Origin of the sequence: Lactiplantibacillus sp. YT640, assembly GCF_049745435.1 — a bacterium.
Lineage (GTDB): Bacteria > Bacillota > Bacilli > Lactobacillales > Lactobacillaceae > Lactiplantibacillus > Lactiplantibacillus plantarum.
Window position 1 is genome coordinate 115343 of the sequence record NZ_JBMNVY010000005.1, and the last position, 57671, is coordinate 173013.

A 57671-nucleotide genomic window follows, 5' to 3' on the forward strand; every position below is an offset into this window, starting at 1 on the left:
CACCACCGACATTCCCGATTGCGATTGCCGAAGTCAAGAACACGAGCACGTTCACGGGAACACCTTCCCATGATTTGGCCGTCAAGATCCCGCCAACTACCGGGAGACTCATCATCAGCGCAACGATCAACGTCAACCAACCAACGTCCAAACCGGTGATCCCACTCGTTAACCAGAGTGCAATCGCAATGATCAGCCAAATAATTGTTCGAACTTCCTTCCCCGTCATACCACCCAACTGGGCTTGTTGTTGCTTTAACGCTTCCACATCGATGTGGACTTCCTGACTAGGCTTGAAGAGGAATAAGAACAGAAACATGGTTAAGATGGCCGCAATGATCATGGGCACGCCCATGTAGATAAAGTAAGAGACAAAGTTGACGCTTTGACCAGAGGCCTGTACTGCCAACGGATTTAGTGACGTGTCACCAGTATAAAAGACCCCGGATAGTGGACAGGACGCAGCAAAGACAGCGAGGCCTAGCTTAGCCAAATCGCGTTTGGGCATCTTCGCCGTTTCCGCGACCACCGTAATGACGGACATAATCATGAACGCCCGAGGCCATGGATGGGGAATCAGGAGTGCGAGGATAAAGGTTAGGGCAAAAATCGAAATCACAATCCCTTTCCAACTCCGCACAAACTTGATAATGAATGCGTACGCGATGCGTTGACCCAAACCAGATTCATTAACCGCTCCCGCAATCAAGTACGCCCCAATTACGAGCCACATAATTGAACCAGTCCACGCCGAAGAGAAGACCTGTGACGGTGTCGCCACGTTCATAATAATGAGCAACATTAAGTAAATCCCACCAACGAACGCGGGTTGCGCGATTTGGGTGGCCCACCAGACGACCGTCATCAAACTAAGTGCCAAGTCCATCTGCCCCTTAGCTGACAAGCCGGCAATCGGTAAGAAGTAAATAATGGCAAATACGGCGATTCCACTGAAAAAGCCAATCGTTTTCTTGTTCACGAGCTACATGCTCCCTTCAATTTTGACAGCAAAAAGCCCCCCGACCAGCACACTTCCGTTGGTCTGGCGGCTCTTTGTAAGATTAAATTTTGGTTCAATGCGATAAAAATACGCTCATCAAGTGCAATGGATGACGTTACTTCAAATACTTCTCCCAGTCAGCCACTTTCATGAATTGGGCCCGTTCAAATTGGTCCTTCATATCGAATGGTACGGTGCCATCAATCACTAGTTTAGAACTCATCCCACGGAAACGAATCGACTTTGGATCATATTGTGGGCGTTCCGATGGGTCCAACGGATGATTCCGCATGCCTGATAAGACCATCAAGTCCTGATCGGCTTGGAAACGGGTATTCATCGTCCAAATCACATCATTCATATCAAAAATATCAACATCTTCATCAACCAGGATAACAGTCTTCAATTCCTTAAAGGCTGAGAACGCAAGCAAGGCAGCTTGCCGTTGAATTCCTTCATCCGCTTCATTATCCTTGTGAATCTGCATGATGGTCATCAACTTACCACCACCAGCCGGCGGATTATAAACATTCGTCACTTTACCAGGAATGGCACGGTTAACCAATTGTAAGATACTAGCTTCAGTTGGAATTCCCGCCATGCTGACATGTTCTTCGGATGGTCCAATCACGCTTTGCATGATGGCATTCTTCCGATGAGTCACCGCCGTCACCTTAATCACTTGTAAAGCTGGGTTGGCGTCACCATCATAACCCGGGAATTCAGGCATCGCCTTGCCCGTATGCGTATTGATATCTTCCTGAATACGTTCGTTAGGCATAATGTACCCCTCAAGCGTATATTCAGAACGCGCAATCGCCTTTTCATCGACGGTCACCCCGTCAACTAATTGAACAGCTTGGTTCCGAATCGCACCAGCAACACCTAATTCGTTATAACCGAATGGCGTGGTCGGTGGTTCGAAAGTTGCACCAATCGTAATGGCTGGATCCAAACCAATATTAATTGTAATTGGCATTGGCTTGTTAGCTTTCTCATACTCTTCCGCAAACGCACCAATGTGCCGACCGCCAGGCATGATATAAATCCCTAACTTATCCTTATCTTCAAGGACCATTCGGTGAATCGTCACATCACTCTTAGACTTGTCCATGCTTGAGCCAAACACCACACCGACCGTAATATATGGTCCAGCATCTTGGGGCGTATTCGTTGGTGCTGCCACTAACTTACGAATATCAAAGCCTTCATCCGTCGCTTTATAAACGACATCGTGAGCTGGCGCATCCGCTTCAGCAACCGTTTCCGGCGCCACTGGATTAGAGACTGCTTCGTTCAAGTATTGTCCTAACGTCTGATAATCGTGATGGAACATCTTACCAACGCGCCGGCGACTCGCCATCAATCCAGTCAAGACCCGCGTATCAGGAAACCCCTTAACGTTGTTAAACATCATTGCTGGACCCTCTTGCGTTGGCCGTTGAACGGTCCCACCAGCACCGATATACCGATAAACACCAGAAAGTTCCGCATTTGGATCAACTTCGACGTCAGTTTCATGATAGTTCTTTGGATCATCCTTGATCTCATCAAGCACGCGACGCAAATCCCATGGTTGTTCTGCCATTTCATTCATCTCCCTTAAAGTTTACAAGACCATCATACGGCCACTCGTAAGCGGGTTCAATTCGGATTGCGCAGATATGTTATTCGTGAATGGAATAATACAACTAAACGCATTAGGTCGATGATTGTTATGTATTAATTATGATTGAAACGTGCTGATTTCCAAAGTCAAAAGCAGCCAGCTTAGGCCCGCTGGAAAAAGTTCGAGTTAGCGTAAAATTGCTTAGTTGGCGCGTCTTACGCCGACTTCCAGGCATTTCTGCCAATTGCTGGAACGCGGTGGACACAGATTTAAGCCGCAACCCACGTCTTAAATACTGGTCTTCCACGCTTTAATGCCATATTGGTGAAACGTGCTCGGGTCAGACTGAGACTTCCGGTTAGCTACGCTATGACGTCAAGCGGAAATTCACCGCTTAACGCCCTAGCTAGGCTAATCCTCAGTCTCACCCCGTCTGAACCTCACACTCTTGGCAGTGCTGAGCATTGGCCGAAATGCCTTCCAGTCGGGACAGTGTTCGAATGGCGGACATGTGCGTACCCAACTTTTGGTGAATTCGTCATTGTTTGTCATAAACAATAACTTTGTCAATCAACTGTCAGGGTGAAAATGATATTGAGATAGCTCACTAATCCTGAATTGGTGTAGTGAGATTTAAGCTCTTGACAGAGGGCTTAATACACCTAACGCTTTGTTTAATCAAAATAGCCAACGACAAATTGTACCGAGTTCGGTGGTCGTTCATTAGCCATTCGAGCGACTTCCCGACCGGAGGGGCTGGGTGGACAATGCTCAGTAGCCAAATTATTCTTAGTCGGAAGTGGGGTACTTCCGGCTTAGAATAAGACTCGTATTTGAGATGACGCGGGTTGGGCGTTAGCTCAAATCGACGTCGGCTACGTTCCAGCAATTGTCACCCAGCCCCGGAGGTCGGAATAGGACGCGCACCGGCTGACGAATAACAATCTAAACTTGGCACGTTTCAATCATAATTCATGACTAACGAACCGGCACAGCATTTAGCCGAGTCGTATTTTTAATGCGTGACATGTCGTTTATTGTGCAAACTGGGGCATTACTAAATAAATACGCCGTGTAAATATTGATAAACAGTTTAATCATGTTTATACTTTAAAATATGTTAATAATTTTTAGACTTTCTTAAGTTATTAACGATGATTAGTCATCAATAGCCTTATTCATCGATTAGCACTTATTATTCATATTCAAGTGACACGTCTTATTCAGAATTTTAACTCGATTGATAGTAGCGGCTATTTACTGTGAAGACTCCAGTAAATAGTCTTTTATTGTCGACTAATCAATCTATTTTTGGAGGAGCATCGGGGAATGTATAAACAGCACCAATTTTTTAAAGCCGCTGACGATCGTCGCGGCCAAGCATCGTTTTGTCCTAATTGTGGGCAAGCAGTGGCCGCAACGGATGAATTTTGTCCTAACTGCGGTTTTAAGTTGCACGCAACCACTGATCAGCCATCGCCATCAGTAAACACCGCGCAGTCAACAGCAAGTTCGACGCGCAAGGTTCGACAACAAGCCCAACGCCATATGCCAACTTGGGGTTGGGGTCTAATTGCCGTTATCGTTGTCATTCTGATTGGTGGCTATCTGTATGGACAGAATTATTATCAGCCGCTCAATCAGCTCGACCGTGACTTAACCGCACTCAAGACTGGAAGAGGTTTAGCGAAGCAAGTAACTAGCACTGACCCATCACTCAAGATTACAAATGATAGCGTCAAGCCGATGGTCACTTACTTTAAAAACAATCGAAAATCATTAGCATCACTGGCTAGTTCGCTTAAAAGTCGTTCTGCGACTAATGATTACGGTATTCAGTTCGTTAAAACCGGTAAAGCCTGGTTGTTTTTCGATAAGTATCAACTACAAGTCACTTCCGTTTATGCCACACTGGCGACGAACCACCGTAACGTTGCACTCAGCGTTAATGGTAAGCACGTCGCAACATCTAATAAAGCAACTTACGAGCATAAAATCGGGCCGTATGTTCCTGGTTCATACACCTTGACTGCCAAGGGAACGGTTAGCGGCCATCAGATTACCAATGAGGGCACCTATTACCTCCGGGCAAACGGCCAAACTTACGACTTAGATTTACGTACAATTTCCTTCACCGTTAATGGTACACCGAATACCACCGTTTATATCAATGGCGAAAATGAAGGAACGATTAACAGCAGTGGCACACTGGCGCTGAATGATATTCCCTGGTCTAATCGCATGATGTTGACTGGTAAATACAAAGCCGGTTCACAAACATTGACCGCCAAACAAACTAACGTTAGTGACGCTGAGGGTCAAGACGTGGACCTCAAATTTGCCGGTGTGATGAGTAAAGATACTGCCTCGGACTACCTGAACGGTATCTTCACCGCTGTCAGCAGTTATACGTCCACCGGTGACCTATCGGATGCTTCGGATTACGATGACCGCACTTTGGACGACTACTTCGTCAACGGTACCGATAACACGGACTACAAAGAACTGGTCCAAATGGCGAAGGGCTACTACGACAATGATGACGTCCTCGATGTCACCTATGAGCCGACTGTCTTATCAACGGTTCCAGCAGCTAAACAACAAAGTCAGATCACTTATGACGTCAAATATGACTTTACCAACTCTGAAGATGAACGCATTCAGGTCTTTCGTTACACCGCGACGGTCGAGAAAACCGGGGGGCACTACAAGATTGTTAAAATCACACCGGCCCAAAAAATTCGGTCGTACACTAAATCCGATGATTCTGATAATTAATGAAGGAGAATTTAACTTATGAAAAAATGTCCCAACTGCGGCACTGAGATTGCTGCCAATGCAAAGTTCTGTACCCACTGTGGTTACGATCTAACCAAAGCGACACCGGCCTCGGCAACGGCCAACGCCACTTCAGCCACAGCTACCCAAACAACGACTGCAACGACGCAAGCAGCTGTCCATACCAGCACAGCTTCAGCCAATCAACAACAATCGGCCAGCGCTGAAAAACAAACAGCATCACGTTCAGCAGCTGCTGATACGACACGAACGGCTACTAACCAACAAGTCCAACAGCTGCAATCATCTGCTAAGAATTATTTTAGTTGGCTCTTGGCTAGCTGGAAAAATCCTAGCTGTGAAGTCCGAACTGAAAGTTATTTTAGTTACATTTCCTTTGTCATTGAAGCACTATTTATGACGTTGGCCGCTGTAACCATTAGCAATAAGTTTCTGACCACTGCCAATGACAGTCAAAGCTATTTCCACATTAGTAAATTAGCTTTTTCCACCGACTTAAAGATTTTCTTATGTCTCCTAATCGGCATGTGCTTCTACCTGGCTGTCGGCTATGTCACTTGCTTACTTGGCAGTCGTGGGACCAAAGTCGGCTTTACGACCTATATGAAACGCTTCGGTCAGTTAACCAATTACGCGATTATTGTGAACCTATTATTATGGTTTGCTTCGTCCCTAGTTAACTTCAGTGTTGATAACTTCTTTACCATTGCGGCTAGCTTCAGATGGTCGATTATCCTGTTGAGTGTTAGTGTCCTTGTCTGGCAATTAGGTTTGATCTTCGTCATTAACAAGTCGGTGACCCAACCATTAATTAGCCGCGTCTACCTAGACCTTATTGCGGTTCTAGTCGTTAGCCTGCTGTTCTACTTTATGGATAAAATTATTCTGCAGGATTTACAGACTGCACTTCTCAGTCACGCAACTGACTTTGCCAATCAAATTGGTAACTTGTTCGGTAGTCAATACTAGTTGTTCGAAGGTATCACAAATAAAGCCTCGTAAATTAACGCTTATGATAATGCGTTAATTTACGAGGCTTTTTATATTCATTAGATTGAGCAAATTAATTTGTAACCGATAACAGGGTGCTACTCGAATAGTGTCCGCTTGAGCTGACGGCTAACACCGTAACCCACCAGAATAATCGTTATTAACCATCCGGCCGTCACTAGTGCTTTCCCGATTGCGATGATTCGGCGCATCGTCCCACCTCCAAAATGAGTCGCTGGTTCAGCCATTACGCACTCAACCGATGACTGACCGATAGTAACTCACTAACCAATAAGTTTTCAGTTGGCGTCAAGCGCAACTGTTTAGTAAAAATATTATAAGTCACGTCATTCGTTAACCGCTTAATTAGCGCATGATCAAGCTGGGGCGCCTGTTTCAATTGTTGGTGTGCCTTCAATAGTGCTGCCCGAATTTCTTGATTCGCCGCAGTTGGTGCTAATTCTTGATATAAATCTTGAATGATTCCCTGTACTTCACTTTTCACGTTGCACACCTTACTTTCAGAAAACTAACTACTCTTAGTATAGGCGTCTTCCGGTAAAAGATTAAGGTTATTTTCATTGAACATTAAACTAATTTGTCAGCACCGCCTTTAAACTCACCAACGTTAACTAACCTAACATTATATTAACTGGCGTAAGTCATCATTTAAACGCGGCCAGTGCTAATTGGATCGCGGTAGCGCGCACATCGCCGCTAAAGCGATGGTCACCGTCCTGAACCCAATGCAACTGACTGTGCTGATAGACCTCATGATACTTTTCAGAAGCCTGTGGCGAGACCACCGTGTCGGCCGTACCGTGAATCAATGTCACCGAACCGGAATACTGCTGAGCTACCTCATAAATCGGCAACTGTTGCGCGGTCCGCAAATAAAAGCCACCAACTTTAAGGCCATCACGAATATTCAAATAGGCCGGAATATGTTGTGGATCATAGGTCGCACCTTGCAGAACACCTTGTTGCGCATCGGACTTTAACGTTGCGGCCGGCGCCATCAAGATCAGTTTGTCGACCACGTCTGGATAATATCCTGCTAACATGCTGGCTACCACCCCGCCTTGCGAATGCCCTGCCAAGACAATGTGGTCATAATGTAAGGTCAACGCTTCATCTAAAACTGCTTTAGCGTCCGCAATCTCATTAATCACTGTCATATCTTGAAACCGACCTTCACTACGGCCATGACCATTGAAGTCAAAACGCAGAACTGCCAAGCCGTGAGCAACTAATGCCTGCGCCAATTGCGGCACAAATTGGGTCGTATCATATCCCATATCGGCCGTAAACCCATGCATTAAGATGACTAGCGTTGAGCTCGGTGCCGCCGGAGTCTCCAACCTTGCCTGTAACGCCAACCCATCCCGTTTAATCTTAAATTCCATCGATGTCATCTCACTTATTCATTATTCACACCTTTAATATAGTGGATTTACGTCCCATTTCATAGTCCTGAGCACTCACCCTATCCTGAACAAACAGCTAACACTATACAAAAAACCTGTTTCCATGGCCTTCACATCAGTCATAGAAACAGGCTCTTAATATCGGCTGGACATCAAACGATTTCCAACTGTAGCTGCTGCGATTCGACCCACTTTGCCGCAACTAGAATGCGGTACAGCACGATTGAAATAACTGCTGGCATCAGCACCCCAGTCAAGAGATAGACCATAAAACTGTTAAAGTTCGTCGATGCTAACGAAATCGGTGCAATTAACGAATTCAATCCTAAGCCGGCCAGCTTGTAACTGGTTGAAAAATGAAAGGCAATCGTCGCTACCGGGGCGGCAATAACCGCAGCAACCATTGGTGGAATCGCTAACCGTGGATTCACCAGCAAGTTTGGAAATTGGACTTTAGGCGTGATAATCCCCTGCGCGATATTGGCCCCCAAGTTGTTTTGGCGAAAAGACATAATCGTAAAGCCCACGAACTGGGCGGTTGTTCCAATTAAGGCCGCGCCCGATGAGACGGGATCTAACATGACCGCCACCGCCAATGCGGCCGAAGACGCAGGTGTCATTAAAAATAACGCCCAGGCAAGTGAAACGGCCATCGAACCGATCAATGGGTTGACCTTCATCGAAGTCGCGATGAACTTGCTCAGCCAGACCAATGCGGGCGTCGTTACGGCTGCTAACCCGAGACCAACCACCGCACCGACAAAAGTGGCCGCTAACGGGACCAACATCATATCAAGCGGCGTCTTACCAGTTAAATAATTACCGATCAGAACCGCGACTAACCCAGCCGCAACGGCCGAAATCGGTTGACCGGTGGTAAAGATCGAGCTCTGAGCTGCTTGGGCCAACGTATGCCCCGTCGCTGTGACGCCGTTAGTTGCGGACTGCGAGAAAAAGACGGCGTTCGCCCCGATCGTCGACGAAATCATGGCGCTAAACGTAACTAACGTGTTGCTGTTGAGCATCGTGGCAATCGCGACTCCAAATGCCGGTCCCAATAACACTTGCGCAATCGCACCGACTTGGTATAATGCCGCCCAGTGAACAAAATTCGCGAGTGACTGCAATAACAATCCAATCCCTAAACAAACTAAAATAGCATTAGAAACACCTGCCGAAACTTTATAAACGTAATCCATGGTACTCATCTTATGTGTCGCGGTAGCCGCGGTCGTAGTTGCTTCCATATGTAGGCCTCCATTTAAATTAATAAGAATATGATTAGATAAAAATGAGAATAGCTACATTTAACCACGTGTTTTGAAAATTGTCAACGTATTTTCATCACATTATCGTTGCCAACTAAACGAAAAGACCAGCCAGGCACGATGCACTCGCTGGTCGCTTTCACTCATCGTATTCAAATCATTGGCACAAGCCATCAATCCAGGAAAATAAATCGCCTAAATCATAGTCACCACTGTGGGGAATATCCCACGGTAGCGCAAAATCAATGCCATAACCATGATTTTCTAACATTATTGCTAGAATAATCGGGATTGCAAAACTCGTATCTCGGTCGGCCGCACCGTGGCGAATCCGCCAGTGCTTAGCAACTTGTGACGAAGTTGTCGTTAAGTAACTGAGCGGATTAATCGCCTGAATCAGCTCAGCGTCCGCTAGTTGTGCAGTCACCGTACTTCGCGTCTGTGCCAAGGCCGTAAAGTGCTTGGCTTTCGCCGTTGCATCGCCAAACAAATTATTCTCTGGACTCGTCAAATCTAATTGGTCAAACGCCGGGACGGCTTTCATGCGAGTTAACGACTTCAAATAAGCTGATAAATCCAAGTCCGTCACCTGATTTCCAGTAACGACAAAGCCTGCGTACTTATGAATATCCGTCCCTTGATCGAATGCCGTCTGAGCAGATGATATCAATAATTGGCGAACAACATCACGAAATGAACCCATTCCCGCCTCATTAAGCGTCAAGTGCGTCCCGTCACTGGCCGTGAGTTTCAACTGGTTCAAGTAAGTACTGAACTGGGCTTTTAACGCCAACGAAAGGGCCTGTTCTTCAACTGTGAGCTGACCACTAACCGGTTCAAATTTTGGTCGCCCATTCTTGGTCGTCCCCGCAACAGGCTGATAACGGTGCCAGTCATTAATACCATTAAACTGCCACTCGTAGGCCATGTCTGCGTGTTCCAGATTATGAATCGGGCAGTAAGCTGACACCGCAAAGATATCGTCAGTCGCCGGTGCTGCCCCGAGCGCAGTTAAGGCTGGTTCAAAATAAGCCGAATTGCCACTCGCACCCGCTAAAGCCGAAGTGGCACCCCCAGCACTCGTTCCATTCGTGATGATCCGGTTCGCGTCACCTGGCAGCCGGCCCTGATTATACTTAACGTAACGGATTGCCGCCTTCATATCTACGATAAAAGCCGGCGCTTGCCCGACCCGTTGCCCAGACTTATCAACCGTCGTACGACCGCGAATTCCAGCGGCCACCACAACGTAACCGCGTTTAAGTGCCTGTTGAATCGTCCCTGCATTCGTCGGCCAAGTGACACGTTGCGGATCATCCGCCGGTCCTGGCAAATAACCGCCGACCGTATTCGGCATCAGAATTGGCGCCGTTGCCCGCTGATAACCATTGACTGAACTGCCATGCAAGTATGCGGCTGGTACAAAGACGTTTAGGACCTGAATCGCTGCGACTGGATGCTGAACGTACTGAATATTACGGGCAGCATAATATTGAATAGCCTGCCCGGCAACTTGGACCTGTTCCGGCACCAGCCAGTCAGCATCAAAAATCAATCGGTTACTCATCTTGTGACCTCCATTTCTATCTATTCGTTACTTTACCCCCATTATCCAGTTAAAATCAAATCGAATTGCGCAACCAGTTATGCCAATTGCGACTAATAACGATTAACGTAGTCAGCAGCCGCTTGTGAACCCGTCATAAACTAATGTTGCCGTGCGTTAACCAGTGAGCCCTTCTAACGACCATGGTCGCCATTGCTAACTAATCTAACTATTTCAAGTTAGCTATTAAATGACCGCTAACTAAAAACGGCTTTCTGAATTAACAGAAGGCCGTTTTAAAAAATAACATTATATGTGCATCATTTTAGGGCTATCAGTTAGCCTTAAAACCAATGACGGATAAGTGCACCGCCACCTAGCGTTAATACACCTAACAAAATGCCGACTGAACGAAGCGCTTGACTGTCCATCTTAGCTTCGTTAGTTTGTGGCAATTTAGCAACTTGGTTAGGCGTTGATGGGGTCAACGCGTCACTTTCAGATACCGTTGTCTTAGCACTAGACTTTTTAGTATCCGCTGCTGGCGTTTGATCAGCACCATCTTGGCCCGTCGTTGTGTTAGCGGGCGTACTCGTAAAGACACTCGAAGTTGAATCTTTCAATGGTTTTGACGAATTAGTACTGTTGGAAGTCGTACTCCCATCGTAGTTACTATCGAACCCACCATCAACATCGATGGTCCCAGTATCTTCATCGATATCTGGATAAACCGCCGTATTATCTTCGGGATCTTCAATGTCACCAGTCTGATGGCCATTGTCTGGTTCCGTAGTCGTATTGTCAGAACTCTCAGAACTAGTATTTACATCACTCGAGCTTTCAGAACCGGAGTGGTCATAACTAGAGTCCACAGCGCTTGAACTTTCCGAACTAGAGTGGTCGGAACTGGAGTCCACAACGCTCGAACTTTCCGAACTAGAATGGTCGGAACTGGAGTCCACAGCGCTTGAACTTTCTGAGCTAGAATGGTCGGAACTGGAGTCCACAGCGCTTGAACTTTCAGAACTAGAATCGTCGGAACTGGAGTCCACAGCGCTCGAACTTTCCGAACTAGAATGGTCGGAACTGGAGTCCACAGCGCTTGAACTTTCAGAACTAGAATCGTCGGAACTGGAGTCCACAGCGCTTGAACTTTCAGAATTAGAATCGTCGGAACTGGAATCGACGTCACTCGAATTATTTGAGCTAGAGCTGTTCGAACTCGAGCTGGAACTTAAGTCGCCAGTACCGCTCCCACCGTTAACGACTTTTTCGTAGACCTTACCGTTAGCTTCTTCGCTGTTCTTGCCACCGGACGTGCCGCCGCCCCATTCCATTACAGCTTTATTTTTAAAATGATAATTTTGATCAATTAATTCTGTATCCGTAATTTTAGTATAGTAATCGATGACAACTAGGTTGCTGACTGTATCGTTGAATTTCAAGTCAAAACCATTATCGCTGTAGTTAACTTGATAAGCATCGTCACTAAGCTTATCACGCCGCTTGTAAGTATTGGCACTCGACCATTCACCATTGTAGACTTCAATACCTTTGATCATTTGCTGATGATCACCAATGGTATCGGCAATCGATAAGTTTTTCATGGTAATTTCACGCCGATCAACAAGTAAGGTCCACTTAATCGTGCCATTTTCTTTATCAATGGTGCCTTTTTTAGACATATTAGCTTCATTAGCAACCATATTGATCACTGATGTATCTTGACCGTCTTGGGTATCAAACACAACGTCTTGTTCCCCTAAGTCATCATAACGGTACTTCATTCCCAGGTTAACATCAATCTTTACATTAGTTTTACCTTCAATCGCCGAATTCATGGTCAGTACGACCTGACCATCCCCGCCGACGACACCCGTACCAGTCACAGCATCAGTCACATCAAAAGTAGCCCCAACGGTCCGTGGTTCCAAATTAGCTGGCATATCAATAGTGACTGTGTCCCCAGCTTTGAAAGCCGTATCCCCAAAACTCATTTGATACTGAATTTGAATGGTATCAGCGTGCTTAAAATCAGGACCATTGATGACCGATGCGGCAGTTGTGTAATCCTTCGCATGATAATTAGTTGCGGCTTGGGCCCCTAGTGGCTGACTAAATAGTAGTAAAATTGCAAAACTTACTAACCCAAGTAGCCAGAATAGTCCCCGCTTACTTAACTTCATAAAAAAATCCCCCTCGTAACATAATATCCTTCATCGAAAAGTATACGCTAGCAAGATGGATTTTCAATAGAATTTGTGAATAAAACGATTAATATGTTCATATATTGTTTGGTCCCCATCTATACCAATCAATGCTCACTTAGAGACAAACTGATTGGCGCGTGTCGCTGCAAATTGCAAAATAGTTACCCCGACAATCATTATCGCCCCAATCAGTCCGACCCAGTTAAAGTGAACGTGCAAAAATAAGACGCTTAAAATGGTTGCTGCTAGGGGTTCAATAGCTCCCAGAACACTAGCAGTCGTTGGTAGGATGTATTCCAAGCTCTGTAAAAAGAACAAGTAGGCCAGCATCGTGCCAAAAATCACGACGAAGCCGACTTGTCCCCACGCCACCCAGGTTAGCTGCGGCGAATGGTGCCAAGCACCTGTTCCGACTAGCACCAAGCCACCACCAATCAGCATTGACCAACCAACAATGGGTGTGGCGCCATACACTTTTAATAATTTTGTTGGCATTAATGTGTAGATGGTTGCACCAACCGCGGCCAACAATCCCCAGATAATTGCAATTACTGGCAAAGCCAGCGAGTCAGTGTGCCCCTCCGTGACGATTAGAACCGTCCCAGCGATTGCGGAGACCACAGAAATGACATCCACTTTCCCTGGAAGCTGCCAAGTCGTGGCGGTGATAAAGATAATAATCATCACCGGTGACAAGAATTGCAAAATTGCGGCCATCGCCGCATTACCAGTACTGATTGCCATAAAATAAGTCAATTGAACGCCAGCCATCCCGAACAGGCTGAACACAATCAGACGCACCGTTGCCCACCAGTCATGAAACACGACCATGACCGGTAACCGGCGACTAAATCCATATAAAATTAACAGACCTCCAGATACTAGCATCCGCACCGCCACTAACCACAACGGCGAAATCGTTGTGGTGTCAAATAGATGTTGTGCCACCGTTCCCGAGCTTCCCCACAAAAAAGGCCCGGCACTGGCTAATAACAGTCCCACCGTTTTCTTTTGCATTTAACCACCTCCAAAAGCACTAGCCTTAGTCTAACAAGCACCAGTTGACTTTCCAATGATCTTTTCAAATTCAACTTAGACAGTCCGACTGACAAACCTGCCATCACACCACTTTAAGCACCTTATGATAAATTTCATAATTGACACTGTAATGGTGGTAAGCTAATCTTATAGCGGGGTATGGAGGTGCCAAATGAAACATCAAAAATTAATTTATTGGTTGGTCGGAATCTTTGCTGTCGTCTTCATTGGTGGCGCATTAATCATTCCAACACCAACCATTAAGCAACAGGTTGTCAGTATTGGCAACGCCATTACGGGGAATACTAAAACTAAGGGCGCTACACACGCCGTTTCGGATAGTGCCCTTGGTGAAAAATATCAATTATCCACTAGTGAAATTCACGTCCTGCGCAAACTTAAAGTGACGGGGATCGGTGATTCAATCATGGTCCGCACCACGAGTGACTTAAAACAAATCTTTGACCATTTTAACGTTAACGCCAAGGTTGGTCGCCAAGTGTCGGAAGCACCAGCCGTCATTAGCCAATTAAAAGCTGATAATGCAATTCAGAAAAACGTGCTGATCAACTTGGGGACGAACGGTCCAACGAGTGCCGCCGAAATCGATGGGATCATTGATCAGATTGGCAGCAACCACCAGATTTACTGGGTCAACACCCGCGTTCCAGGCAAAGATTGGCAAGACCCTAACAATCAATTGATTGCCGCGGCCGCTAAAAAATATAACAATGTGCATCTCATTGATTGGCTATACGTTGCGCAAGACAACGACAACTGGTTTGTCAAAGATAATTTACATCCCAACAGTCTTGGTGAACGTGAATATACCGCAACAGTCGGTCAGACAATGGCTAAAACAGCAACACCATAGCCACTTTATTTTTAGACGAGGGTTCTGATTACTTGCATTACCCGTACAGCAGATTAGCCCAACTAATTATGCTAACAATAACGTAAAAAAGCCGGAACACCAGTAATTAACAGATGTTCCGGTTTTAATATTGGTCACGCCAAAAATTCAACAGTTATCCTAACATCACTTACTCAGTCAGTAAGCGATGGGCGTTATCGTAAAAGATCGCTTGTTTCTGCTCATTTGTTAATAGATCAGTCGTTGTTAAAGCGTGACCTAATTGCCGCGAGCCATCTAACGGCGTATATGGAATATCACTCCCGTAAAGTAGGTGCTCAGGCTGAGCCAAGCTCATTAAAGTTGGCAACTGCCGTGGTAGCACGGCTCCAGCTACGTCAAAATAAACATGGTGCATCACATCATAAACATCCACTTGATAAACCTTCTGAGCATATTGTGCGATTCGATCATCAACAATTCCCAAAAAAGCACCAGCATGCGGTATAATCACCTTGATATTAGGATATTTTTCAAAGAAATGATATTTCAACATATTAATAAACGTCATCGTGGTATCCATGAAGAATCCCAACAATGGCACTGGTAAATCAATATCAACGTTTTTAGGCAAGATTGCTGGTTCATTTGGATGCAAAGCCACAATCGCTTGGCGAGCATCTAGTTCTTGGTAGACCCGTTCCAAGACTGGTGATCCAAAGTAAAGTCCACGTGAGTTGGTTGGCACTGTGACGCCTAAAGCACCATCCTGGTCCAAAGCCTGTTGCACCGTTTTGACAGCATCCAGTTCATAAGGGATTGGTAGACTCGCCAAGTATCCTAATTGATCTGGATATTGCTGGGCCAAGCTTTTACCATCGTCGTTAGCCGCTTCAACTAAGCGTATGGTTTCCGCCTTATCACCGAAGTTCACGTGTGGGGATGATAGCGATAAAATCGAGTAACTAATATCATTATCACGCATAAAGTTAAGCGTAAGCTGTGGTGTCCACTCAGGTGTCGGCCAGCCATCAGGATCACCTGGAACATGACGCTTTAGTGCCTCAACGTAACTCGTTGGTAAATAGTGGGTATGAAAATCAATTTTTGACATTAGCTGCACCTCGTTTTTTAGAATAACCATAGTCTAAGACCAAACGAGTGCGTTGGAAATGTACAATTGATGTCAAATTGACCATTTACAGGAGGTGACATGATGACAACTAACTATCCGCTTGCCGTACAGAAAATGTTCGCAACTGTCCCAACACTACTGACAGCGACACCCATCTTTAAATTGACTGTCACCATGGTCGTCAAAGCAGCCCACGTTAGTCGTGGGAGTTTTTACAGTCACTTTCAAGATATTTACGACTTCATTCACGCTTTCGAACATGCTTTAATCGAACAAGCAACCGTTTCAAAGCAAGTCCTTAACCAAGGGATTCAAGCTGCCTTGGTTCATCCTGACCCGCGGAATGCTTATCCAACCTATCTGGAATTAACAACGAATATCAACACCCAATTAGCTAGTTTTCAGGCCTTGCTTGGCCCCCATGGTGATCCACAGTTTCTTGATCAGTTTCAGGCCGGTCTCATTGATAATTTACTCGCCACTACTGAGCAGGCGCCCTTAAATCATCAATATTTCCAGTCGATTCCGGCTGACTACGCCATGCCAATCTACTTTAGTGGCGTGCTGGCAATTATTCAGCACTGGCTGACCAAGGCCCATCCGGAGCCATCTGAAGTGGTTGCCAACATTATCGTTCAGAGCCGCTACACCGCAGCTTACCATCTCTTTTCCGATCGTCCGCTTGGGGCCGATAATAACTAGAAACCAAACTAAAAACTGGTCATAATCCCATAATTGTGGATTACGACCAGCTTTTAGTCACGACAGTCAATACTTATTATATTCAGTGCATGGCCACGATCATTTGATCGCCCCACACTTCCAACTGATGCAGTTGCTTTTGAAAACTAATGCCCGCAGTCGTCAACTGAAATTGATAGTTCCCTGCAGTCGCAACTAATCCTAATTCGGTTAATTTAGCTAAAACATTCAGTAGTTTAAGCGTGCTAAGGCCCCTAACTCGCTGGCGCAAATTCATAATCTCAGTTGGCGCCGCCTTCAGGTTGATCAGTACTAACGCGGCCCACCGGTCATTGAGCACGCCTAACCCGACTTTCGTGCCAATATTTTAGATCACGCATTACCATCAGTCCATACTTCCTTACTTAGAATTTATAATCATTATGACTATTCTAAGTAAGTTTGCGTTGGAATGCGAATAACTTGCTTGCCATCGACTTTTCAGACTTTTATTTTTGAATGTCCAGATACGTCTGACAAAAGTCAACGACCGCTCCCCGTAAATTAGCTTCATCGGTGAAATGACAAGCCACAACATCTGGTTTTATAGAAGCAATTTTGACCGTTGCCCGCAATTTTTCAATTTCAGCATTGATTGCTGGGAGTAGGTGCGGATTATTTGAGACCGCCCCGCCCATCACGATCAATTCCGGGTCAAAGCTGTATTGTAAGTTGTAGATGGCCCGCGCTAAGGCCCGAACCATAACTTGAACTTCGGCTTGAGCATCAGTATCACCCTTGGCAGCCAGTTCAAACACGGCTTGCCCGTCTAGCTCAGGTTGAGCTGGATGGCTCGCGTTGTACCGCTTTGCAACAGCTACCGCGGTGCCTAACTCACTTAAGATCTGATGGTCATTCATGAGCGTGAATCCAAACTCACCACCGAATAAGTGCGCGCCGTGCCAAATTTGATGATTCACAATGACCGACCCACCAACACCGGTTCCCACAATTAAGAAGCACAGGCTAGCAACCTGCTTCCCAGCCCCATCCGCCAATTCAGCCAACGCCGCACAATTGGCGTCATTTTCCATACTGACCGGTAATTCAAAACGGCGTTGTAATTCCGGCTGAATCCGAAAATTATGAATATACGGCAGTGCGCTGGCACCCTCAATAATTCCAGTTGCCTTGTTGACAGCCCCGGGCGAACTAATGCCTACACCAGCAATTTGATAATCGCGTTTCATCTGCGCGACCTGCGTGGTTAGCAAAGTGTAAAATTCAGCTAGCGTTGTGGGCGTCGTAACTTTGGTCTTAGCAACTAATTGCTGATCTTGCCACACAGCAAACTTAATGGTCGTTCCACCAATATCAATAACTCCTAATGACTGCATCGTTTTATCATTCCTTTATCAATTAAACTAGTTATCATAACAATGATAGCGATTAATCAACAAAATGTATATTCTTTTGTCAAACTTCAAATACAGTAGTTTTCAATTATCTTTCATGCCCTTTAACTAGTTGTATCAACTACAAACAACGGTCTAAGTCGATGTCAGTTCCGTTCCAACAATTGAAAATCACAGACCAGACCGCAAACTAAACCTAAAATACTTTCTGATTATTTTCATGGAAATAACAACTTATCACTATTATATTGTAGTGTTATGACCAACTAGATATTTTCGAACCCTATTCAATAAAGAAGCTAAGCGAATCTTAAAATCAAGTTAAGCAGTCCTTTTTACTATGACAAATTGTCCAATTTTAAGGGTTCACTTACTGAAAAAAATTCACTTGGAGTTTTCCATTCCAAGTCCTTGCATAGCCAGTTATTTAAATCTGTGACGGATGCGGTAATTTCTTGGTCATTAGATTTAATTATCATAGTTTTGGGAATAGGCAACAGTAATTCCAAATCTTGCATCATTGAATTATTGATAAAAACACCTTTTCCATCCAATTATAGAAGATTGCATGACTAAATTTCCAAAGATGACGTTTTGAATTTATGAACATTCCAAGAAATTTAGGTGATGTTTTATAGCTAGACTTGTTTATCCGGTGAAACAGTCCATAATAAAGCTTTATCAAAATAAATCTACGGAGGCGTGTCTACGGCTGATCAACTAGTATTAGATACTCAACAATGGTTAAACTCCACGTACGGTGACGTCGCTGGATTTGGTAGTGTTCCAGAAAATGGTCTTACTGGCTGGGACACAATTTACGGTCTTACTCGTGGTTTACAGTATGAACTGGGAATCACTGATTTAGTTGATAACTTTGGGCCAACAACTGCAAAGCTCTTTGATGAAATTGCTGATGATATTGTACCTGGTTATTCTGGTAATATCGCATATATTATACAGGGTGGTTTCTGGTGTAAAGGCATTGATTCCGCCGCTTTTGATGGCGAGTTCACTAGCGATACTGTATCGGCAGTTACAACCATGAAGGAATACGCTGGATTAAGTGATACATCCGGTACCCTGGATTCTCAGTTCATGGCTGCCCTACTCAATATGAGCGCCTTCACCCTGGTTGCGGATGGCTATGAAAAGATCCGTACGATGCAACAACAATTAAATCATGACTATCTCGCCTATACTGGCATTCTACCCTGTGATGGCGTTTATCAACGCGATACAAACACCGCTTTGATTTATGCTTTACAAGCCGAAGAAGGACTTGATACCGACACTGCCTCTGGAACTTATGGGCCAATGACGCAAGAACTGACTCCAACTGTTTCAACTGGTGATAATAATAATCTTGTTCGTATACTACAATGGGGCCTTTATGTAAATAATCAAGCGTATACGGGGGCTTTTGATGGCAGTTATTCTTTAGATGTATCAAGCTCAGTAGCAACTTTTGAAAACGATATGGCCCTACCAGAAACAACTGGTGCATCAGCAGGATTGGACGTTTTCATGAGTCTTCTAACCTCTGCCGGTAACCCTGACCGCGATGCTGTTGCTTGCGAGACATCTCACCAAATTGATGCTAGTGAAGCCGCCGCACTTAGCTCTGCTGGTTACAAATACATCGGTCGCTACTTAACTGGGACAGCCGGTACTGGAAGCAGTGAGGTTGATAAAAACCTAACCACCAGTGAAATCAGTATATTAACTAATGCTGGTTTGAAAATTTTCCCTATTTATCAAGACGGTGCATCCGATGATGAAGACTACTTCACTCAAACTAAGGGCAGTAGTGATGGGCGTAAAGCTGGCTTAGCAGCGATGCAATTAGGTTTCCCGGATGATACAATTATCTACTTTGCCGTGGACGTCGATATTCAGGATGGTGACATAGCTGGTACGGTCGAACCATACTTCACTGGCGTGGCAAGTGGGATCAGTAGTTTCGGGTTTCAAGTTGGTATTTACGCCACAAGAAACGTCGCCAATACGATTATTGTGGATGGATTAGCCGAAAAAGCTTTTGTATCCGATATGTCTACTGGCTTTTCGGGTAATCTCGGGTTTCCAATGCCCAGTGAATGGGCCTTTGACCAATTTAATGAGGTTGCTTTTGATGATTTTTACATTGATAAGGTAGCTTCTAACAGTAGCCGCTCGACGGCAGTGGATGACTTCTCAGCTGGTAGTAGCGTTGGTGGAAGCGATGATTTAGACGCAATTAATGAAATTATTCAGAAACTAGGCAATACAAATACTTACTTTAATTTTGTGAAATCCGTCTCAGTTGAAGCGTTTAGTGACACGTACACAATTTCAACACCCGCTGCTGATTTTTCTTTAAAAGTTGATTTAGAAGGAAGCATTAGTGACGACGATGGTACCGTGTCAGCGACATATAAGGTAAATGATGGTAGTACCAGTTTTTCTGTTAGTGATGCAGTCCAAGAGTTACTTACACAGAATGAAACTGCATTAGGTTCATCTGATATGACAAATGCTATGAACGAAATTGCGGGTGTCATAAAAAATGGTGATATTTCAAGTAATACATCTATTAAAACTTCTCTCATGACGATTACCCTGAAAATTAAATCAACGTTTGAGCACACTGCCAGCAATGGGAAAACATATTCTATTGAATATGAAATTACACTTGACATTCACTTCCATGAATTCATAGCGCCCCTACCAGTTAATGTTACTCAAACTCAGGCAACTGATTATAATAATAATCTAAAGACTATTTTGAGTATTCCCGCAAATGCTCTAGACTATATTAATAACTTGCATCCAGATTTACAATTCACACCCACGCCAGCTTCAACAGAATCGTCCTTAGCAGTTATGATGATGTTCATTATCACTTTGTTAGCGGCTGTTGCTTGATAATAACGGTTTTGAGTACCAAAAATTATAATTAAGACCATGTAAGGGGGATGCAAATGCAATCTAACTCGGTTGCAAACACTCTTAGTACTGTGATTTTCATAGCGTTAATAAATCTCTTTATAATAGGGCTAGTTATTCTTTGTTTGCCAAGCATTAAGATGCGAGCCAGTTTCTTCAACCTCCGAGCACGTATCAACGCCAGAAAAAAATATTTATTAGAGCCACTAAAAAATAATCCAACAGCAAAGAAGTACCTAATCGGCTATTTTATTAGTAGCTTCATAGCGGCTCTCAGTACTGGAGGACAAATTTTCATAATGGCAAATGGATATCCAGTGGAGGCCACAATAATTAATTGCGCCGCTTATGGATTCACTTGGTGGTTCAGTCGTACTTCAAAACTTACGAGGAATTATTGGGAGCAAAATAAAAGTGGGTATTCAGAGTTTCGACTATCATCAGCTAACGTTTTCTGGCTTAAACAGATTCTTCTTAAAACTATTTTAGTGGATGGCATGATTATTAGCATTTCATTAATGACATACATGGTTTGTTTCGGCCATAACCGATAATAGTTGCTGCGCAACACTATTATAATCTTCACTAGAAATCAATATGCTCTATTCAGTCTAACGACAGAAAATTGACTTGGCTATAATAATAAATTGAAGGGTCGCCAGTGATGGCACCTTTCGCCTTACATATCTAAAAGCTAGCTTTCTGAATCACAATTAAAAGGTCACCAGAAATGGTGGCCTTTTAATGTGCGCTTTTGATTGGCAAACTGTGTTTGCATGATTCAGTTGTTGCATATGATTTTCAAATCAGCAATCCGAACTCAGCAACTATCTTAGTTATAACACCTACATTTGGAAAGATTGAGCTTTGATAATTTCCATGCTTCCAAATTCAGCGTCTTCATTCAAATACCAGCCATCGCGAAATAACTGGCTCAATCACTCATTTAAGCTAATCTATCTCCCAAAATATCTGATATCTATTAAATCAACAAGTCAGTTGGATACTATACATCAATATCTCGGTAACCAACTATTTTTAGTTAATCTTTAAATTGAATTTTAACGTAATCCCGATAGAGTGGGACGTTCGCCATCAGCTCTTGATGCGTACCTGAACCACTCACATGCCCATCTTCAATGAAGTAAATCTGATCCGCATCCACGATTGTGCTCAGCCGATGGGCGATCACTAGGGTCGTCCGGCCCTTCATTAATTCGCCGAGGGCTTGTTGTACCATCGCCTCCGATTCGGAATCCAGACTAGCAGTGGCTTCATCGAGCATTAGAATCTTGGGGTCTCGTAGAAAAGCCCGTGCAATGGCTAACCGTTGCCGTTGACCACCACTGACTTTAACCCCACGTTCGCCAACTTGCGTCTCAAGGCCATCTGCCATGGCGCGTACAAAGTCAGCCGCGGAAGCTAATTCTAAGACGTGCCACAACTCATTGTCGGAGTATAACCGATCAGCACCGTACGTTAAGTTTTGACGAATCGTGCCAGCCATGATTGCCGAGTCTTGACTGACATACCCGATTTGTGACCGCCAACTATTGAGACTTAGTTCATTAACATCTTGCTCGCCAATACTAATTTCACCAGCGGTTGGTTGATAATAACGTTCCAGAAGGCCAAAGATAGTCGACTTACCACCACCAGACGGTCCCGCAAACGCCACCACCGTATTTGGTTTAGCTTCAAAACTGACATCGTGTAAAATTTGTTGATCATCATCATAGGCAAAGTCAACATGGGGCATCGCCAAAGTCTCATTGGCGACTGCGTGTTCAACACCAACCGTCAATTGTTCTTCTGGTTCATTCAACAACTCCCGAATCCGGGCCGTCGAGCCACTGGCCTTTGCTAACGTGGTGAAGAACTGACCAAGCATCCCAGCTGGGCCAATGATTTGGAACAGATACATTAAAAATGAGACCAAAGTCCCCATCGTCATCGTTCCACTGGCAACCCGCGCAGACGCATACAATAGTACCCCAACGAATAACGCCATCATCGTTGCCGTCATCACTGGACTTGAGATGGAATCATAAATGGCTTCGCGTAGTCCAATTCGATACAACGTCTTAATCTGATGTGCACCAGTCGTTGTTTCCACTGGTTCAGCATTGGACGATTTCACTAAGCGAATCTCACTCAGCGTTTCTTCTGCCGTCCCGCTAAAATTAGCTAAAGCATCTTGGCGTTCATGACCAATCTTGCCCGTCTGCCGCATGATTGGAAACATGACTAATAAAACGGCTGGAATCGCCAAGACCATAATCAAGGTCATTCGCCAGTCCATCAAGACCATGATTGCGATGGCCCCAACTAGTTGCATCAGCGACGTCACAACTTGCGGAAATGCGTTAGCGAGCAAGTCTTTGATCTGCGTCGAATCATTCACCAACCGCGACGTCATTTCACCCGTCTTAACGTTGTCAAAGTAGCGAACCGGGAGCCGGACTAATTTATGCCATAAAGTCCCCCGTAAATTAGCGACAACATTTTCACCAAAAATCCCCAATAAGGAACCTGATAACGCGCTAATGACTGCACTGATCAAGAATAAGCCAATCACACCAATTAGTAAGGTCTGATTAACGCCGTGACTAAACCCATTAATCAACGTTTGGGCAAACTTGGGCACCATCAACTGCGCACCAGTCGCCAATAAGCCTAATGCCAAGCCCAACCAGAGTTGCCAATAACGAGGGCTAGCGTGCCGAATCAACTGTAAGAATTGTTTTAAATCAAATTTATCACCCGCCGGACGCGAGTATGCTGCTTGTGGTCGTTCCATCTGCTCTTATGCCTCGTGTTTCTAAAATTTAATTAAACCAATGATGCCCATGACCCCAACCGGGACGTGGGCCAAAACCGTGTTGTTGACCAAATTGCATTAAATCTTGAATATCGATGTCATCCGCATTGGCCCGCAACTTATCTAATAAATGTTGTAACTGATCGCGCTCATCATCCGTCAGATTACCAAATAACTGATCCGCTAAATCACTCGTTCCTTGCGCGCGATGGTCCGCCATCTCACGACCACGGTCACTTAACCGGACGATCACCACCCGTTTGTCATGCGCACTTGGTTCGCGTTCAATCAAGCCCCCGTCTTCTAACCGATTCAACGTGGCACTAACTGAACTTGGTCGAATATCCAAGATCTCAGCAATCTCAGCATTGGTTAAACCAGCGGGTGCATCCGCCAATACCCGTAAAATTCCCATTTGACCACGCTCAGAACCATGGTCTCCAAAATGAAATTGTTGGGCAACCGCCATGACGAAGGCCCGATTTTGAAATAACTTCCCAAAACTACTAAATAAATCACGATTATTAACTGTCATGAATTTTTGTCCTCCTTGATTTGAATGATGCTTATGTTAGCACGATAGTTAGATAAATGCAACAAAAGCTAACTAATTATATAAACATTTTTTTACCTGTCCAATTGCGACTTCACCGCAACTATCATTAACGATATTGCTTTTACCTCAATTATCAAGACTACGATTTGCACGATAACTTAAAAGTCCGCTCTTTCTGACCAGCAGTTCTCAGAAAGAGCGGACTTATTACTATTCAATTTAGTGTAATTAATTATTAATGATGAGTTCGGCCGGCAAAGCAATACTTTGCGGATGATCAATGGTTGGAATGCCCAACACTTCACCAGACAACTGATGCTCCTGCCCAATCAAAAGTGGAACAGGCCGTTGCGCAGCCAAATAAGCTCGACGCATCCCCACTGCAATGTCATCACCATTAGTCAGTACCGCGGTCACTGGTTCAGTAAGTTGGGCAAAATAGGTTCCAGCATGCTCGCCATCTTCCGCCGTAATGATTCCGGTATACAATAACTTCGGTGACAATGTCCGCTGATAAACTTGTTCATAGGCCCCAACCATCGCCTGTGTCGTGGCACTAACCTCCAGCGGTCGACTTGTTAATATCGCGATTCGCTGATGATGTCGCTGTTTTAAATACGTAAACGCCTCAACATACGTCGCTGTACGCTGGGCATAGGCAGCTGGTAAAGAATAGTCATGGGGATTTTCACACAATACGATTCGTCCGTAACGCTGATAAACTGCAAGTTTTTTTAATGGCAACCCGTGGGATGTAAAAATCAGTGCATCATAAGCATGCTGACGGAGTGCCTCCAAGTATTTCAACTCTAATTGCGAGTCCCATTTGGATGGTAGTAATACAATGTGATAATTCGCAGCAAAAGCAGCTCGCATAATTCCATGTAACAGTTGAGTAAAGTATGGATGATCAACATGCGGCAGCACAACTCCAATAGTTAACGTTGCCCCCCGACTCAGGTTACGAGCTACGGCGTTTGGAACATAATCTAATTTGTTGATTACCGCTTCAATATCTCCACGAGTTTTGGCAGAAACATAATTTTGATGATTCAGTACGCGCGAAACGGTGGAAACTGAATAACCAGACAAACGGGCAATATCATGAATGTTCGTCATCAATATTACCTCCCGATTAAATGTGACAAGGCGTAAGCCACGCCATCTTCATCATTACGTTTGGTCACACGATGCCCATATTGCTGAATAGTTGAATCAGCATTGCCCATTACAATTGGTAAACCAACCGCCCTCAGCATTGGCAAATCGTTTTCACCATCACCAAAGGCAGCTATCTCATTAGTTGTTAAATGATATCGTTCTTTAATAAATGCAATTCCACGAGACTTTTGTGCCTGAGCACTAGTTACTTCTAAATACGTCTGTCCAGATAATTTAACACTAGCGTAACTACCGACCAATTGTTTAAGGGCCATTGCGAGTGTTGCCATAACATGTTTGTCTAAGGTCATAATCATAATTTTAAAAATAGCTGCAGGATATTGCCGAAAGTGATCTGTATAACTCGTAATCGGTGTTACTATTTGTCCCGTCAGCTGCTGTTCTGTACGAGTCCCAGCATCAACTTTTTCCGTCACCCAATCCGTTTGCGTGTAACAGCTCAGGCTAACTGTCGGCGACTCCGTCTTAACAAACTCGAGCACTTGTAATGCTAATTTCTGATCTAACGGGGCTGCTTGTAACGCCTTAACTTGATTCTGACAATATTCAAAAATCAAACCACCATTAAAGCCAATCTGGGGACCTGTTAACCCTAGTGCCTGAATTGTATCACGCATTTCAATAGGTGCGCGAGCTGATACAAGCGTCATTGGTAAGCCACTTTCTCGCACTGCTTGAACAGTTTGTGGACTCACAATTCCTTGAGAATTCAATAGCGTCCCATCTAAATCTGAAAACAAATAATTAATCATGCCAATGTACTCCCGTCAATTATTTTATTAATCTTACCCTTAGTATACCTGCTCAAACGCGTTCGAGAACAAGCCCGATGACAAAAAAACTCGCGATATTTTCGCGAGTTAAAAAGGTTAGCTCAATTAAATGAATTCGGTAACCTGCGTACCAGCGTAACGCGTTGTCGTGATCGGTTCGCTAGCCGCCTTGCCAAGTGCTATAGCCATCACTGGTACATAGCGCTTGGCATCCAAGCCAAAGGTCGTCGCGACTTTATCTGCCGCATAACCCGCAATTGGATTAGCATCATAGCCATGTGCGCGGGCAATCAATAGTAATTGCATTGCGGCCATACTACTATCAATCATCGCATCGGCTTGTAGAAATTCTGGACTCGCATTTTCATACATTGGTAAGAACGTCTTGAAGATTTGATCCCGCTTTTCCGGGGTAATGCGTCCTTCTTCACAAGCTTTATTCCACACGTCCCGATAGACCAAATGCGATTGCGTATCGCCTAGGACAAAAATCATGGCTGAGCAAGAATCAATTTGTGGATAATTAAACGGCATTAAAACCGACTTTGCTTTCGCCTTACCGTCCGCACTATCGGCAACCACAAAGTGCCAGGGTTGCAAGTTGCATGCTGATGGTGCACTGATTGTCTCATCAATAATCGTTTGCAATTCTTCACGGTCAATTTTGACAGTCGGATCAAACTGCCGTACTGATTGGCGGTTAAACACCACGTCTTTAAAATCATTATTTTTAATATTAGTCGTCATGGTTGTTGGCATCCTAAACAACTCCTTTTTTAAAAGTAACAAATTCATTAATCAATCTTATTATAACTGATTTTGTATTTGTTTTCACAATTATTTTGAAATCGCTATCATTAGCACCTATTATTCCGACCAATATTTATTTTTTATGCTCATTACCTGGGGTCATCGTTTATACCAGTATTACTTATGCTTGTCGGACTTGTAGTTCCGTATTTGTATTTATATTAGACCACTCCCAATTGTACTGTTAATCTTATTAAACCAATGGACTATACCAATAAAAAGCGGTTGTAATAGCGCTTTCACCACTGTACAACAATGGTTGCACTTATTCAAAACTATCTTTTTAGGGGGATTTTGTACATGAAGAATTATTTGCAACGTATGGGCCGTTCACTGCAATTACCCGTTGCCGTTCTACCCGCAGCAGCTTTACTTGTGGGAATTGGTAACTGGTGGGCATCTGCTAGTAACGACATCGTCGCACACTTCTTACAAGCCGGTGGTAACGCTGTTCTGAGCCAATTACCACTACTATTTGCAGTTGGTTTGGCACTCGGTATGTCAAAAGATAAAGATGGCGCAGCCGCTCTTGCTGGTTTAGTTGCCTTTGAATTACCAACTAACGTTTTAAAACCAGAATCGGTCGCCACACTCTTGAATATCAAGGTAGCCACTGTTAATCCAGCGTTTGGTCAAATTGGCAACGTCTTCATTGGGATCATCTCTGGTCTGATTGCCGCAGCTCTTTACAATCGCTTCCACGAGACCAAACTACCGATGGCTCTTTCATTTTTCAGTGGTAAACGTCTAGTCCCAATCTTAGCCGCGCTGACCATGTTATTAGTCAGCGTTGCGCTTCTCATTGTTTGGCCGCCCGTCTATGATGCATTAGTTACCTTTGGCAAATTCATCGTGGGTCTCGGTGCCGTTGGGGCCGGTCTCTATGGCTTCTTCAACCGCCTATTGATTCCAACTGGGTTGCACCAAGCACTCAACTCCGTTTTCTGGTTTGACGTTGCTGGCATCAATGATATTGGTAAATTCTTAGCACACAAGGGGATCAAGGGTGTGACTGGGATGTACCAAGCTGGTTTCTTCCCAGTCATGATGTTTGGTTTACCAGCTGGGGCCTACGCGATTTACCGCAATGCGTTACCAGAACGTAAAGTTGAAACAGCATCCCTGATGATGGCCGGTGCGTTTGCGTCCTTCTTTACCGGTGTGACCGAACCATTAGAGTTCTCATTTATGTTCGTAGCTTGGCCACTCTATGTTTTACACGCAATCTTCACTGGTTTATCGCTAGCCTTTGCTGCCTTCATGCACTGGACAGCCGGTTTTGCCTTCTCCGCCGGGTTAGTTGACTACATTTTAAGCCTTAAAAACCCGATTGCTAATCAACCTTTAATGTTAATCTTACAAGGATTGGTTCTAGCCGTCATTTACTACTTTGGCTTTGACTTCGCAATCAAGAAGTTCCATTTGATGACACCGGGCCGCGAACCAGTGACAGCCGATGATGCCGATGATTTAGCCATCGCCACTGATGCGGATGATGACAAATACACACGTCAAGCCAAGCAAATTTACGCTGCGCTCGGTGGTGCCGATAATTTAACGGTTGTCGATAACTGCACGACCCGTCTCCGATTGCAATTAGCCGATACGTCAACCATTAATGAAGCCGCTATCAAACACAGTGGTGCTGCTGGTATTAACAAATTAGACGACCATAATCTACAAATCATTATTGGGACCGAAGTCCAATTCGTCGCCGACGTGTTGAGCCACTTAAAGCTCACGAACGCACCCATTACTAAGACCACGACTAGCGATGAAGCTGTTGCGACAGCACCAACTGCGACTAATATCACTAGTGGTGTGACCACCGACTTTTACAGCGTCGCTAACGGTCAGTACGTAGATATTGAAAACGTCGCCGACAACACATTTGCTAAGAAGATGTTGGGCGATGGCTTCGCAATTGATCCCGCAGACGGGACGATTACGACGCCGGTCGACGGGACGGTCAGCACCGTCTTTCCTACCAAGCATGCAATCGGTTTTAAAACCGATTCAGGGTTAGAAATTCTGCTGCATATGGATATTGATACCGTTGAGTTGAACGGTGCTCCCTTTGAAGTACTAGTCCAAACCGGTCAACCCGTTCACCATGGCGAAGTAGTTGCCAAAGCTGACCTGGCAGCGATTAAGGCTGCTGGTAAGGCCACAACCATGATGGTTATCATCACTAACATGGATGCTGTCAATTTGATGAAATTCAAGATGTTGACCAACCAAGTCAAAGTCAGTGATGAGATTATGTTGGTCACGACGAAATAACTTGTTACATGCGCCAATTATATGAATAGCCCCCTACGTATTTGATACGCAGAGGGCTATTTTCGATAATCTAGTCGCCGGACAATTCTTTAAATTTCCCTTAACGTAACTCATTCGCCATTTAGCAACGTTTACCGGCAATTATGGATTATTCAATTAACTTATTTTTCCAGAATTATACGTCATATGAATATTATCGCCACGAAACTAATATGGTATGCTAAAACGATTGTCACCTAGCCTCGGAAGTCGGACGAACACGTGTTGATGAACTGCAATCTAAACTAACAGCACGCCTTAATCATGATTTGCACGAAGCGGTGACTAACCGAACCTACAATAATTATATTTTGGTATTGCTCAGCATGCGCTAAGCTAGAAAGGAAAACCAATGTATTTTGGCGATTTAATTTTCATTATATCTATCATCGGTGGTCTCATCAGTTTAGGACTGATCATTTATTTGATTGCGAAATTCGTTAAGTAAGATAATGACCTGCTAACTGATCATCGGCCGTTGCAAGTCGTTTTTTGCAACGACAGCCTCACACCTCAGCTGCGAACATCGTCACCAAGTCATCCGTCCGCAATGCTTGCTTTTCGGCACCACGCACGTCCAACTTGATCTGACCATCCTGTACCATCACTAGCCGGTCGCCGTATGTCAACGCATCGCTCATTTTGTGCGTAATCATCATCGTTGTCAGATGATTGGCCGTCACGATTTGTTGGGTCAGCGCCATCACTTCCGCACTCGTCTTCGGGTCAAGCGCCGCCGTATGCTCATCCAGCAACAACAGCTCTGGTTGGCTCAAGGTGGCCATCAGTAAGGATAAGGCTTGCCGTTGCCCCCCGGATAAATACTTCACTTGCGTATTCAGTCGCGCTTCTAACCCCATATTAAGACTAGCCAGCAACCTTAAGTATCGTTCTTCCTGTCCACGTTGGCGATAACGGCGCAGACTCAAGCTCCCCGTATGACGTTGGGCTAACGTGAGATTCTGGGCCACACTTAGTTCGCCAGCGGTACCCAACTTAGGATCTTGGAACACCCGGGCCACCCACCGTGACCGATACGCAACGGGACGATTGGTCACACGATGATTGGCTAGTGTAATCTCTCCAGCATCCGTATTTAACGTTCCTGCAATCGTATTGAGCAAGGTCGACTTGCCGGCGCCGTTGTTCCCAATAACCGCCACAAATTCGCCAGGTTCAATCGTTAGATTCACGTCCTTTAAGACGTGCCGCTCGTTTCTGGTTCCGGGAAAGAAGACTTTTTGCAAGTGTTGGACGTTCAGAATAGTTGGTTGTGGCATGTTGATCGACTCCAATCTCTTTAAGGTACCGGCGTAACTGCCGTTTTGTCCGGTATTTATTTTGTAATAGTGGCAAGCAGATGACGATGACAAGAATCGCCGCTGATAAAATCTTTAAGTCATTGACGGGGAAACCTAAGCCCATTGCCAAAGTCAACAAATAACGATAGATAATGGCGCCCACGACCATTCCAGTCAAACGGACCCAGATTTGACGACCATGTAAGAAGATTTCACCAACCAGGACTGAAGCCAGCCCGATGACAATCGTCCCAATTCCCATCCCAATATCCGCGTAACCGTTACTCTGTGCAATCAGACCACCCGATAAAGCAATCAAACCGTTAGATAACATATAGCCAATAATGACCATCCGATCGGTATAGATTCCATTCGCAGCACTCATCGCAGGATTATTACCCGTTGCCATCAAAGATAGTCCCAAACGCGTCTGGAATAACCAAATCAACCCGGCCAGGACGACCAGCGTAACCACAGACCCAATCACGATGGTTTGTAAATTCAAAGACCAGCTCGCTGGTAACCATCCCATCAACGTTTTCTGGTCAAGCAAGGGAATATTCGCTTTGCCCATAATGTGCATGTTGATGGAATATAGTCCCGTCATCGTCAGAATTCCGGCCAATAATGACGGCATTTTAAGCTTAGTATCTAATACCCCCGTGACCCAACCGGCCAAACATCCGGCGACAAATCCTAATAAACTCGCCACGATAGCTGACTGTCCGGCCAACATGCTACTAATCGTCACGGCAGCCCCTAATGGAAAACTACCCTCGGTGGTCAAATCAGGGATGTTTAAAATTCTGAAAGTGAGGAACACCCCGATAACCAGTGGCGCCCATAATAAACCTTGTCCAATACTCGTGATTAACATATTACCTCGCTCCCCTCTTATGGTTGCTTGATTGTACTTGGTTGTAAGCCGATTGCCTTAGCATTCGCTTTATTGACGTAGAGGTGTAACTTGTCAGCTGTTTGAACCGCCATTGTTTGCGGCTTTTGCTTCTTGATTAAGACTTGGTAAGCCATTTTTCCAGTCTGTTCACCTAATTCGTAATAGTTAAGACCATACGTCGCAGTCCCGCCATCTTCAGCCATTTCAATCGAACCCGTTACCACTGGTAGCTTTGCAGCCTTGGTCTTCTGACCAATCGTCTTCATCGCACTCGCCATCAAATTATCGGTTGGTAAGTAAAGGCCAGATATTTTACCCGTCAAACCGGCCAAAACACTGGCAACGTCATTAGTACTCGTTGCGCTAACGACCTTTAAGTTGATACCGTGCTTTTTCGCGTAAGCCTTCGCCAACTTGACTTGTAGCACTGAATTTTCTTCTGACGAGTTATACATAATCCCCAACGGTTTATAACCTGTACTCATATTCTTCAATAACTGTAATTGTTTGCCGACGGGCATTAAATCGCTCGTGCCGCTCACATTAGTTTGGGGCTTCGTATCACTTTTCACCAACCCCGCCGCTTTCAAATCGGTTACGGCCGTAACCAAGGTCGGCACCGTCGTCGTTTTCTTGGCTAATGCCTGAGCAGCTGGCGTTGCGATGCCAACTAACAAATCATTTTTCTGTTGGACGATTTGTTGGCTCATTGTATTCAAATTACTCTGATCACCCTGTGCATTTAGATAGTGATACTTGACCGTTATTTTACTGTTATGCGCTTTTAATTCTTTTTGTAATCCGGCTTTGAAGCCCTTGCGCGCTTGGTCTAGTGAACCATGTTGAACCACCTGTAAGATGCCCACCGACACGCTTTGCTGACCACTCGTTGCTTGTTTGCCACAACCAGCTAATAGTAACCCAGCACCTAAAATTAATACCCCTAAAGTTGTTTTTTTCATCTTGAAACGCTCCTTAAAAATTGTCTGGTTCGCCCAACGTTCATCAACGTCTTGATGAACCGGACTGAAAACAAAAAACACCAGTTAGATTCTGGGAAGAATCTAACTGGTGTTTTATCGGGCCCGATATTTTTCCAGATAGATTGTCCCTGCATCTACCTGGCGTTTAAGTCATGTTGAATAACTTTAGCTCTCGATAGATACAAACGCGTTGCGTGCGCTTGTATCCATCAAACGAATACAAACGCTATCCAAAGAAAAAGCTAAAGGCAAATTGATTATTTAATTGAAGGTTAGTTGCTAATGACATATTAGTCATCCTCCGTTTCAATTTATAGCTAATAGTAAACCATGACGACACCTAACTTGTCAACTGCGAACCAGTAAAAAATTTAAGTGCAATTGGTCAAAGTCCCCGTCACCCAACTGATACACGCTAACTTATTTATCTGGCGTATCACTCAGAGTCCAACTCAAGGTACCTTGATAAGTATCAGCGTAAATACCTGGTTGCGCTGATAATCCGATTCCCTTCGTTGTCGACCAATCGTCAGTGACTATCGTATCGGTCGTCCCCGCGACTTTTTGTCCCTGTTGGACCAACGTCGCTTGATTCGTTAAGACGGTCTGTGCACTACCATCACGGTAAACCAAATCGCCCTTCAACGTCCGTCCACTGACCGTTGTCGATGTCAGCGGCGTGGCACTAACGTACAAATACCACTTAGCCCCGGTCGCCCGGGTATCAGTCACACTGATGGCTAGTGGATTAGTCGGTTGATAGACTTGTGGTGTCAACGGCACCTTTAAATCGCCGAAGCTCATATTGGTCGTTAATTGACCAAACGACAGCGTCCCTGCTAACTTAGTTACTTGTAGCGCAATTTTATCAGATGTTAAGTCGCTGGCGCTCGTCGCATAGATGTGGACCGTGGTACTCTGATTATCAGCGAGCCCCTTGAATAACGCGACCAGACCGCTCTCACTTGCATGATAAGTCATCGTGTCATTAGCGTTACTAGGATTCGTCGCAACCACGCCAGCCTGCTTAACTAACCAATTAACAGCATCGCTATCAGACGTCAACGCCGCTAGATCACTCACGGACAAATTCACCGCTGTACTGCTACTTTTGATTGTCAGCGGTGGTATCGTCACGTCCTTAGTCACCGATTCGGATTCGCCATAATCGGCTTCTCCCGTCTGCGTTACTGTGACTGAAGTGACCCCACTGAGGCCATCATTTAACTTAATTTCATATTTGCCATCACTACCGATTGTCGCCGTGTACGACTTACCATTAATTGTCGTGCTGACGGTATTACCGGCAATCCCAGTTCCTGTCAGAGTGGTATCCGTCGTTGTTGGCGTATTCAGCGTCGTATTAAGGCTAATCCGATTAAACACTGCCAAGCGGTACGTGGATGTCTCACCCTTTACTGTAGTTAATCGAAACCCAATATATACTGGCAAATTATCCTTTAACTTACTCATATCGACTGTCAAAGTCTTGCTAGTATTCATCGATACCGTACTAGAACCAGTCGCCATATTTGTCGGAGTCTTGGTCACTAGTGAAGTTCCAAATTCTTCGGTTGCTTGCTTATAAAAGACATCGTAATATAGCGTTTTAATCTCCGAACTATTCGCAAACAACGAACCACTAAAGGTCAACGTTATTGTGGTAGTCTTAGTCGATATACGTCCCTGATCCGCATAGTTGGCCGTCACTTTGGTTAAGCTTGGATATATCCCAATTCCACCCGAGATATTGAACCCAACGACATCACCGCTATTAAAGTAAGTGTAGTACTTATTACTCGAATTAGCGATTGTCGTTGTCGCAGACGTCACGGGCGCCGCTGCCTGACTCGTAATCGCTAGCATGCTGATAAACGCTAAGCAGCTCAGTAACAGCATGCCTAGCTTAATATGCCGCAGTCGTTTCACGTGTTCGCCCCCCTTTCACGCATTAACTTAAGCACCTGCCACCCTAATAAGAGTGCCATTAAGGTCAGGAACCCGAGCCACTGATAATAGTGATTCGCTTGGACCCCGGTTTGGGGCAAACGGCCCGTTGCTAGTACCTGTTGCCACTGACCGACAAAGCGATTGGGCGTGGCTTTGACAGCCTTCGTTGCGTACACAACGTCGCCCTGCGGAATTTGTTGCACCGTCGTAGGCGTTTGTTTGTCCGCTGAACGTGACGTATAGAACTGTATTTGTGTCGACGAAGTGCCCACCGTCTGAGCAGCTCCCCCGATGGATGGTCCTAGGCCGATTAATAAGCCCAGTAAGCCCCGTATCAACAGCCATCGTATCATTTGTCAGTCCCCCTTTTTTACCCAGCTACTAATTGTTCATGACGCTTAGCAGTCCCAAACTAAACACCGAGCCGATTGCTGTTAATCTTGGGATTGCCGCCGCTTCTTCAAGAAAAGCACTAACCACAAAATCAGTAAGACTACAATCAACATGCCCAGTGCGCCCAGACCAATCAACCACCAGATACTGATGCCGTTATCATCAACCGTATCCTGGTTATACGTCTTAGCCGTGGCGGCACTAATCTTGAAGTCGCGGTCAAAAGTCCACTTATGAGCGCTGTTGTGCGCAACCAAGTGTAAATGATACGTCCCCGCTTGAAGCTTCTGTTTGTTGAGTAACAATGGGTAATTAAACGTCGTATTAGGCGCCAACATCACGCCTTGTTTGGTCGCCTTTACGACGGTTTTGCCACTATCTTTGGCTGTGACCGTCGTCTTCATGGTAACCCGTGGTATCATCACTGCTGCAGTATTGCGTAACGTCACCACGATACTCCGGTGATAATTAACCATTCCAGCAGCGACATCGCTTAGTTTCAAGACGGGCGTGGGCGCAGTCCCTAAGCTGTACTTGATGCCCACCACATAAGAATATTCACTGCTAATATTCGTAGCACCCTTCACTTCACCAGTGACCTTTTGATCGACGCGTTTAAAATACCAACCACCTAACAGGGCACCGTTAAAATCCTTAGTCGGCATGGTCGTTTGGGCACTGACCAGCTTAGAACCGTTGGCTGGAACTGTCACCGTCGTTGGCCCCTTGATTTTAGTCAATTGGTCGACCCGATACTGCAGTGAGGCATCATACTTTTTCGCCGGGGTCACGTATTCAATTGCGCCGCCACTGTTGGTATATGCCGTATGAATCCCCATTGCAACGCGGATATCCCGGTTAGTCGTATTATAGATTCGCGTCTGCAACGTTTGGGTCTGCCCTGCCGTCATTTTGAGGTCAAAAAACGTTGCCTGTTTATCAATTTGGTTTTTCGGCGTTTGGGCCGCGACACTAAAACCAATATTATTACTGGTGTCCGTATTGGCTGCCTGTGCTGGAACCACCGCGGACAAGCCGCTGATCATCACTAAGATGGCCCCTAACCACCGCATCATTTTCTTCATTATTGCGTCCCCCCGTCGATTATTATGTAAAAGAGACGCCCACTATTACGTGGTCATCTCCAAGTTCATTAATTTAATTATCTGCTGATGATGTTAATGTCCAATTTAGGACGCCCTTGTAAGTCGTAGCGGCCGCCGTGTTAGCCACGACGTTCAACTTGACTGCAGCCGGATCAAGCAAGTCAGACGTAATCCCCGCCCCACTCCTATCCGCTGCTGTCATGACATTCCCAGAAGTTGTCCCCGTAAAGGACGCCCCGGCACTAGTTGAAGCTTGACTACCTAAGTCAAGTTCAACAGCTTGTCCGACCGCACCATTACCACCGGTACTGCCGTTGCTAGCTTCCGATCCGGAAGAAATGACCGTCCCTGCAGGTAAGGAGACCGTGGCCCCCTTAAGCGTACTTAAGTTACCATCCGTGCCATCCGCAGCGGCAACACTCAATGTCCAACCCGCATTCGTCCCGCGTTGATCAGAGACTTGTAAACCAACTTTACCCGTTGACCCCATGGTGACCGTGCTACCATCGCTACCAGTCAATGCTTTATAGCTTTGGTTATTGATCACGTCAATTTCATGCGAACCGAAATCAAGTTTACCGGGCGCATAGATCAGTGACAAACCAGCACCGGAATTGGCACCGTTATCGCCATCACCAGGCTTAGGGTCAAGTGGTTTCGTTGGGTCAGTCGGATCGACCGGATCAACTGGATTAGTGGTATTTGCCGTAAACGTTGCCGTTGCATTCGTCGTCCCACTCCGATTTTCACCATCGGCCGCGTGACCAACGATTGGCGTTAAGGCCCCCAATAAAATGGTACTGGTCATGAGTAAACTGCCTACTACTTTTTTCATATCGTGCATCCCTTTAGTTTGCCTAATTCATTAACTGCACTAATAATTTACCACACTTCCCAACAATTACAACCCCTTAATCTTTGAGTTGCTTCTTTGTTAACCCGTGAAAATCAACCAGGTCAACTGTTCCGGCCGTATTTTGTATGCAGTATTAATTTTTTGTTTCATCATTTTTACATTAAAAAACGTTCTATCCGCTGTTTTTCTAATACTTGTACAACATTAATAAAACAACAGATAGGGATTTAATCCAATTAATAATAATTTTTTTTATTGTGACGTTCAGGTCAGTCTCGTTCTTCTTGATCAGTCTCGGTTTGCTATCAATTTTATTATCCGGTCTTAAATTTGTGTGTACCGCTCAAAACCGCATGGTAATAACGAATCTAATCAGTTATCGCTACTCCTCACAAGTACTAGTTAGTTGCCGTAATTTCCCATTAGCTAGCGAATGTCCTGTCTATAAAACATTCAGTCGACCGCAGCCTTAAGTAACAATACGTCGAAAAAAAAGACTCAGGATTGAATCATCCTGAATCTTTTTTGTGACCACACACTTTCACCACGCCCTATAACTTTGTACAACGCGATGTCTTTAGCCACCTAATCTCCAATAATAGACAATAGCCGCCAGAGCTAATCACTGACCGGTTGTACTTCAAAACCTGCTGCTGTCAAGACTTGGTTAACATCGGCGGCCTGTTCACTATTCACGTGGAGCTCAATCACTTTTTCAGCCTGGTGATTTACGACCATTAACGTCTGAATACTTAAATCGTGTTCTGTTAAGACCTTTCCGATGGCAAAAATTACGCCGACATGGTCATGATGGACCACCACCCGAGTTACGATTCCCGGCTGGCCGTAACCAGCAATATTTAAGAACGCATCCAAGATATCATTATTAGTAATGATGCCCACAACTTGGTCGCCCGTCATGACTGGTAGTACGCCGATCTTATTTTTCCGCATCGTTGCAATCGCTGTTTCTAACTGAGCGGTTGCTGCGACAGTTTGAACCGCCGTTTCCATGATTTGATCCACCGTCGTCTTAGTAAGTAAGTAAGTAATTTAATTCATACACCGACAAACTCGTGGCCTGTGATGGCATCGCACGCTGAATGATACCATGCGTGATCAAGCCGACCATTCGATTACCTGCCATGACGGGTAACCGATGAATCGCATTTTTCTTCATTAATTCGACCGCCACACTGATCGTCGTTTTAGGACTAACAACGACCAGGCGTGGTGTCATATAATCTGCAACACTCATACTTAACCCCCTAGATAAGCTTTCTGAACTTCTGAATTAGCTAATAATTCGGAACCCCGACCACTAAGCTTGACTTGTCCACTAGCTAAGACATAGCCGCGGTCAGCGATTTTCAGGGCTTGATTGGCATTTTGTTCAATTAGTAAAACCGTCGTTCCAGCCTGATTGATTGCCTTGATGATCTCAAAGATCTCATTAATAAAGATGGGCGCTAATCCCATTGAAGGTTCGTCAAGCAACATCAGCTTGGGCTGCGCCATCAGTGCGCGGCCCATCGCCAACATTTGTTGTTCACCACCTGAGAGCGTCGCGGCATCTTGATGCCGACGTTTCTTCAAAATTGGAAAGTAGTCGTAAACTTGCTGATAAGTCTGAGCCAATTGACCCCGATCCTGCCGTAAAAAAGCACCCATTTGTAGATTTTCTTGAACAGACAGGCCGGGAAAAATATGGCGTCCTTCAGGAACTTGCGAGATACCCGCCCGCACAATTTTAGGAGCGGCCGTCTTTTGGATGGGTTGATCCAAATAGTGAATAGAACCACTGACCGGACGCATCAAGCCAGATATCGTGTGCAACAACGTAGATTTCCCGGCGCCGTTAGCACCAATCAACGTAACGATTTCACCCTGTTGCACGTCAAAACTAACACCTTTGACTGCCTGAATCGCGCCGTAATTAACGACTAAATCACGTACTTTAAGCATTTACACCCCTCCTAGATAGGCCTTGATAACGGCCGGATCATGTTGAATGGCTTTTGGCGTCCCAGTTGCCAGTAACGCCCCGTGCTCCAACACGTAGAGCCGCTCGACTACGTTCATAACTAGTGACATGTCGTGTTCAATTAGCACAACGGTAATATGAAATTCTTGTTGAATTCGGCGAATCAAGCGCGTCAAATCCGCCGTTTCTTCGGGATTCATACCCGCTGCGGGTTCATCAAGGAAGAGTAACTTGAGCTTCGTCGCCAGGGCCCGCACAATCTCTAATCGCCGCTGAATACCATATGGTAAACTCTTTGCGGGCTGATCAGCGACGGCGGTCAAATCAAACATCGCTAATAAGGCTTGCGCCGCCTGGGTCATTGCCCGCTCAGTCTGGTAATACTTAGGTAAGCGCAGGATGCTAGTCAAAAACCGTTCATGATAATGATTGGTCATTGCAATGCGCACGTTATCGAGTACACTCATCTCCTTGAACAACCGGATATTCTGAAATGTCCGTGAAATACCAACCCGAGCAATCGTAGCGGGCTGCTTGCCATTTAACGACACCACGCCCTGATCTGTGTAGAAACTAATGCTACCCGAACTAACCGGCGTTTCACCAGTCAACAAGTTGAATAACGTGGTTTTACCAGCACCATTCGGGCCAATCAAACCAATCAGCTCGTCTTGATCAAAATGGAGTGAAACGTCAGCAACGGCGGTCAGGCCGCCAAAGTTTTTGACCAACCCTTGTGCGTCTAATAACCGGCTACTCATGGTTAACCGCCTCCTTAGTTGATCGCCGTCTGAATAGACGCGTGAATGAGAACTCCCACGTTCCTAACAGTCCGGCTGGCTTAAAAATCATAATCAAAATCAGTGCCAATGAATAAATAATCATTCGGATCGTACCGAAGTTTTGTAAGATCGTGTCGAGCGCTCCTAATACGATTGCGGCTACGAAAGTCCCGGTAATACTGCCGACCCCACCGAGTACGACAATAATCAGAATCGCAATGGAAGCCATGATATTAAAATCACCCGGCGCAATCGTCTGAATGTAGGCCGCGTGCAACGACCCACCAATCGCCGCAGTCGCCGCGCCAAAGACGAAAGCGGCCAACTTCCAGCGCGTCGTATTGATTCCCATGGCACCAGCCGCCAGTTCATCATCCCGCACAGCCATCACGGCCCGACCACCGCGACTGTGAATAAAGTTGACCGTGATAATCGTTGTCAGACACATTAAGACATACACCGTTGCCCACGAAGCAAGTGCCGGGATATTGAATAACCCCGCTGCACCGTTCGTAATTTTCAGATTATTGATTAGAATCCGAATGATTTCGGCCGCCCCCATCGTCGCAATGGCTAAGTAATCACCGCGCAATCGTAATGTTGGGATGCCAACAATGACCGCCGCTACCATGGCAATCACCATGCCGACGATCATCGACAGATAAAATCCCGCGGGCGTCGCCATTGTTTGGGTCATAATACCAGTCGCGTAGGCGCCAATTGCCATAAAGCCGGCGTGACCAAGCGAGAACTGGCCTGCAAACCCAATAATCAGATTGAGTCCCACCGCCAATATAACGTTGATACCAATCGTCACCAGCATATTTTCAATAAACGAGTTAATGACGCCCATCAGCTCTAAACCGTCAATCACAACAAAGCCGATAACCATCACACCGAGCCACGCCATGTTAGTTTTCAAATTTGCTTTCATTAATTTGGCGCCTCCCTCAGACTTTTTCCTTGGTTCGTTTACCGAATATTCCAGCCGGCAACACGAGCAAAATAACAATTAAGACAAAGTAAACCACCGCGTCCTTGTATGCGGATAGGCCAATCGCCTGAACACCAGTCTCCAGGATGCCGATAATAAAGCCCCCCAATGAAGCCCCAGGCACAGAACCAATCCCACCAATCACGGCTGCGACAAAGGCCTTGATACCGGGCGTCATGCCCATCAACGGATCAATCGAATTATAGTATAGGCCAATCAAGACTCCGGCAGCGCCGGCCATTGCAGACCCTAATGCGAACGTGAACGAAATCGTATGGTTAAGATTGATGCCCACCAACTGTGCAGCTTCGGGATCAACAGAAACGGCCCGCATTGCTTTACCCATTTTGGTACGTTTGATAATTAATTCCAATAGAATCATTAATAGGCACGCCGTTCCTAAGATCAGTAGCTGCACATTCGATACCCGCAATCCGCCCCAGTGATAAGTCACCACTTTGATTGCTTGGGGAAATGAACGGGCACTCGCACCAACAAAGTATGACATTCCATTCTCAAGCAAGAATGAAACACCGATTGCCGTGATTAGCGCGGTAATTCGCGGTGAATGGCGTAATGGGCGGTACGCGAAATATTCAATAATCACACCACTAACTGCACAGATCACCATTGCGGACAGGAGCGCCGCAACAAAGTTAAAGTGTAGTGACTTCAAACTGTAATAGCCCCAAAAGGCCCCCAACATATAAATATCGCCATGTGCAAAATTAATTAATTTGATAATGCCATAAACCATCGTGTAGCCTAGCGCCAATAACGCGTAGATACTTCCTAGCGATAGTCCGTTGATCAATTGTTGTCCAAATGTCTGCATATGTGTTCCCCCACGCTTTCACTAGTCTGACTATTTGACGTTATAAACCTTGCTGACCACGCCATTCGTCAATTGTTCAATTGAAATCGTCTTTTCAGGATTATGTTGCTTATCGATAGTCGTCGTCCCAGTGACACCCTTGAAGTTCTTAAGTTTGGCTAAACCATCGGCGATTTTAACAGAATTAGCCGAGCCTTCCTTTTCGATGGCTGCTTTGATCATATAAACCGAATCATAAGCGAGTGCTGAAAAAGTTGGTGCGGTACTACCATACTTTGCCTTGTAAGCACTCATAAATTTCGAAGCAACTTTGTTCGTTGCCGAAGCCTTAGTAGAAAATGGCGTCGTGTAATAAACATTGGTAGCATTAGACTTGCCAGCAATTTGGGCTAATTTAGCATCCGCCATCCCGTCACTACCAACGATTGGAGCCTTGATTCCCGCTTGCCGCGCTTGCTTAACGATTAGACCGATTTCTGAATAGTAACCAGGCGCATATATGGCATCGATCTTTTTATGTTTCAACGCAGTTAGGATGGCATTAAAGTCCTTATCGCCCTCTTGGAACGTTTGGCTGCTAACGACCGTGCCCCGATACTGCTTCTTAAACGCCTTTGTTAGGCCCGTGCCGTAATCACTGGAGTTATCAGTCAAAATGGCGACGCGTTTCGCCTTCAAGTTCTTAGTCACAAAGGTTGCTGCCGTGGCTCCTTGAAAATTATTCTGATAGCAAGCTCGGAATATGTACTTTTGAACTTTGCCACTCTTTTGCAACGTATAATCCGGATCGGTCGCTGATGGACTGACTGATGGTACTGCCGCCTTAGTCATATTAGGGATCGCCGCAGTCCCGGCGCTAGTTGTCGCGGGACCAACTACGGCCACGACCTTATCGTTATTCACGAGCTGGGCAGCCACGGAAGCAGCAGTCGTGTTCGATGTCTTATTGTCCCGGATCACCAACTGAATTTTCTTCTTGGTCCCCCCAACCTTGATTCCACCGCTCTTATTGATTTTCTTGACGGCTAACTGAATGCCTTGCTTTTGCTGTTCTCCATAACCGGCCGCAGATCCAGACAATTCCATATTGACCCCAATTTTAATAGTCTTGCCAGGATTATTTCCTTGACTTGAACTTGATTTGGCAGTGGCACACCCTGCCAGTGTCAACGCCATCGCACCAAGTGCTGCAATCTTCATCGTTTGTTTTTCCCATTTTTTCATTAGTTATTCCCACTTTCGTTTTTTTATTGCTACGTTGTTGACCCCGATCCTCCTTAAGTCACAAAAAGGCCTCATCCACCGTAGTGAATGAGGCCTTTACCCGGAACTGAGCCTCATTACCACAATGGGAAAGAAGGGCTCAGTTCACTTGAATTTTGAGTTATACTCAAGGTCAAGTGACCGGGTCCTTCTTCGTTAATAATAAGGCTAAATTTTGAACAGCAAGGGTTGTCAACAAGTTGGTTAGGTTAGATTGAATTTTCATAATTGACGCGCCTCGCTTTCAAAAGTTTTTGTAATGTTGATGTTTCTTAGATTAATTAACTTTTAATTATAAGTCAAGTGAATTTTTAATTGTTTTTATATTAATTAAAAGGTAAACCACTACGGGCTCATAGTGTCGACAGTAATTCAAAAAAATTATTTTTGGTCTTGATTAGCTTCGGTTGAGAGGCCCCCCTGACCAACCAGCTTATTCAGCCGGATTAAAAGCATAAAAAAAGAACTGATTACTAAACTGGCAATCAGTTCCCATTCAAAAATTAGGCCGTCATGGTCGTTATTCTAGTTAAGCCTTTAAGAGTTTTTCAACTTCGCTCTTGAGCTTAGCTTCGTCCATACTCATATAAGGCGCTACTTCGTCAGCCGTCTTGTCAGTATCATGACTATCAGCGTCCATAAAGTGATTCCAAATCGCATCCCGTACGGGTAACTTAGAGTCGCTCCAATCAAACACGTCCGTCATCTTTTCGTCTAACATACTGTTCATTTCAACTGCTGCAGCCATACTAAAACAACTTCCTTTCTAATTTTTGATACACCTTGATTATAGGTCAAAATTTGAAAAGTGGTTAAATTTTGTTTGGTATTACGAAAATAAATTACGCATTCTTTTGATAAATTGTTTCCAGGGCCGCAATATCAGCACTTGACAACGTGCTCTTACCTTGTGAAACCGGGTACATCACGGATTCAGTCGATGAACTGTGATCCAACCCTAACGCATGACCTAACTCATGAACTGCGACCGATTTACTGAAAGCTGAGGCGTATGAGCCGTTAAGACTAGCCGTCGCGTTATTCCAATATTGGATACCTCGCCAGCTAATTTGCTTAGTAATATCAGGGCCACCATGACCAAGTTCAACACTGGTCGCACCAGTCGTCATTTTTTTATGATACATCGAAAAAGTCACTGAATTTTGTGACCCGCTGGCTTGACCAGCTACCAGATGGACCAACCCAGTCTGGTTATAAGTCGCGACAGCTTCAAGAAAGACCTGCCGGGCCGCTTTGGGAACATTATGATCGAAGGAATAATAATACGTCTTCTTTAAGGTGGCGTTCTGCACGATCGATTCAATCGGTGTTGCTTGCGTTGTTGAACTAGTTGCTTGCGAACTCGAGCTAGTGACCGAACTGGCACTCGCAGTCTTATCCGTCTGCTGACCTGATGATTGCTTACTTGAGTTAGTCGCCGAATCTTCGGTAGCACTGCTAGTATCATCAGCACCCAACAAATGACTAGATAAGTCACCCGACAAGGCAGCCGCTAGATTCTGACGACTCGTCTGATATAAAGCTGCCGCGCGCGGGGCAAGCGTATCATAGTTGCGCCACCCAAATAACACGAGGCCGATTAGACACAGCGCTTTGATTCCGCGCATTAGATTTTTTAGCATGCTGTGCGCTCCTCTTAATTTTTTAACATGGTGACAAGCAATAATTTAAGTTTATTAAACCACATGACACCCCACTTAAACATAGCTCTTAGTGAATCATTAAGAATATTTAGGATTACCGCAATCTACTTGTAATCTTAATCCGCTTTCACACACCTACTCGTCATTCTAACAACCGCGGCACCCCACTGAACAAAAAAAGACGTGAATTTTCATTCCCGTCTTGATGTGGCTACTTATTTCGAAAAACATACAGTTTCGAGAACAAGAAGTTCCCAATGATGGCGCCGGCCTGCCCAAGAATCTTGGCTAGTACCGCCGAGCTCCCCAATACTGACATCAACAACCATAAAATAATCGCTTCAACGACGTACGTCACGATCCGGGTCGCATAGAACTTACCCATTTCACGATAAACGTGGTGTGAATGATGGTCGAACACTTTCAAGCGGTCCACCCAGAACGCGACTTGAACGGCAATGACCCAGGAAATAACATTAGCGACCTGGTATTCGAGTCCGATTAGGTGGTACATCGTATAGAAAGTTGCAAAGTTGACCGCAACACTGATCAATCCCCACAAGATATAGCGAATCGCCTGATTACGGGTTTCTTTAACGGGTGAAATAATTTTTTTATCTAATTCTGCTGCTGGCTCTAAAATTTCAGTAACCGTTTCCTCATTTTGATCAACTTTAATCGAATCTGGCTTACTCATGGTTACTACACCTGACTTTCTTCACTTAAACATGATTATTGTGAAAGAATTCTGTTTAAGTTGTATCTTCATTTTTATGAGTAAAAATAACACAACTTAATCTTAGCACAGCAGTTAACTATTGGCGATGGCAACTATTCAGTTTTACCCCAATAATTCACATACACAAAACGCCAACCAGCTTTAACTGTCCGCATCAGCTAATTCTGCAGCTAGTTGGCATCATCATGGGGCCGTTGCACATCAACGAATAACCAAAATCTGCGACAATCATGAATTAAAAACGGCTTGCCGTAGCCGATAACTCATCATTATCATAGGTGCCAAAATGACCGTTGAGCGTGACTCGATCGCTACTAAATAGTGGTCGCAGCACTTAATAACACCATCCACAACCTGAACACCTAATCTGAAGTCTTTCTCGCCCGATTGAGCGGAATTTCAATCGCCATCACGGCCGCCGCTGTCCAAATAAAGAGATGCAAGAAGTCACCAACTAATTTTCCGCTCACATTCCCCGCTAAATATGCACCAGCATGTTGATTTAAGAACTGGGTTGATGGGATCTGACTAGCTAGTTGTGGCCACACCAACGCGATATTTAAAACCGCCAACATCGTAATAACCCCCACTAATTGCCACGCCTGGCGTTTAGTGGTTGCCCAATCATCAAAATAATTATAATTCATAATCAACGTCGTGGTCATCACAATCAATCCACCATTAATGACCATCGTCACGATGCCGTCGTTCCAATGCAAAAAATAGTGCAAATAGCTTAAAAATAGTAGGCCAACGACTAAGTCATAACTGATTGCCACCAAGCGCTGCTGCCGCCGATTATTTGCCGACTGAGCCTCGTAGTGTTTTAACATCCCTAAATCTCCCTTCAATAGTTGATCGACTGAAAAATCATACGCCGTACTAATTTGCACCAACATGCCAATATCTGGATAGCTTCGACCATTCTCCCAGCTTGAAATCGTCTGTCGTGAAACGTGCAATTGCGTCGCGATGTCAGTTTGAGTCATCTTCTTTTGTTGCCGAATAATTTTTAAATTATCTGAAAAATTCATTTTCACACCTCCAAGCACATCGTACGCGACGGGTGATTGTTCGGCAAGATAAGTTTCTAAGCAAGTCGATGAAGCCGGCGATTTGCGCGTGTTGTATTTTTTGAGAATCGCGAACCAAAACGCTACGACAATGATTTCCGTCATAGCGTTTTAGTCTGCTTGGTTGACTGCTTAGTAAGTTAAAAATATTATTATCAATTAGAATGTTTTATATCAAAATGTTTTAATTATTTTGTAGGCATACCTAAAAAAGTATTTCCATTTACTTTTATTTATTGTACAATGACAACGGCTCAAAGATTTAGAGATATAGAAAGGTGGTCTTTTAATTGAGCGAAAAGACGAACACCCCAAACCGGAAGCATAAATTGATTGAATATGCTAACGGCCCCTCACTAGAGGAAATTAACGGTACCATCGAGGTTCCCAAGAATCTGAACTTCTGGAAAACCCTCTTTGCGTATTCAGGTCCTGGTGCCTTAGTTGCGGTAGGTTACATGGATCCCGGTAACTGGTCAACTTCCATCACCGGTGGTCAAAACTACCAATACATGCTAATGTCTGTCATCTTGATATCAAGTTTGATTGCGATGCTACTACAATACATGGCGGCTAAACTTGGTATCGTGAGTCAGATGGATCTGGCCCAAGCGATTCGGGCGCGGACGAGTAAATCACTCGGAATCGTCTTGTGGATTTTAACCGAATTAGCCATCATGGCGACCGACATTGCCGAAGTTATCGGTGCTGCGATTGCCCTCTATTTATTGTTCAACATTCCGTTAGTCATTGCGGTGTTTATTACCGTGCTTGACGTTTTAGTTTTGCTATTATTGACCAAAATCGGTTTTCGGAAAATCGAAGCCATCGTGGTTTGTTTGATTTTAGTTATCTTATTCGTATTCGTTTATCAAGTCGCACTGTCCAACCCTGATTGGGGCGGTGTGATCAAGGGCCTAGTCCCAACCGCTGACACTTTCTCGACAAGTCGTTCAGTAAACGGTATGACGCCACTTTCTGGTGCTTTAGGGATTATCGGTGCCACCGTCATGCCACACAATTTGTACTTACATTCAGCCATCTCACAAACGCGGAAGATTGACCACAACGATGAGGAAGATGTCGCGCGGACCGTTAAATTCGCTGCTTGGGATTCCAATATCCAACTTTCATTCGCTTTCGTGGTTAATTCACTATTATTGATTATGGGCGTTGCCGTCTTTAAGAGTGGCGCTGTTAAAGATCCTTCATTCTTCGGTCTTTATGAAGCATTATCCAATACATCAATGTTAAGCAATGGTATTTTAATCAGTGTTGCTAAATCTGGGGCGCTCTCAGCCCTCTTCGCCATCGCGTTACTGGCTTCTGGGCAAAACTCCACAATTACCGGTACGTTAACTGGGCAAGTCATCATGGAAGGGTTCGTCCACATGCGGATGCCACTCTGGTTACGGCGGTTAGTGACCCGGTTGATCTCCGTTATTCCCGTCCTCATTTGCGTGCTATTAACTAGTGGTAAGAGTGCAATCGACGAGCATACTGCATTGAATAATCTGATGAATAACTCACAAGTCTTTCTGGCTTTCGCCCTTCCATTCTCCATGTTGCCACTATTAATGATGACTGACAGCGCGGCAGAAATGGGCAAACGATTCAAAAACTCACTTTGGATCAAAGGTTTAGGTTGGTTATCCGTCATCGGTTTGACTTTCTTAAACTTACTCGGTCTACCAGATTCAATCTTAGGCTTCTTTGGCGATAATCCTTCAGCTGGCGAACAGACTTTTTCTAAAATTCTAGCCTACCTTTTGATTGCCGCTATCTTAGCCCTACTTGTCTGGACCGTCTTCGACCTACAACGCGGTAACAAACGTTACGTTGAACAGCAACTTGCTGCAGCAGCAAAGGAGGCCAACAAATAATGGCGACTAAATTTAACCGGATTCTCGTTGGTGTTGATGATTCTGCCGATGCTTTACTTGCTTTTGACTATGCAATCCATCAAGCGAAGCAAGATGGTGCCGAACTGGTCATTATCTCGATTCTTGAAAATGATGAAATGAACGTCTATCAAGCGCTCAGTAAAGACTACATTCATGGGGAACGCCAAGAACTTGAACAGCATATATTGAAATATCAAAAGCAAGCCCAAGCTGCTGGCGTCACCAAAGTCCACGCAATGATTGCGGAAGGTGAACCTGGTGAGACCATCGTTAAGGAAGTCATCCCCCACGTTCAACCGGACTTACTCATTATTGGCTCCCTAGCCAAAAAGGGGATTGCCAAACACTTTGGTAGCCAAGCTGCTTATATGGCAAAATACGCACCGATTTCAGTTTTAGTTATTCGTTAAATCAATTAAAATAACCTCAAAACCCCCGTTTTCAATGTGAAAACGGGGGTTTTAGGTTAACAAAACATTATTTGACTATTAACCTAAACATACTATAATAGTCACTGAAGGGGGATTCGATTATGACACCAAACGAAACCTACGACGCATTAGAACAATGGCACTTATTACCGGCGACTAATTTTACCTGGCGGCCCTTCACCGCTACCGCTATTTATGTTGACAGCCCGCATGCGCGGCGTGTCTATCAGCTAGACTTAGCTGACGACACGGTCGAGATCTTTCAGGCCGATCCAGGCTCAGAACTGTCTGAACATTTCTTACCATATAAGACAGTTACACTGACCACAACTCAAATCAATCAATTCAAGCATACCCAGCCAGTTGCATCATAACGGCTACGGGCAAAGCGGCGGGCCCGCCGCTTATAATTTCAATTATTAATGATCCAAATCAACTGCTCGTTGACGATCATGGTGGATCAACCACAACAATCCCAATAAGAGCACCAAGAGTCCAACCAACATCAACGCATTCTTGAAGTGCGCTTTAATCAGTTCATCGCCACCCCAAGCATAGATAATCGCCGTGGGCATGCTGCCCAGTAGCGTTGCTGCGGCTAGCTGCCGGGGTGTCACCGCCGTTTCAATGGCCGCTAAACTAACTAATGACGTTGGAATAAACGGTATCGTATACCCAATCACGATTCCTAATAAGGGGTGCCGCATCTTACCAATGGCCGTCACGAGTTTTGACGGCTGTTGATCACGTCGAGCCGTTACCCGTCCGAAAAAGCGTTGTGCAATCAAGTTGCCCAGCGTAATGCCAATAATATTTAACACTGCCCCAAGCCCTTTGCCGAAACAGATGCCAGCAACGACACTGATCGTCGCCACGGGGGCACCTGGAATAATTGAAAAGCAAATCAATAAGGGAACTACTAATAAAATATCAATCGCGCGGTGCCGTCGAACTTGGGCCACCAGTGCTGATTGATCAAATACCCGATGCTGAATGATCTCCCAAGTACCATGATAGCGATAGATCAACAGTCCAATTAATAGTAATGCTAGCAGTACTGCCCCACTGATAAGCTGTCGTTTCGTTATCTTAACCTTCACAACTTCCTCCCGTCATTAATCATGATGCGGTTCATGTTTAATTTCATGAGCCACATGTCCAATCATGGCATCAACCATTTCCAAAATATGGGGATCGTCTAGACAATAGTAGACATGCTTCCCCCGCTTCGTTTTAGATACCAACTGATACTGAAACAAAATTGCTAACTGATGCGAGACTAATGGCTGCGCCAAATGAACATGTTCAACGATTTGCGTGACGTCCGCTTCATGGTGTTCTAAAAAAATTAGGATTTTAATCCGATTAACATTACTCAATACTTTGTATATTTTAGCCGCCTCAGTTAATAGTGGCCCGCTGACCTCCATGCCAATTCCTCCGTTCTCACCAATCATAGGAATGCGATTAAATGGCTAATTAGCCCACTATCCCAGAAAACATATAAGCCAATCACCACGTAACAAATTTTCATCAACCGTTCACCATGAGCCGCTATTTGCTTTTGAACAGCCTTGATTTCCGCCACCTGGTTAATGATAAGCACGACAAGCATCGTCAATATACCAATAAATCCTAAAGTCATCACAAAGTGTACCATGCTTTCCCCAACGAGCACAGGTAAAAAGATCGATAAATTACAACCAGCACATACGGCCAAATAAGTAACTAGTACGTTAATCACCGGCGACCCACCAGCCCGATCGGCGGTATCATCATCATCGTCGTGAAACGCAAGCCAAATCGGCAGCACACCCAAGAATCCTAATAACCATTCTGGCAAAAATAAGGTCAGTGCTTTACCCACAAAGAAGCTTGCCGTTAGTAGAATAAGATTGCCCAACAAATAGCCCAACAAGACCTGCCACAACCGATACTTCTTCAATAAAAAAACTAACATCAAGAAAAAATCCAAATTGACACTCAAAAACGTTAACGCTAAAACCCCATAATGCATCATTTCACCCACTTTTCTTTACGCGTTGTGCTAGTATTTAGCATCAACTGTGATTAAAACGTGCCAAGTTTAGATTGTTGTTCGTCAGCCGGTGCGCGTCCTAAGCCGGAAGCAACCCACTTCCAGCTAAGAATAATTTGGCTACTGAGCATTGTCACCAGCCCCTCCAGTCGGGAAGCCGCTCGAATGGCTGATGAACGGCCACTGAACTCGGTACAATTTGTCGTTGGCTATTTTGATACTGAACCCTTTCAGTTAAATATCAGAGTGCCTTCTCCACTTTTTCGAAATATTCAATTATTACTACGGTAATTTAGAAATAGTGAGTTATCACAAGACTTTTTCAATCTGACAGTTGATTGAGAAAACTGTCAGATTGAAAAACAACGACAAATTCAGCAAAAGTTGAGTACATCCCTATCAGCCATTCGAACGCTATCCCGACTGGAAGGTGTTTCTGACAATGCCCAGTGGTGAAATTTCACTTAGCAAGCGTCCTGTGCTTGGTTAGTGAAAGGCCAGTATTTGAGACGTGGTTTTTCGGCTCAAATCTGTGCCCACCACGTTCCGGCAATTGGCAGAAATGCCTGGAGGTCGGTGTAGGACGAATTAACTAAACAAGTTTACGCTGAGTCGAACTTTCCCAGCGGTCCATAGCTGGCTGCTTTTGAACTTAAAAACTTTGCACATTTTAATCACGATTCATGACNGTGTAGGACGAATTAACTAAACAAGTTTACGCTGAGTCGAACTTTCCCAGCGGTCCATAGCTGGCTGCTTTTGAACTTAAAAACTTTGCACATTTTAATCACGATTCATGACAAATTGGCTCGCGCAATGTGTGTTCTATTTAGTTGTCTTCATTATATGTCAATTTCGACATATGTAAAGCAAATTAGCATCAAAGGCCCCACGCACAAAAAACGGTAATGAATCCCGTTCTGGGCTTCATTACCGTTTTACTAACAGACTATTTTAGTTAATGACTCACAATTACTTAATCAGCGGCGAGGGCATCGATTGGATTCAACCGAGCGGCGCGCCAAGCTGGTAAGATGGCTGCTAATAAGGCAATCACCAGGGCAATGATAAAGGTCGAGATAATATTACTTACCTGAATCTCAATCATATTGTAGCTGGCGATTTGGTAGAGGACCTTATTCAAGGCAGCTCCAATACCATAAGCAATTCCAGTAGCTAGTAGTGCACTGATGACCCCAATGATCAATGATTCACTCGTGAACAATCGCCGAATATCACGGCGACTTTCACCCAGCGCACGTAAGATTCCGATTTCTTTCTTCCGGGCACTGACCGACATGAACATGGTCACAATGATCATTAACGCTGAGACTAGTAGGGAAATTCCAGCGATTGCCGCCAAAATCGTGGTTGCTAAGTTAACATACGTATTGACCGTATCAAGCATGCTGGCAATACTGGTGGCACGGTAAACCCGTTTGCCATCAATCTTTAGCTTATTAATCTGCTTGGTTACAGCATCATTATGCTCCCGCGAATCAACTTTCACCGCAACTGAAGTTGGCTGCGTACTTAAATTCTTTGCTGACCGCATATCTTTCATAGTGGCGTAGGTCACGGCGTTCACACCACTTCCAGTCGTGCTGTCCGTGATCCCAGCAACCGTTAATTGCCGTTTAACCGTGACACTTTTACCACTCTTATTCGTTGTCTGAAAAGCCACAGTCACTTTCTTACCGACCAATTGCTTCCAATTCTTAGATGACCATTTCTTCGCCACACTACTCTTATCGACGACGATTTCATTCTTACCAGCCACGTGACCAGCTTTAATAATCGACTTCCGGTTAGAAGCCGTCCACGTTGTTAACGATGAAGCGGTGTAGTCTTTATTACCAACTGTAATTGTCGCGTTGCTTGCACTCAAAATTGGCTGAACGGTCTGAACATGCGCAACTTTTTTCAGTTTACTCAGTTGGGCCGTACTGAACGTTGGCTGATTGGTCGTCGCCACACTCGCCCCCATGGCAGCTGCCTGCTGGTTACCTTCTTGGCTGCCGCCTCGCTGACTTTGACTCGATTTTTGATACCGACTCACTGTCACGACACGGGGATTGACCATATCATTGATTTCCTGATTAATATACCCCTTGAGGCCATTACCTAACCCGTTAAACAACATCACTGCGAATAAACCAATCGCTGTCCCAATGATAATAATCAAGTTCCAAGTCCAAGTATAGCGTAGATGTTTAAACGCCGTGTTCAGTGGCACATACCACGGTAACTTACGTGCCGCAATCTGTTGGCGATTTTCATCGACCGGATAAGCGGGTTTCACCCGCTCGTCATCCGTGATTTTACCATCAGCTAAGCGCACGATTCGAGTACCCGCATTCGCAACATCCTGCGAATGTGTCACACAAATTACAAGCCGACCTTCCGCCGCAATCTGATCCAAAATTTTCAAAACTTCCGTGGTATTTTCAGAATCCAATGCGCCAGTCGGTTCATCCGCGATAATAATCTGCGGATCACTCGCTAAAGCCCGGGCAATCGCAACTCGCTGCTTCTGGCCACCAGATAATTGGTTCGGGTACTTTTTAATTTGATCCGCTAACCCCACCTGAGTTAACAGTTGCTTAGCTCGTTGCTCACGTTCTGACCGATTTAACTTGGTCATATCTAACGAGATCAGGACATTGTCTAACACGGACAGATGGTTGATCAAATTATATGATTGATAAATATAACCGACTGTTTCACGCCGATACTGATCCATCTGTTTCTCTTGGTGATGATCTAACGCGGTTCCTTGCAATAACACTTGTCCCTGAAATTGCCGATCCAAGCCACCAATGATATTCATCAACGTTGACTTACCACCGCCAGATTCCCCTAAAATCGCAACGAATTCACCTCGTTCAAAAGTTAGATTAATCCCATTCAAGACTGGGAAAGCTTCCTTGCCTAAATAATAGGCCTTGTGAATATCTTTTAATTCTAAGTAGCTCATCCTCGCTCACCCTACCTTACTGTACGTCAATATCGTGTGCCAACTCCCCTTTATTTATATCAAGGGCTTTAACTGTGACTATTAGTCATTAAGTTTACCAAAAAAACAACTGTGGAAAAAATCTTATACCTTATTTTTATTGAATCTTATCATAGCACTTTAGTTAGACTATAAAAACAAAAACTAACTATTAGGCTAAATAATTTGAAATTAATTATTAAGGAGTGACATTACAACCTGGTTCGCTCTGGTACTTCAACCGACATCACCACCGTTGATCAGCGTGCACAAAAGGCAGTTTCGAGAAACACACCGTTCCCAGAAACTGCCTCATCCGTGCTTACTTCCAAAATTATCGTGCCAAGTTATATTTACCTAGGCGCGTCGCTTCCGCCACCAAACCGCGATTGCACCAGTCAGCATGAGGAACACACCGCCGGCGACTGCTAGCCAGCGTTGCACCGCTTCACCTGTCTGTGGTAACCAGCCGCTACCATGATGACCTGTCGAATGACTGCCATGATTAGTAGTTGCACTCGAGCTAGTTTCAGGCAATACCGTGCCACTCGTCACCCGATCCGTGACTGTACTTGCATGCGAACTAGCTGTACCGGCCGTCATTGAAGTGCCATTGTCGTTGGTGCTCGTTTTGTCTGCACCTGATGTATTAACTGTCCCACTCCCCGTGGTGCTAGTTTCATGCTTGTCGGGTTTGACAGCAGTCCCGTTGCCATTCGGTTTAGTTGTGCTACTACCATTTTTGTCCGGCTTAACGGTAGTACCATTGCCACCTGGTTTAGTCGTGTTGCTACCATTTTCATCCGGTTTAACGGCAGTACCGTTACCATCTGGTTTAGTTGTCGTGCTGCCATTTTCATCCGGTTTAACGGCAGTACCATTGCCATCTGGTTTAGTTGTCGCGCTACCATTTTCATCCGGTTTAACGGCAGTACCATTGCCATCTGGTTTAGTTGTCGTGCTACCATTTTCATCCGGTTTAACGGCAGTACCATTGCCATCTGGTTTAGTTGTCGTGCTGCCATTTTCATCCGGCTTGACCGCAGTACCATTGCCATCTGGTTTAGTCGTCGTGCTGCCGTTTTCGTCGGGTTTAGCCGTACTCGTCAGTGGATTATCATTATCCAAATCCACAAGCACTTCTGTACCGTCGGCAGTGGCAGCCATTGCTTGACTTAACATGATGGTCTTAGCCGCACGCGTCTTACTTGGTACGAGTTTAATCGTCACCAGGTCAGTCACGGGTTGGCTGGCACTGACTGTTAATCTTAATTGACCATTAGCGACCGTCTGCCGTAAAATCTGCACGCCGGTTGGAACCTTAACGTCAGCGACTTCCCGACCTGCTAAGTCCAATTGCAGATCAAATGCCGTCAGTTGCCGGTTTTGGTTATGAGTCAATTGAACTTTTGCTTCCTGATCATTGCGACTGAGCTTTAACGTTTCAACTGAACGTTTCTTCTTCGATAGGTCAGTCTGCTTAAGAAAAGCCGATGAGTCAAAGACCTGACTGTCAAACATCTGTGGTGTCTGTGGGACTTGCAAAGCATTCAGGATGAGCGTACTGATATCAGCATTGCTTCCACCATGCAAACGGCGGCCATTATCGACCGTTTCGCCACCGAGCGCCATGAAAATACTGCGGTTATATTCATCCCAACCACCATGATTCTTGCCAGAACCGCCATGATCAGCGTTGGCAATGACTAACGTATCATGAATGTGACCGGTTGCTTCAAGCTTATCCATTACTCGCTTGAACAGCGCATCATATTGCGCGTACTTATCCCAGTAATTGTCATTGTACCAGCCGTGACCGTGTCCCTGACCGTCCATATAATCACTTTGCATGTAGACTAACCCAGTACTTTGAAATTCTGGCGTGCCGATATAGTTAGCCACATCATCAAAGGATTTCAGCGAAGCTGACTGTTTAGTAGTCACCGCGGCATCTGGTTCAATGATGCTATTGACGATTGGTCCCCATTCTGAGAAAGCCGCAGCGCCCCGAGTTGGATTATCGTCTTGTAACATCTTAAATACTGATGGGAACATTGCTTGTGGTTTGTTAAAGTCTGCAAAGTATTCTTGTCCCATGGTCGCGTTAGTCCCTTGATATTCCTTAGGTAGCGTGTCCCATGGCCGACCATGTAACATGGAAATGTAGTTTTGTGCCGAAATCGCTGGTGAAACGGCCCGCGCTGACGTACTCATTGCAAACTGCTTATTGAATAAGTCCATCGTATACGTATTCCGACGTTTCTTCATGATTTCTGGGTTGGTTGTCCATACGGGAGTCTTAGTTCCTTGCTCCGCACCTTGTGCATAGTACATTCCCTTCGGATCCCAGGGGTTCCCACCACCATCAGTCGTTAAAACGACCACGTGTTTATAAGGCTTGATTTCAGCTGCATTGGCGGCTGCCACTTTATCGGCTGCGTTTGCCAGGGCCACGTCACCAACACCAATAATCCCGTCACCGTTATAATCTAGCGCGTACTTACCTTGAATTTCAACAGTTTGAGCTGGCCCTAGTTCAATGGTTGTATCTTTAGTTAGCTGCTCAAACTTGATCTGCGTCTCACCAGCGGCCTTAGCTTTCAAATTAAGGTGCGCTAACCGCGTTTGCGCATACATTTTAAATTCAGCTTTTGAAAGGTTCGCCGTCGTAGTCAGGCGAATACGGCCAGGCGCAATCAGTTGGATCTGCGTCTTTCCCCCTTGTAAGAGACGTTCTGCACCGACATAGTCAAACTTAGCCGCATCATACATGACATCCATGGTGATTGGGGCGGCACCGGTAGCTTTGATTTGCCGGGCGTGTACATTAAGACCATAAGTGTGCCCACTCGCAATTCGCTTCGGGCCAACGAGCTTCGTCGCAATCGTTTGGTCGACTGGTACGGGTGCGACCGGCTGCTTGCCGACCTGTGCTTCAACGTTCAATTGACTTACTTGTTGCGACGTCAATGTCTGATCATACAAGCGGGCCTGTCTAATTTGACCGGTCATCATTGACTGAACGTGACTTCCAGGAACCGCATCACCACCCAGCACAAAGTCTTTGGTTCCTTGTGCCAGCTTTAAATCACCGGGCATAGCCACTTGTTGGACTAACTGGCCATCCAGATACAAGCTAGCCGTCTTATTCTTATCGATCACACCAACCGCATGCACCCACTGCCCCTTATGTAAGGTGCCTTTAGGAGTCTTATAGCCGGAACCATCATGGGCGAAGAAAACGACTTGATTGTTTTGCACCCCAAGTCCTAAACCACCACCCTGTTGGCTAGAAAAGATCTCATGTTCACCATTGGCATCGGCGGCTGGATCATATTTAAAGTACGCCTCGATCGCCATCCCATTCTGTAACTTTGCAAACTGCTGATCCGTGAAGGTCGTGTAAAACGCTGATTTGCCATCCAAGTTCAACACTTGGTCGTTAAATTCAGGGTCCTTCGTCACGGCAGGCTGCCCATAGGTTTGCCACTGCGTCTGCCCAATTAAATCAACCAATTGTTGATTTTGAATTGCCAAACTCAAGGTTGCTGTTGGAACGGCCGGGCTGGCAACTGGTTCGGCAACTTGCTCACTCGGAGTCGCCATCGGGGTTACTGCAGCGACGGCCGGGGTCACCGTCGTTGTTAAGATTGCTGAACAAACTAATAAGGTCGTTAAAACACGCGGCTTTATCATTATAAAATTATCACTCCATCTTTTTTATCGTAAAACAAACTGCACTTTTAAGAATAGTTAAGGAATGTAAAGTGTTTAGTCAGATGTTTGTAAAGAAACGATATTATTTATGTTGCGATACTTTACTAGCCAGAAGCTTGTCAACGACCCCAATCAAAAAAGCTCCCCACGTCTTGCTGGGAAGCCTGATAAGCTAATCTATTCCTGTCGCACTAAGCCGTTTGTTGATAGCCATTTGCAACCAGCTGATTTCTAAACCACGTCTCAAACATAAAACCATACCAAATATCGCCTAGTAACCCGATACTCATGACAACTTGGTCACTAAAAAACAGCTGCGTCACCATATTTAACGACAGCATGCCTAAGAATGGCACCGCCGTTTTCAGTAAGAAAAACGGGGTTCGACACCGCACACTGAAC

49 protein-coding genes and 1 pseudogene (2 of these 50 running past the window's edge) are annotated in these 57671 nt (G+C 45.1%); 10 read left to right on the top strand and 40 right to left on the bottom strand.

What is annotated here, in order from left to right:
• Positions 1-979 carry the 5' portion of an SLC13 family permease gene (locus ACOV1R_RS05550; RefSeq protein ID WP_003642213.1) on the bottom strand. The gene continues 401 nt to the left of window position 1, outside the view, so only the first 979 of its 1380 coding nucleotides appear in the window; its start codon is at positions 977-979; its stop codon lies off the left edge, out of view.
• 136 nt (positions 980-1115) lie between these two features.
• A complete protein-coding gene (locus ACOV1R_RS05555) occupies positions 1116-2588 on the bottom strand; it encodes a UbiD family decarboxylase (protein WP_003644796.1) in 1473 nt (490 codons plus the stop codon).
• Positions 2589-3938: 1350 nt separating this feature from the next.
• Between ACOV1R_RS05555 and ACOV1R_RS05560 the strand changes: the two genes are divergently transcribed.
• Positions 3939-5387 carry a zinc ribbon domain-containing protein gene (locus tag ACOV1R_RS05560; RefSeq protein WP_015380848.1) on the top strand — a complete coding sequence of 483 codons (1449 nt, stop codon included), beginning with the start codon at positions 3939-3941 and terminating at the stop codon, positions 5385-5387.
• 18 nt (positions 5388-5405) lie between these two features.
• A complete protein-coding gene (locus ACOV1R_RS05565) occupies positions 5406-6377 on the top strand; it encodes a zinc ribbon domain-containing protein (protein ID WP_015380849.1) in 972 nt (323 codons plus the stop codon).
• Positions 6378-6496: 119 nt separating this feature from the next.
• On the opposite strand, the gene ACOV1R_RS05570 is transcribed toward ACOV1R_RS05565, so the two are convergent.
• The 7 genes from ACOV1R_RS05570 to ACOV1R_RS05600 form a co-directional block, all read right to left on the bottom strand.
• Complete coding sequence (locus ACOV1R_RS05570) at positions 6497-6610, bottom strand: hypothetical protein (RefSeq protein ID WP_013355899.1); 114 nt, start codon at positions 6608-6610, stop codon at positions 6497-6499.
• A 35-nt stretch (positions 6611-6645) separates the two neighbouring features.
• Complete coding sequence (locus tag ACOV1R_RS05575; protein ID WP_003642219.1) at positions 6646-6903, bottom strand: bacteriocin immunity protein; 258 nt, start codon at positions 6901-6903, stop codon at positions 6646-6648.
• 160 nt (positions 6904-7063) lie between these two features.
• Positions 7064-7813 (bottom strand): alpha/beta hydrolase, encoded by a 750-nt coding sequence (locus tag ACOV1R_RS05580; RefSeq protein ID WP_003644800.1) that lies wholly within the window; start codon positions 7811-7813, stop codon positions 7064-7066.
• A gap of 164 nt (positions 7814-7977) precedes the next feature.
• A complete protein-coding gene (locus tag ACOV1R_RS05585; RefSeq protein ID WP_003646040.1) occupies positions 7978-9072 on the bottom strand; it encodes a PTS transporter subunit IIC in 1095 nt (364 codons plus the stop codon).
• 178 nt (positions 9073-9250) lie between these two features.
• A complete protein-coding gene (locus ACOV1R_RS05590) occupies positions 9251-10660 on the bottom strand; it encodes a subtype B tannase (RefSeq protein WP_015640916.1) in 1410 nt (469 codons plus the stop codon).
• A 323-nt stretch (positions 10661-10983) separates the two neighbouring features.
• Entirely contained in the window at positions 10984-12825 is a 1842-nt protein-coding gene (locus ACOV1R_RS05595) for a collagen binding domain-containing protein (protein ID WP_054519072.1), read from the bottom strand.
• 135 nt (positions 12826-12960) lie between these two features.
• Entirely contained in the window at positions 12961-13866 is a 906-nt protein-coding gene (locus tag ACOV1R_RS05600; RefSeq protein ID WP_015380852.1) for a DMT family transporter, read from the bottom strand.
• A 193-nt stretch (positions 13867-14059) separates the two neighbouring features.
• Here ACOV1R_RS05600 and ACOV1R_RS05605 point away from each other — a divergent pair, with 193 nt between their 5' ends.
• Entirely contained in the window at positions 14060-14761 is a 702-nt protein-coding gene (locus ACOV1R_RS05605) for a lipase/esterase (protein WP_003642226.1), read from the top strand.
• Positions 14762-14930: 169 nt separating this feature from the next.
• On the opposite strand, the gene ACOV1R_RS05610 is transcribed toward ACOV1R_RS05605, so the two are convergent.
• Entirely contained in the window at positions 14931-15854 is a 924-nt protein-coding gene (locus ACOV1R_RS05610) for an amidohydrolase family protein (RefSeq protein ID WP_003643344.1), read from the bottom strand.
• A gap of 99 nt (positions 15855-15953) precedes the next feature.
• Between ACOV1R_RS05610 and ACOV1R_RS05615 the strand changes: the two genes are divergently transcribed.
• The gene (locus tag ACOV1R_RS05615; protein ID WP_097558060.1) at positions 15954-16577 is read left to right on the top strand and encodes a TetR/AcrR family transcriptional regulator; all 624 of its coding nucleotides are present in this window, start codon (positions 15954-15956) and stop codon (positions 16575-16577) included.
• An 82-nt stretch (positions 16578-16659) separates the two neighbouring features.
• Here ACOV1R_RS05615 and ACOV1R_RS05620 read toward each other — a convergent pair whose 3' ends face one another.
• Complete coding sequence (locus tag ACOV1R_RS05620; RefSeq protein ID WP_015380853.1) at positions 16660-16917, bottom strand: winged helix-turn-helix transcriptional regulator; 258 nt, start codon at positions 16915-16917, stop codon at positions 16660-16662.
• A gap of 148 nt (positions 16918-17065) precedes the next feature.
• Positions 17066-17953, bottom strand: coding sequence for an ROK family protein (locus ACOV1R_RS05625; RefSeq protein WP_015380854.1), 888 nt, complete (start codon positions 17951-17953; stop codon positions 17066-17068).
• Positions 17954-18673: 720 nt separating this feature from the next.
• Here ACOV1R_RS05625 and ACOV1R_RS05630 point away from each other — a divergent pair.
• Together ACOV1R_RS05630 and ACOV1R_RS05635 are read left to right on the top strand one after the other, a co-directional pair.
• Entirely contained in the window at positions 18674-20878 is a 2205-nt protein-coding gene (locus ACOV1R_RS05630) for a glycoside hydrolase domain-containing protein (RefSeq protein ID WP_016511622.1), read from the top strand.
• A gap of 56 nt (positions 20879-20934) precedes the next feature.
• Positions 20935-21453, top strand: a complete 519-nt coding sequence (locus tag ACOV1R_RS05635) for a hypothetical protein (protein ID WP_016527312.1) — start codon at positions 20935-20937, stop codon at positions 21451-21453.
• 488 nt (positions 21454-21941) lie between these two features.
• Here ACOV1R_RS05635 and ACOV1R_RS05640 read toward each other — a convergent pair whose 3' ends face one another.
• From ACOV1R_RS05640 to ACOV1R_RS05660, 5 genes are all read right to left on the bottom strand, one after another.
• On the bottom strand, positions 21942-23699 hold the full coding sequence (locus ACOV1R_RS05640) for an ABC transporter ATP-binding protein (RefSeq protein ID WP_217203089.1): 1758 nt from the start codon (positions 23697-23699) through the stop codon (positions 21942-21944).
• Positions 23700-23727: 28 nt separating this feature from the next.
• Positions 23728-24255, bottom strand: coding sequence for a MarR family winged helix-turn-helix transcriptional regulator (locus ACOV1R_RS05645; RefSeq protein WP_003646052.1), 528 nt, complete (start codon positions 24253-24255; stop codon positions 23728-23730).
• A 249-nt stretch (positions 24256-24504) separates the two neighbouring features.
• Positions 24505-25395, bottom strand: a complete 891-nt coding sequence (locus ACOV1R_RS05650) for a LacI family DNA-binding transcriptional regulator (protein ID WP_128484964.1) — start codon at positions 25393-25395, stop codon at positions 24505-24507.
• Between the two features lie 5 nt (positions 25396-25400).
• Positions 25401-26210: a Cof-type HAD-IIB family hydrolase gene (locus tag ACOV1R_RS05655; protein ID WP_003646054.1), complete on the bottom strand. Its 810-nt coding sequence runs from the start codon at positions 26208-26210 to the stop codon at positions 25401-25403.
• Positions 26211-26336: 126 nt separating this feature from the next.
• Positions 26337-26990, bottom strand: coding sequence for a nitroreductase family protein (locus tag ACOV1R_RS05660; RefSeq protein WP_015380857.1), 654 nt, complete (start codon positions 26988-26990; stop codon positions 26337-26339).
• A gap of 351 nt (positions 26991-27341) precedes the next feature.
• On the opposite strand from ACOV1R_RS05660, the gene nagE reads away from it, so the two are divergent.
• A complete protein-coding gene (nagE, locus tag ACOV1R_RS05665) occupies positions 27342-29324 on the top strand; it encodes an N-acetylglucosamine-specific PTS transporter subunit IIBC (RefSeq protein WP_021357239.1) in 1983 nt (660 codons plus the stop codon).
• Positions 29325-29869: 545 nt separating this feature from the next.
• Here nagE and ACOV1R_RS05670 read toward each other — a convergent pair.
• The 17 genes and pseudogenes from ACOV1R_RS05670 to ACOV1R_RS05750 form a co-directional block, all read right to left on the bottom strand.
• Positions 29870-30643 carry an ABC transporter ATP-binding protein gene (locus tag ACOV1R_RS05670; protein WP_033617702.1) on the bottom strand — a complete coding sequence of 258 codons (774 nt, stop codon included), beginning with the start codon at positions 30641-30643 and terminating at the stop codon, positions 29870-29872.
• Positions 30540-31541, bottom strand: a complete 1002-nt coding sequence (locus tag ACOV1R_RS05675; RefSeq protein WP_015380860.1) for an ABC transporter permease — start codon at positions 31539-31541, stop codon at positions 30540-30542. The genes ACOV1R_RS05670 and ACOV1R_RS05675 overlap by 104 nt, the downstream gene beginning before the upstream one ends.
• A 17-nt stretch (positions 31542-31558) precedes the next feature.
• On the bottom strand, positions 31559-32524 hold the full coding sequence (locus ACOV1R_RS05680) for an ABC transporter substrate-binding protein (RefSeq protein WP_128484963.1): 966 nt from the start codon (positions 32522-32524) through the stop codon (positions 31559-31561).
• A gap of 441 nt (positions 32525-32965) precedes the next feature.
• Entirely contained in the window at positions 32966-34474 is a 1509-nt protein-coding gene (locus ACOV1R_RS05685; protein WP_217203091.1) for a WxL domain-containing protein, read from the bottom strand.
• Entirely contained in the window at positions 34471-34848 is a 378-nt protein-coding gene (locus ACOV1R_RS05690; protein ID WP_015380863.1) for an LPXTG cell wall anchor domain-containing protein, read from the bottom strand. The genes ACOV1R_RS05685 and ACOV1R_RS05690 overlap by 4 nt, the downstream gene beginning before the upstream one ends.
• Before the next feature lie 81 nt (positions 34849-34929).
• Positions 34930-35973: a DUF916 and DUF3324 domain-containing protein gene (locus tag ACOV1R_RS05695; protein WP_003646062.1), complete on the bottom strand. Its 1044-nt coding sequence runs from the start codon at positions 35971-35973 to the stop codon at positions 34930-34932.
• A 73-nt stretch (positions 35974-36046) separates the two neighbouring features.
• Positions 36047-36829, bottom strand: a complete 783-nt coding sequence (locus ACOV1R_RS05700) for a WxL domain-containing protein (protein WP_128484962.1) — start codon at positions 36827-36829, stop codon at positions 36047-36049.
• A gap of 639 nt (positions 36830-37468) precedes the next feature.
• Positions 37469-38108 (bottom strand): annotated as a pseudogene (locus ACOV1R_RS05705) (CBS domain-containing protein).
• A gap of 2 nt (positions 38109-38110) precedes the next feature.
• Positions 38111-38815, bottom strand: a complete 705-nt coding sequence (locus ACOV1R_RS05710) for an ABC transporter ATP-binding protein (RefSeq protein ID WP_003646064.1) — start codon at positions 38813-38815, stop codon at positions 38111-38113.
• Positions 38816-39595 carry an ABC transporter ATP-binding protein gene (locus ACOV1R_RS05715; RefSeq protein ID WP_021357118.1) on the bottom strand — a complete coding sequence of 260 codons (780 nt, stop codon included), beginning with the start codon at positions 39593-39595 and terminating at the stop codon, positions 38816-38818.
• Entirely contained in the window at positions 39588-40550 is a 963-nt protein-coding gene (locus ACOV1R_RS05720) for a branched-chain amino acid ABC transporter permease (protein ID WP_003646066.1), read from the bottom strand. Before ACOV1R_RS05720 ends, ACOV1R_RS05715 begins: the two co-directional genes overlap by 8 nt.
• Before the next feature lie 16 nt (positions 40551-40566).
• A complete protein-coding gene (locus ACOV1R_RS05725) occupies positions 40567-41445 on the bottom strand; it encodes a branched-chain amino acid ABC transporter permease (RefSeq protein ID WP_003642246.1) in 879 nt (292 codons plus the stop codon).
• A 30-nt stretch (positions 41446-41475) separates the two neighbouring features.
• A complete protein-coding gene (locus tag ACOV1R_RS05730) occupies positions 41476-42669 on the bottom strand; it encodes an ABC transporter substrate-binding protein (RefSeq protein WP_003643351.1) in 1194 nt (397 codons plus the stop codon).
• 568 nt (positions 42670-43237) lie between these two features.
• Positions 43238-43456, bottom strand: coding sequence for a hypothetical protein (locus ACOV1R_RS05735; RefSeq protein ID WP_003642248.1), 219 nt, complete (start codon positions 43454-43456; stop codon positions 43238-43240).
• Between the two features lie 94 nt (positions 43457-43550).
• On the bottom strand, positions 43551-44351 hold the full coding sequence (locus ACOV1R_RS05740; RefSeq protein WP_003643352.1) for a matrixin family metalloprotease: 801 nt from the start codon (positions 44349-44351) through the stop codon (positions 43551-43553).
• Positions 44352-44583: 232 nt separating this feature from the next.
• The gene (locus ACOV1R_RS05745; RefSeq protein ID WP_003642250.1) at positions 44584-45069 is read right to left on the bottom strand and encodes a GtrA family protein; all 486 of its coding nucleotides are present in this window, start codon (positions 45067-45069) and stop codon (positions 44584-44586) included.
• Positions 45070-45473: 404 nt separating this feature from the next.
• Entirely contained in the window at positions 45474-46145 is a 672-nt protein-coding gene (locus ACOV1R_RS05750) for a helix-turn-helix domain-containing protein (RefSeq protein WP_015380870.1), read from the bottom strand.
• Positions 46146-46474: 329 nt separating this feature from the next.
• Here ACOV1R_RS05750 and ACOV1R_RS05755 point away from each other — a divergent pair, with 329 nt between their 5' ends.
• The 3 genes from ACOV1R_RS05755 to ACOV1R_RS05765 all read left to right on the top strand — a co-directional run bounded on the left by ACOV1R_RS05755 (position 46475) and on the right by ACOV1R_RS05765 (position 48893).
• Positions 46475-48067: an Nramp family divalent metal transporter gene (locus tag ACOV1R_RS05755; RefSeq protein WP_003642253.1), complete on the top strand. Its 1593-nt coding sequence runs from the start codon at positions 46475-46477 to the stop codon at positions 48065-48067.
• A complete protein-coding gene (locus ACOV1R_RS05760; protein WP_003642254.1) occupies positions 48067-48498 on the top strand; it encodes a universal stress protein in 432 nt (143 codons plus the stop codon). Before ACOV1R_RS05755 ends, ACOV1R_RS05760 begins: the two co-directional genes overlap by 1 nt.
• A 122-nt stretch (positions 48499-48620) precedes the next feature.
• A complete protein-coding gene (locus ACOV1R_RS05765; RefSeq protein WP_003642255.1) occupies positions 48621-48893 on the top strand; it encodes a hypothetical protein in 273 nt (90 codons plus the stop codon).
• 45 nt (positions 48894-48938) lie between these two features.
• On the opposite strand, the gene ACOV1R_RS05770 is transcribed toward ACOV1R_RS05765, so the two are convergent.
• The 6 genes from ACOV1R_RS05770 to ACOV1R_RS05795 form a co-directional block, all read right to left on the bottom strand.
• A complete protein-coding gene (locus ACOV1R_RS05770; RefSeq protein WP_003642256.1) occupies positions 48939-49619 on the bottom strand; it encodes a TVP38/TMEM64 family protein in 681 nt (226 codons plus the stop codon).
• 15 nt (positions 49620-49634) lie between these two features.
• A complete protein-coding gene (locus tag ACOV1R_RS05775) occupies positions 49635-49949 on the bottom strand; it encodes an ArsR/SmtB family transcription factor (protein ID WP_003643354.1) in 315 nt (104 codons plus the stop codon).
• Between the two features lie 23 nt (positions 49950-49972).
• The gene (locus ACOV1R_RS05780) at positions 49973-50539 is read right to left on the bottom strand and encodes a cadmium resistance transporter (protein WP_003643355.1); all 567 of its coding nucleotides are present in this window, start codon (positions 50537-50539) and stop codon (positions 49973-49975) included.
• Between the two features lie 994 nt (positions 50540-51533).
• A complete protein-coding gene (locus tag ACOV1R_RS05785) occupies positions 51534-53534 on the bottom strand; it encodes an ATP-binding cassette domain-containing protein (RefSeq protein WP_015380873.1) in 2001 nt (666 codons plus the stop codon).
• A 375-nt stretch (positions 53535-53909) separates the two neighbouring features.
• Positions 53910-57248 carry an alkaline phosphatase family protein gene (locus ACOV1R_RS05790; protein ID WP_054519151.1) on the bottom strand — a complete coding sequence of 1113 codons (3339 nt, stop codon included), beginning with the start codon at positions 57246-57248 and terminating at the stop codon, positions 53910-53912.
• A 212-nt stretch (positions 57249-57460) separates the two neighbouring features.
• Positions 57461-57671: the 3' portion of a hypothetical protein gene (locus ACOV1R_RS05795; RefSeq protein ID WP_003643357.1), read on the bottom strand. It continues 152 nt past the right edge of the window; 211 of the gene's 363 nt are visible here — the last part of the coding sequence; the start codon falls outside the window, past its right edge; its stop codon occupies positions 57461-57463.

Bases quoted from the DNA above. Each gene is read 5' to 3' on its own strand.
- ACOV1R_RS05555 (WP_003644796.1), bottom strand. From the start codon at position 2,588: ATGGCAGAACAACCATGGGATTTGCGTCGCGTGCTTGATGAGATCAAG.
- ACOV1R_RS05560 (WP_015380848.1), top strand. From the start codon at position 3,939: ATGTATAAACAGCACCAATTTTTTAAAGCCGCTGACGATCGTCGCGGC.
- ACOV1R_RS05565 (WP_015380849.1), top strand. From the start codon at position 5,406: ATGAAAAAATGTCCCAACTGCGGCACTGAGATTGCTGCCAATGCAAAG.
- ACOV1R_RS05570 (WP_013355899.1), bottom strand. From the start codon at position 6,610: ATGCGCCGAATCATCGCAATCGGGAAAGCACTAGTGACGGCCGGATGG.
- ACOV1R_RS05580 (WP_003644800.1), bottom strand. From the start codon at position 7,813: ATGACATCGATGGAATTTAAGATTAAACGGGATGGGTTGGCGTTACAG.
- ACOV1R_RS05585 (WP_003646040.1), bottom strand. From the start codon at position 9,072: ATGGAAGCAACTACGACCGCGGCTACCGCGACACATAAGATGAGTACC.
- ACOV1R_RS05590 (WP_015640916.1), bottom strand. From the start codon at position 10,660: ATGAGTAACCGATTGATTTTTGATGCTGACTGGCTGGTGCCGGAACAG.
- ACOV1R_RS05595 (WP_054519072.1), bottom strand. From the start codon at position 12,825: ATGAAGTTAAGTAAGCGGGGACTATTCTGGCTACTTGGGTTAGTAAGT.
- ACOV1R_RS05600 (WP_015380852.1), bottom strand. From the start codon at position 13,866: ATGCAAAAGAAAACGGTGGGACTGTTATTAGCCAGTGCCGGGCCTTTT.
- ACOV1R_RS05605 (WP_003642226.1), top strand. From the start codon at position 14,060: ATGAAACATCAAAAATTAATTTATTGGTTGGTCGGAATCTTTGCTGTC.
- ACOV1R_RS05610 (WP_003643344.1), bottom strand. From the start codon at position 15,854: ATGTCAAAAATTGATTTTCATACCCACTATTTACCAACGAGTTACGTT.
- ACOV1R_RS05615 (WP_097558060.1), top strand. From the start codon at position 15,954: ATGATGACAACTAACTATCCGCTTGCCGTACAGAAAATGTTCGCAACT.
- ACOV1R_RS05625 (WP_015380854.1), bottom strand. From the start codon at position 17,953: ATGCAGTCATTAGGAGTTATTGATATTGGTGGAACGACCATTAAGTTT.
- ACOV1R_RS05635 (WP_016527312.1), top strand. From the start codon at position 20,935: ATGCAATCTAACTCGGTTGCAAACACTCTTAGTACTGTGATTTTCATA.
- ACOV1R_RS05640 (WP_217203089.1), bottom strand. From the start codon at position 23,699: ATGGAACGACCACAAGCAGCATACTCGCGTCCGGCGGGTGATAAATTT.
- ACOV1R_RS05645 (WP_003646052.1), bottom strand. From the start codon at position 24,255: ATGACAGTTAATAATCGTGATTTATTTAGTAGTTTTGGGAAGTTATTT.
- ACOV1R_RS05650 (WP_128484964.1), bottom strand. From the start codon at position 25,395: ATGACGAACATTCATGATATTGCCCGTTTGTCTGGTTATTCAGTTTCC.
- ACOV1R_RS05655 (WP_003646054.1), bottom strand. From the start codon at position 26,210: ATGATTAATTATTTGTTTTCAGATTTAGATGGGACGCTATTGAATTCT.
- ACOV1R_RS05660 (WP_015380857.1), bottom strand. From the start codon at position 26,990: ATGCCAACAACCATGACGACTAATATTAAAAATAATGATTTTAAAGAC.
- nagE (WP_021357239.1), top strand. From the start codon at position 27,342: ATGAAGAATTATTTGCAACGTATGGGCCGTTCACTGCAATTACCCGTT.
- ACOV1R_RS05670 (WP_033617702.1), bottom strand. From the start codon at position 30,643: ATGCCACAACCAACTATTCTGAACGTCCAACACTTGCAAAAAGTCTTC.
- ACOV1R_RS05675 (WP_015380860.1), bottom strand. From the start codon at position 31,541: ATGTTAATCACGAGTATTGGACAAGGTTTATTATGGGCGCCACTGGTT.
- ACOV1R_RS05680 (WP_128484963.1), bottom strand. From the start codon at position 32,524: ATGAAAAAAACAACTTTAGGGGTATTAATTTTAGGTGCTGGGTTACTA.
- ACOV1R_RS05690 (WP_015380863.1), bottom strand. From the start codon at position 34,848: ATGATACGATGGCTGTTGATACGGGGCTTACTGGGCTTATTAATCGGC.
- ACOV1R_RS05695 (WP_003646062.1), bottom strand. From the start codon at position 35,973: ATGAAGAAAATGATGCGGTGGTTAGGGGCCATCTTAGTGATGATCAGC.
- ACOV1R_RS05700 (WP_128484962.1), bottom strand. From the start codon at position 36,829: ATGAAAAAAGTAGTAGGCAGTTTACTCATGACCAGTACCATTTTATTG.
- ACOV1R_RS05710 (WP_003646064.1), bottom strand. From the start codon at position 38,815: ATGCTTAAAGTACGTGATTTAGTCGTTAATTACGGCGCGATTCAGGCA.
- ACOV1R_RS05715 (WP_021357118.1), bottom strand. From the start codon at position 39,595: ATGAGTAGCCGGTTATTAGACGCACAAGGGTTGGTCAAAAACTTTGGC.
- ACOV1R_RS05720 (WP_003646066.1), bottom strand. From the start codon at position 40,550: ATGAAAGCAAATTTGAAAACTAACATGGCGTGGCTCGGTGTGATGGTT.
- ACOV1R_RS05725 (WP_003642246.1), bottom strand. From the start codon at position 41,445: ATGCAGACATTTGGACAACAATTGATCAACGGACTATCGCTAGGAAGT.
- ACOV1R_RS05730 (WP_003643351.1), bottom strand. From the start codon at position 42,669: ATGAAAAAATGGGAAAAACAAACGATGAAGATTGCAGCACTTGGTGCG.
- ACOV1R_RS05735 (WP_003642248.1), bottom strand. From the start codon at position 43,456: ATGGCTGCAGCAGTTGAAATGAACAGTATGTTAGACGAAAAGATGACG.
- ACOV1R_RS05740 (WP_003643352.1), bottom strand. From the start codon at position 44,351: ATGCTAAAAAATCTAATGCGCGGAATCAAAGCGCTGTGTCTAATCGGC.
- ACOV1R_RS05745 (WP_003642250.1), bottom strand. From the start codon at position 45,069: ATGAGTAAGCCAGATTCGATTAAAGTTGATCAAAATGAGGAAACGGTT.
- ACOV1R_RS05750 (WP_015380870.1), bottom strand. From the start codon at position 46,145: ATGAATTTTTCAGATAATTTAAAAATTATTCGGCAACAAAAGAAGATG.
- ACOV1R_RS05760 (WP_003642254.1), top strand. From the start codon at position 48,067: ATGGCGACTAAATTTAACCGGATTCTCGTTGGTGTTGATGATTCTGCC.
- ACOV1R_RS05765 (WP_003642255.1), top strand. From the start codon at position 48,621: ATGACACCAAACGAAACCTACGACGCATTAGAACAATGGCACTTATTA.
- ACOV1R_RS05775 (WP_003643354.1), bottom strand. From the start codon at position 49,949: ATGGAGGTCAGCGGGCCACTATTAACTGAGGCGGCTAAAATATACAAA.
- ACOV1R_RS05780 (WP_003643355.1), bottom strand. From the start codon at position 50,539: ATGATGCATTATGGGGTTTTAGCGTTAACGTTTTTGAGTGTCAATTTG.
- ACOV1R_RS05785 (WP_015380873.1), bottom strand. From the start codon at position 53,534: ATGAGCTACTTAGAATTAAAAGATATTCACAAGGCCTATTATTTAGGC.
- ACOV1R_RS05790 (WP_054519151.1), bottom strand. From the start codon at position 57,248: ATGATAAAGCCGCGTGTTTTAACGACCTTATTAGTTTGTTCAGCAATC.